The organism is Caballeronia sp. LZ008 (assembly GCF_031451435.1).
Lineage (GTDB): Bacteria > Pseudomonadota > Gammaproteobacteria > Burkholderiales > Burkholderiaceae > Caballeronia > Caballeronia zhejiangensis.
In genome coordinates, this window is record NZ_JARUXK010000004.1 from 756,573 (window position 1) to 812,147 (window position 55,575).

Sequence of the window (55,575 nt, forward strand, 5' to 3'; positions counted from 1 at the left end):
CCGCCGACGAAGGCAAGCTCGCCGGCGACGTCGGCGGCGTCGTGGAGCCACGGGCGTGCGCCGTCGCAATCGCCCGCGATGAAAATCGCGCTGTCGCCGCATTGCATCGTTGTTTCGTCGAAAAGCGGCGCGCCTTTTTCGTTCAGTTCGATGCCCGCGTTTTCCAGCGCGAGCGGCTTCAGATTCGGCGCGCGTCCGGTCGCGGCGAGCACGAGATCGAAGCGTTCGACGCGCGCCACGCCGTCCGGCGACGTGAAGCGCAGCGTCGGCTGGCCGCCCTCTAGCGACATGCCGTCGATTTTCGCGTCGGGATCGAAATAGAACTCGTCGGCGAGCGCGGCGATAAGCGCATCGCGCACCGGTTTGTCCGTAATCGCTCCCGCGCTGCCGCCTTTGCCGAACATGAAAATTTCGATGCCGAGCCGCGCGAGCGCTTGCCCCAACTCGAGCGCGATCGGTCCCGCGCCGAACACGGCGATGCGCTTCGGCAACGTGCGCAGTTCGAAGAGATCGTCGCTCGTGATGAGTTTGTCGCCGAACACCTTCAGCTCGTCGGGCACGCTCGGCGCGGCGCCCGTCGCGATGACGACGCTTTTGGCCTCGACGCGCGTGTCGTCGCCGATCCGCAATCGCGTCGGCGCTTCGAAGCGCGCCTTGCCGCGCAGCAGCATGCCATCCGGCAGCGCTTTGATTTCGTCGCGTACGCCCTTGACGAAGTGATCGCGTTCGCGCCGCACGTAATCGAGCACGCGCGCGCGATCGGCTTCGAGCGCGTGCGTGCCTTCGATGCCGCGCGCGGCGAGCGAATGCGCGTCGTGCAAGCCGTTGGCCGCCGCGAGCAGCAGCTTCGACGGCATGCAGCCGACGCGCGCGCAGGTCGTGCCCGGTGCGCCGCCCTCGATCAGCACCGCGTTCGCGCCCGCGAGCCGCGCCGCGCGAAACGCGGCCATGCCGGCCGTGCCCGCGCCGATCACGGCGACGTCCACCTTGATTGGGTTCATTCCGTTGTCCGCCATCAGCCGTTATCCGCGAATCCCGGATAGAGCGTCATGCCGCCATCGACGAAAAGCGTCGTGCCGACGACGTAATCGCTATCGTCAGACGCAAGCCACACCGCCGCGCGCCCGATATCCTCGACCTCGCCGACGCGCCCGTACGGAATCAGCGTCAGCAACTTGTCGAGCTTGTCCTGCGTATCCCAAGCGTCCTTGTTGATCGGGGTGCGGATTGCGCCGGGCGCGATGCCGTTCACGCGAATGCGCTGCGGCGCGACTTCCTGCGCGATGGTTTTCATCATCATCTGAATGCCGCCCTTGGACGCAGCGTAGTTCACGTGTCCCGCCCACGGAATGACCTCGTGCACGGAACTCATGCAGATGATCTTCCCGAGCGCCTTCGACACGTCGCGCATGCCGCGCCGCTCGAATTCGCGCACGGCGCGCTGCGCGGTGAGGAACTGGCCGGTGAGATTCGTTTCGATGACCGTCTTCCAGTCGTCGAGCGTGAGCGCGGTGAACTTCGCGTCCTTCTGCAAGCCCGAATTCGCGACGACGATATCGACCGTGCCGTAGCGCTTCACGACGGCATCGAACATCGCGTCGATCTGGGATTCGTCGGAGACGTCCGCGCCGACCGCGAACGCTTCGCCGCCTTTCGCCGTGATCGCGGCGGCGAGCTTTTCGGCGGGTTCCGCGTGCGAGTGATAGTTGATGGCGACGTGCGCGCCCGCATCGGCGAGCGCGGTCGCGACGCCCGTGCCAATGCCCGAACTCGCGCCCGTCACGAGCGCAATCTGGCCTGCGAGGGGTTTATGCATATGCGCTCCTGCATTTGTATTAATTTGTGCCTTACGCAAATTGCGCGCCCGCCGGCGCAAGGTCGCGAACAGGAAACGCCGATAATGCGGCCTTTAGGCTACGCGCGCGGGAACCATGTTTCGACTGCAGCTATTTTTCGTCTTTCTGATGGCATTCCATCTATCGGACAGTCATGCAACCAGCGCCTACGACGCGTTGCGTGCGCCGGTTCCCGCATTGCCCGGCGAACGCGTCGTGCAAGTGCCGGTCGGCGAGCGCGGCGATACCGCGCAATTGCAGGTGACGATCGCGATGCCGGAGGGCGCGGGACCGTTTCCGCTCGCCGTCATCAATCATGGCGGTTACGGCAAGAAAACGAAGGCGACGATGCCACGCTTTCATCTCACCTATCTGGCGAACTACTTCATGTCGCGCGGCTACGCGGTTGCGCTGCCGATGATGCGCGGCTACGCGGGATCGACGGGCGAACTGCGCGCGCACGGGTGCGATCTGGCGGGGCTCGGGAACAAGGCGGCGGACGATATCGGCAAGGTCATCGCGTACATGCGTCAGCAGCCTTACGTCGACGGTTCCCGCGTCGTTGTCGCAGGAGAGAGCGCGGGCGGTTGGTACAGCCTCGCGTTCGGGGCGCGAAACGCGCCGGAAGTGAAGGGCGTCGTGAACTTCTACGGCGGCGTGCGCGTCGACGTATGCGCGTCGGACGACGCTGCGCTCATCCGCGACAGCGCGGCGCTCGGCGCGCGTGCGCACGTTCCGTCGCTGTGGCTGTACGGCGAGAACGATTCGTTCTTTCCGGCCGGCACCTGGCGGGAAATGTTCGCGCGCTACACGTCGGCGGGCGCGAACGCCGAACTGGCGAACTACGGCGCCTTCATGACCGATTCCCACAAGCTGCTGGGTTCATGGGAAGGCTTGCGCGTGTGGACGCCGAAACTCGATGCGTTCCTGAAGAAAATCGGCATGCCGTTCGCGTCGATTTACCCGGAGAACATGCCGATGGCGACGCCGCCCTCGAGCGGATACGCCGCCGTCGACGACATCGCCGCGGTGCCGTATCTCGGCAGCGAGGGCATGCGCGCGCTGTATCGGAAGTTCCTCTCGAAGCCGTTTCCGCGCGCGTTTGCAATCGGACCGAACGGCGGCGCGGCGGCGCACGGCGGCTTCGATCCGTTGACGCAGGCCCTGCGCGACTGTGCGGCGCTCACGGCCGATTGCCGTCTCTATGCGTACGACGATCAGGTGGTCTGGACGCGCGCGGGCCCGCCCGCGACCGGTTTCGCCGCGCTTGCCGATGCGAGCGCCGTGCCGTTCATCGACGCCGCCGGTCGCAAGGGCTACGACGCGTTTCTGAAGTTGCCGCGTCCGCGCGCTTTCGTGATCGCGTCGGATGGCGCGTGGTCGATCGCGGCACTCGGGCCGGACCCGATCGCATCGGCGATCGCGCATTGCAGTCGCAAGCATCGCGGCTGCGCGCCCTACGCGGTGGATGGCGACGTCGTCTGGACGGCTCAGCCGCCCGTCAAATCCCGATAAACCTCCGCGTACTTGAGCGCGGCGTCTTCCCAGCCGAAGCTCTGGCCCATCGCGCGCTTGACGACGGCCTTCCACTCCGTGCGACGCGCCTTGAGCGCGAACGCGCGCCGGATCGCGCCGACGATGCCCGCGCGATCGAAAGTATCGAAGACGAAGCCGGTCGCGAGATCCTCGGCAAGATTTTCGAGCGATGAATCGACGACGGTATCCGCGAGCCCGCCCACGCGATGCACGAGCGGCAGCGAGCCGTACGCGAGCGCGTAGAGCTGCGTGAGCCCGCACGGCTCGAAGCGCGACGGCACCATCACGACGTCGCTGCCCGCGATGATCGAATGCGAAAGCGTCTCGTCGAAGCCGAGTTCGACCGCGACCGCGCCCGGGTGCGCCGCCGCCGCGTTCTTCATGCCGGTTTCGAGCGCCGGGTCGCCGGTGCCGAGCACGACGAGCTGGCCGCCGCGCTGGACGATATCGGGCACGGCCGAAAGCAGCAGGTCGAGTCCTTTCTGCTCCGTCAGACGGCTGACGACGCCGAAGAGCAGGGCGTCGTCGTCCTTCGCGAGACCCATGCGCTCCTGCAGCGCCGTCTTGCATTTCGACTTGCCGCCGATCTTCGCCTGCGTGTATTTCGACGCGATGGATTCATCGGCGGTCGGGCTCCAGATCGAATAATCGACGCCGTTCAGAATCCCGGTGATGTCGTGCGTGCGCGTCTGCAGGAGACCGTGCAGTCCGGCGCCTTGCGCCTGCGTCTGGATTTCGCGCGCGTAGGTCGGGCTGACGGTAGTGATGCGATCGGCGAAATAAAGCCCCGCCTTGAGAAACGAGACGTGGCCGTAGAATTCGACGCCTTCCACCGCGTAGAAATCGCCGGGCAATTGCAGCGCGCCGAATTCCGAAGCCGGAAACGTGCCTTGATACGCCAGGTTGTGCACCGTCATCACAGTGCCGACCCGCGCCGCGCCGCCGCGCTCGAACGCGCGCAGATACGCCGGCGCAAGTCCCGCATGCCAGTCGTGAGCGTGGACGATATGCGGCTTCCATGCCGGGTCCACGCCCGTCGCGATGCGCGCCGCCGCCCAGCCGAGCAGCGCGAAGCGGCGATCGTTATCGGCATAGGGACGATTCGTCGCATCCATATACGGATTGCCCGGACGATCGTAGAACTGATCCGCGCGCACCACATACACGACGATGCCGTGCGGCTGCAGCACGCCGCGCTCGAGGCGGATATTGCCCGCGCCGAACGCGCTGCCGAGATCGGCCACGGGCTGAAGATCGTCGAGACCCGCGAGCACGGCGGGAAAGCCCGGCAGCACGACGCGCGCGTTCGTGCCCAGTTGCGATTGCGCGGGCGGCAACGCGCCGACCACATCGGCGAGGCCGCCGGTTTTCAACAGCGGAAACATTTCTGCTGCGGCATGCAGCACGCATACGGTCATCGGCACTCCCGTCGATTGGTTTTTATTGGCCGGCGCGCGGCGTCTAACGCTGTCCGAGCCGCGCCAGCGCGTCGCGTGTAATGAGCGTGACGCCGGACTCCGTGCGGAAGAAACGCGCGGCATCGTCGTCCGGATCCTCGCCGACCACGAGACCTTCGGGCACCGTGCAGCCGCGGTCGATCACGACCTTCTGCAAACGGCAACTCGGCCCGATGGTCACTTGCGGCAACAAGACTGCCTCATTGATGTTACAGAACGAGTGGACCCGCACCGCCGACGAAAACACCGACTTCGACACCTGCGATCCCGAGATCACGCAGCCGCCGCACACGAGCAGATTGGTGATCGCGCCTTGCTGCCCGTTCAGGTCGCGTACGAACTTGCCGGGCGGCAACTGCTCCTGATTCGTCCAGATCGGCCATTTGCGGTCGTACAAATCGAGCTCCGGAATCGTCGATGCGAGATCGAGGTTCGCGGACCAGTACGCATCGACGGTGCCGACATCGCGCCAGTACGCGGGCGCTTCCGGATCGCTGCTCGACGTCACGCACGACATGCTGAACGGATGCGCGATCGCCTTGCCGGTCGTCACGACGCGCGGAATGATGTCCTTGCCGAAATCGTGATCCGTGTTCGACGTCTCGATGTTTTCCTGCAGCAGGTCATACAAATACTTCGCGCTGAACACGTAGATGCCCATGCTCGCGAGCGCGATGTCGGGCTTGCCGGGCATCGCGGGCGGATCGGCGGGCTTTTCCAGGAAATCGGTGACGCGGCGGTTTTCATCGACGTGCATCACGCCGAACGCGACCGCATCCATGCGCGGCACCTCGATGCAGCCGACCGTGCAGTCCGCGCCGCTTTCCACATGGTCGAGCACCATGCGCGTGTAATCCATCTTGTAGATGTGATCGCCCGCCAGCACGATGACGAACTCCGGCCCGATCGAGCGGACGATATCGAGGTTCTGATAGACCGCGTCGGCGGTGCCGCGATACCAGCTCGAATCCACGCGCTGCTGCGCCGGCCAGATATCGATGAACTCGTTGAACTCGCCGCGCAGGAAACCCCAGCCGCGCTGCAGATGGCGGATGAGCGAATGCGCCTTGTATTGCGTGACGACCGCGATGCGGCGGATGCCGGAATTGAGGCAGTTGGACAGCGCGAAGTCGATGATGCGGTACTTGCCGCCGAAGTGGACGGCCGGCTTCACGCGCTTGTCGGTGAGCGGACCGAGCCGGGTGCCGCGCCCGCCGGCGAGGACGATTGCGAGGGTCGACTTCTGCAAATCGGTGCGATTCTTAGCCAGCATCTCCATGTCAGCCTCCTGATTTGACCTGCGACTATTGATGTTCGATGTCTTGCCGTGTGTGCGTCCTCGTATGCTTTTGTTGGTATCTGTCGATGGAGCATTATCCGGCGCGCATTCGAATTCGTGTGCTGAAGTCGCCCGTTTTTTTCGCCGGGCGATGCGGACCGTTTCGCCGTCCGCATCGAGCAATGCGTGTGCCGAACACGCACGAGCGTGCTGCGGTGTTGCAGACGCGCGACCTTTGGACTTCCTGTCGATCGCATCGCTCGACAAAACGCGTCCGCGCAATTTATAACGGGCACGCCATGCCGCAGTGCGTCGAGGCACGGCACAATATGAAGGCTGCACTGCCCGCGCACGGCGTCCGCGGGCGTGCTTCCGAAACCATCGTCGCGTTGCGTTGCGTTGCGTTGCGCTGCACGGCGCTGGCGCGCGACGAGCGTTTCGACGTTTCATCCGACCGGACACGATCAATCGGGAAAGCAGAACATGAACAACGTCCTGAGCATTCAATCGCATGTGGTGTTCGGCCATGCGGGCAACAGCGCGGCGGTTTTTCCCATGCGGCGACTCGGCGTGAACGTCTGGCCGCTCAACACCGTGCAGTTTTCCAATCACACGCAGTACGGCCGCTGGACAGGCAGCGCCTTCGATGCGGACGAATTGCAGAACGTCATCGAAGGCATCGGCGCGATCGGTGTGCTCGGGCGCTGCAACGCGGTGCTCTCCGGTTATCTCGGCGCGCCGGAGCAGGGCCGCGCGGTCGTCGAAATCGTGAAGATGGTGAAGGCGGTGAATCCGCGCGCGCTTTATTTTTGCGATCCGGTCATGGGTCAGACGGGCGGCTGCACGGTCGCGGCCGGCATCGAGGATTTCCTCGTCACGACGATGCCCGGAATCGCCGATGCGATCATGCCCAATCACGTCGAGCTGGAAAAGCTCGTCGGGCGTCCGATCGAGACGGTCGAGGAAGCCGTCGACGCATGCCGCGAAGTGATCGCGCGCGGGCCGCGCATCGTGCTGGTGAAGCATCTGCTCGATCGCAACAGCCGCGCCGACACCTTCAATATGCTCGCCGTCACGCCCGGCGAGGCGTGGTTCGCGCAGCGCCCGCTGTATCCGTTCGCGCGCCAGCCGGTGGGCGTCGGCGATCTGACGAGCGCGGTCTTCGTCGCGCGCACCTTGCAGGGCGACTCGCTGCGCACCGCGCTCGAGCACACGCTCGCGGCGGTCAATGCCGTCGTCAAGGCAACGTACGATGCCGGGCGTTACGAACTGGAGATCGTCGCATCGCAGGACGAGATCGCGAAGCCGACCGACCGTTTCCCCGCGATCCGCGTGACCGGCACGGAGATGGTCAAGGGCGGCTAGCTCGCGTCCATCAGACCGAAACGCCACGAAAGGCGCCGCGTCGCGGAAAGCAGCGCGCGGGCGAGCGGGCCGTCCGCGGCGCTGTCGAAGCCCCCCGACGAACCGATCAACGCGATCACGAGGCACACGCTGCCGGTGTGATCGAACACGGGCGCGGCCAGCGTATGGATGCCGGGCACCGGCGCGCCGAGCGCCGTATCGAGGCCGCGTTCGCGGATGTCGTCGAGCCGTGCGCGATACGCGGCGTCGCTTCCCGCAGCCGCTTGCGCGCCCGCGAGGCGGATGGCGTCCTGCGTCATCAGGCTCGCGAGCATGTCGGCGGGAAGGTGCGCGGCGTACACCCGCCCGATCGCGGTGTTGACGAGCGACATCACCGTGCCGACGCGCAAGCTCACATGCTGCGGCCGCGCCGATTCCTCCAGCCGGATCACGGTCGGGCCGAGCGGTCCGAGCGCGGCGGCGGCGACCGTCATCGACGTGCTCGCGGCGAGCGCGACGATCTCGGCTTCGGCATCGCGGATCGGCGAAAGGCGCTGCAGCGCGATCAGCCCGAGCTCGCGGCTCAGCGGGCCGGCGTGGAATAACCCGGCGTCGTCGCGCGCGAGCAGGCCGACCTTCACCAGACTCACCAGATGCGCGAACGCCTTCGCGGGCGGCATGCCGGCCGCGGCCGCGAGGTCGCGCAGCGCGAGCGGCTCGCCGGCGGCGACCAGCGCGCGCAGCAGATCGCCGGTCGCGTCGAGCGCGTTGATGCCGCGCTGCGGTTTCGTGTCTTCGTCGAAGATCGTCATGAAAGCAGTCCGGAAATGTCGCGCGCGGCATCCTTCAGCGCGTGCGCGAGCGGGCCGTCCCACGCGACGTCGGCGAGGCCGGTCGGTCCGATCGCCGTCAGTGCGAGCTGCATCCGATGCGCGCCGTCGAACACCGGCACGCTCATGCTGCTCACGCCGGGACTCGGCGCATCGACGCTGCGTTCGATGCCGCGCGCGCGAATCGCTTCGATGCACGCGGCCATCTCCGGCGCATCGGCTTCGGCCTGATGCGTGAGCATCGCGGCGACGCGGGTGTCGTCGTCGAACGCGCGGAACACGCGGCCCGTGGACGTCGCCGAGAGCGACATCACCGTGCCCACGTGCAGATTCACATGCAGCGGATAGCCGCCGCGCTCATAGCGCACGATCGTCGGCCCTTGCGGCCCGGCGACGCTCACCGCGACGCTCATGCCGGTCGCGAGCGCCAGCGCCGACACGCGCGGCGCGGCGGCCCGATACGCCGGCTGATGCTCGAGATTCAACAGGCCGAGCCTGAGCGAGAGCGGCCCCGGCTCGTAATTCCCGGTGAGCGCGTCGCGCTTGACGAGACCGAGCCGCGTCAAGCTCACGAGGTACGTGTGGGCCTGCGCGGTCGACAGTTCGGCCGCTTCGGCCAGCGCGCTCAACGCAAGCGGCTCGCGACGCGCGGCGAGCGCATCGAGCAGACGCGCGCCGACTTCGACGCTCTGGATGCCGCGCTGTTTCTTTTCTTCGCCGATTTCGGAACGAGCCAAAAGCACTCCGCGATCTATAAAGGATGAACGAACCGCAGATGTTAGCCGAGCAGGAATCATCCGATGAAGCGATTCGGTACTTACCCGTAATTTGCAAATAGCAAGTATGCTTGCTGTTGACAAACAACGGCATCACGCCGATCATCCACCCATCCCCACGAGAATGGAAGCGAGACACGACCATGGCAAAAGCATTCGCATCGCAGGCCGATCTGGAAGAGAAGAAGATCACGTTCACGCAACTCTCCGAGAACGCGTACGCGTACACGGCGGAAGGCGATCCCAACTCGGGCGTGATCATCGGCGACGACGGCGTGCTCATCGTCGATACGACCGCCACGCCCGCAATGGCGCAGGATCTCATCGCGAAAATCCGCAGCGTCACCGACAAGCCGATCAAGTACATCGTGCTGTCGCACTATCACGCGGTGCGCGTGCTCGGCGCGTCGGCGTATTTCGCGGAAGGCGCGCAGCAGGTCATCGCGAGCCGCGGCACGTATGAAATGATCGTCGAGCGCGGCGAGCAGGACATGAAATCGGAGATCGAGCGCTTTCCGCGCCTTTTCGCCGGTGTCGAGACGGTGCCGGGCCTGACGTGGCCGACGCTCGTCTTCGAGAAGGAAATCACGCTGTATCTCGGCAAGCTCGAAGTGAAGATCGCGCATCTCGGCGCGGGTCACACGAAGGGCGATACGGTCGTCTGGCTGCCGTCGCAGAAAGTGCTGTTTTCGGGCGATCTCGTCGAGTACGACGCCGCCTGTTACTGCGGCGATGCCCAACTCGAAGAATGGCCCGCGACGCTCGAAGCGCTGCGCGCGCTGAAGGCCGACAAACTCGTGCCGGGACGCGGCCCGGCGCTGCTCTCGCCGGCGGAAGTCGACAAGGGCCTCGATTACACGAAGGACTTCGTCACGACGCTCTTGCAGGCGGGCCGCGAGGCCGTCGCCGAGAAGCTCGACCTGAAGGGATCGATGGCGCTGACGCGCAAGGCGATGGATCCGAAATTCGGTCACGTCTTCATCTACGAGCACTGCCTGCCGTTCGACGTCTCGCGCGCTTACGACGAAGCGAGCGGCATCAAGCATCCGCGTATCTGGACGGCCCAGCGCGACCAGGAAATGTGGGCCGCATTGCAGGACTGACCGCCGTTTCTTGCGGCGCGCACTGACGCGCCGCTTCTCCCTCTCTCAAGGCAAAAGGCGCGCGCAAGACGCCGGCCTCATTACGCCCATCTGGAGCGAGACATGTCGAAGTCGATCAGCACGGCGGCGCTTGAGCCCAGCGCCGTCGCGGATGCGCAAGCCCAATCGGACGACGCGCTGTTCCGCAAAATCGCGTGGCGCATCATTCCGTTTCTGTTCCTGTGCTACGTCGTGTCGTTTCTGGACCGCATCAACATCGGCTTCGCGCAATTGCAGATGAAGCACGATCTCGGCTTCTCCGATGCAATGTACGGCCTCGGCGCCGCCGTGTTTTATGTCGGCTACGTGCTTTTCGAAGTGCCGAGCAATCTGCTGCTCGCGAAGTTCGGCGCGCGCCGCACGTTCACGCGGATCATGCTGCTGTGGGGCGCGGCGTCGGTCGGAATGATGTTCGTATCGACGCCCGGCCATTTCTATCTGCTGCGCTTTCTGCTCGGCGTGTTCGAAGCGGGTTTCTTTCCGGGCATCGTGCTTTATCTGACGTACTGGTTTCCGGCGAAACGGCGGGCGGGCGTGATGTCGGTGTTCTTCGCGGGCGTGGCCGTCGCGGGCGTGTTCGGCGGACTCGTGTCCGGCTGGATCATGCGGGATATGGCCGGCGTGATGGGCCTGCACGGCTGGCAGTGGATGTTCGCGATCGAGGGCGCGCCCGCGGTGCTGCTCGGTCTTATCGCGTTGCGCCTGCTGGTGGACACGCCGCGCGATGCGCAATGGCTCACGCAAACGGAGCAGGATCGGCTCACGGCACTCTGCGCGACCGGCCACCACGAGAAGCACGATAACAGCGGCATGCTCGACGCGCTGCGCAATCCGCGCGTCTATCTCTTCGCGTTCATCTATTTCTCGCTGACGTGCGCGTCGCTGACGCTGAGCTTCTGGATGCCGCTGATGATCCGCGACTTCGGCATCACCGATGTCATGTCGGTCAGCCTCTACACCGTCGTGCCGAACGCGATCGGCGCGGTGGGTCTGATTCTGATCGCGCGCCATTCGGATCGCGTCGCCGAGCGGCGCAAGCACTTCGCGTGCTGCACGATCGGCGGCGGCATCGCGCTCGCGGCCCTCACGCTGCATTTTCCGAGCTTCCCGCTGATGCTCGCGATTCTCTCGCTCGCCGCGACGCTGATTTTCGCCGCGCTGCCGATCTTCTGGGCCGTGCCCGCCAGCCATCTGCCGGGCAAGAGCGCGGCGGCGGGCATCGCTTTCATCAGCAGTATCGGCATCACGAGCGGGATCGTGAGTCCGTGGGTGATCGGCCAGATCCGCACCTCGACGGGCAGCATGGATCTCGCCGTGCATCTGCTTTCGTTGTTGCTCTTCGCGAGCGGCGCCGCGCTGTTTTTCGGGCTGCGGCGCGGCAAGTGAGCGTCAGGCCGCAGCCGCGGCCATCGCCTTGAAGTTTTCCGGCGTCGCGAAGGCGAGATATTCGGCCTGCATGTCGGGTGTGAGGAATTCGAGCATCGTCGAGTTCTCGATCCAGAATTCGATGACGTGGAAGAAGTTGTCGCCGCGCGTGCAGCGCACCGCACGCCAGCCTTCGCGTTCGCCGATCGCGATGACTTCCTCTGCGTTCAGCTTCGTCGCGATGGCCATGTGGAACGCGCTGTACTGCGGGCGCTTCACCGTGTCCGCGCCATAGCTGACGCTTTCCTCGTGACCGCCGCCCGGCGTGATGACCTGATCGCTCGGATAGACCTCGATGATGCTGCCGCGATCGTCGCCGGCGACCGCCATCCACGCGCCGGGAAAGGGCGAGAAGGGCGCGGCGAAGCCATCCCACAGTTCGGCGAGCACTTGCGCGACGTGTTTCGGATCGTGGGCGGGAATGGAGGCGTGGAAGATCATTGCGATGGACTCCGGTGGACGTGGGGCGGATTGCGCGGCGATTGCAGAGCCGCGCGGTGGAATGTCGATTCGCAGTGCTATGGTGTGCCGGGATTCTTTCAGAGTCTATTGTTATGAGTGTTTTCAAACGCGTCAGGACTCAGCGCTTATCCGACACACGCCGAGCCTGTTATTAAGCCGCCGCAACAGAGCGCCAATCGCTACGCCGACGCAAAAGCGCCGATATCCGCCGTCAGCCGCGCCGCGTCGCTCAGAAAGATGCCGTGCGGCGCGCCTTCATAGACGACGAGCCGCGCGTTCGGAATCAGGCGCGCCGTGCGCTGCGAAGTCAGTTCGAGCGGATTCGATTCGTCGCGATCGCCTTGCACGATGAGCGTCGGGACGTCGATGTCGCGCAACTCGTTGCGGAAATCGCCGCGATTGACGGTTTCGTTGCACGCGAAAAGCGCCTGATGCGACGTGCGCAATGCCATTTCCCGAATCCAGTCGATCATGGCCTGCGACGCGCCCGGCCCGGCGAAGGGACGCGCGTTGTCGGCCAGCCATTGCGGATAGTCCGTCGTCAAGTCGTGCAGGAAGGCATCGGTATAGGCGCGGTCGATGCCGTCGGGATTGTCCGGCGTCTTCGCGAGCATCGGCAAGGTCGAAGCGATCAACGCGAGGCGCGCAACGCGCGTGCTGCCGTGACGCGTCAGATAGCGCACGGCTTCGGCGCCGCCCATCGAATAGCCGACGAGCGTCACGTCCGACAGATCGAGCGCATCGATGAGTGCGGCGAGATCGTCCGCAAGCGTGTCGTAGTCGTAGCCGCCGCCCGGATCGCTCGATCGTCCGTGGCCGCGCCGGTCGTAGGTGACGCAGCGAAAGCCCTGTCGCGCGAGCGACAGCATTTGATAGGCCCACATGTCGCCTGGCAGCGAATAGCTCGGAACGAAGACGATCGTCCTGCCGTTGCCCGGCGTGCCTTGCGGATGCCAGTCGCGATAGAACAATTCGACGCCGTCTGCGGTCGCGATAAAACCTGGGCGTGAGTGCTTTGCAGGCATTTCCGTCTCCTCGTCGATGAACAGTGTGAGTGCATCGTCGCAGGAGAAAGTGAGCCGGACAATTACGCCAGAGGTAATAGGCCGCGTGCAAAAAAACGCCGCCCGGGGAGGCGGCGAGAGCGTCCGCTTGTGGGCTCGTTAGTCGAGTGCGGACGCTTGAGGAGACAGGGCGAATGAACTCAGTATGGCAAAGCGCCGCGCCGCACACAATCGCCGATTCGAATCACTGCATTTCAGCATGACCTGAAGATAGTTCGATATGCAGATTAAATGATCCGGCATTGCTATTTTCGGATTTATCTCGTGCTTTTCGGTATTCCTATGAACCTCGATTCATATAAACTCAGCACGCGTTTCAAACACCGTTCTATTGCAGTCATTCATGTATTCCGATTCATTCGCACCTCCGCTCTCTTTGTCCGATGCGGCCCACGCGCTGGCCGTCGCGCTCGACATTCGCCGCTCGGGCGACTGGCTCGCGCTCGAACGTTTCTGCGTCGAAGCACTGGAACGATTCCCGAGAGACTACGAGCTTCGCTGGCAACTGAGTCATTGCTATTGGCTGCGTCACGACAGCGTATCGGCGGAAGCGATCATGCGCGAGGCCGCGCGGCATCATCCGGACAATGGTCACGTGACCGGCGCAATCGCCATGTACCTCAACGAGCAGTCGCGCTACGGCGAAGCGGAAGCGATGTACCGTCTGGCACTCTCGCAGACGCCCGATGCGGCCTGGCTCGCCGTCGATCTCGCCGACCTCGAATTGCGGCGCGGCGCGTGGCGCAGCGGCTGGATGCGCTTCGATCGCCGCACATCGCAACAGGGCGACAACGGCGTCGTCGCGCGCATGGAGCGGCTCGCGCCGGGCTGGCGCGGGCAGCCGCTCGACGGCAAGCGCGTCGTGGTTTACAGCGAACTCGGCCTCGGCGACGACATTCAATTCGTGCGGTACTTTCCGCAATTCGCGGAGGGCGTGCGAAGAAACGGCGGCGCGGCGCTATTGGCGGTGCGTTCGGCGCTGTATCCGCTGGTGCGGCGGTTCGTGCCGGACTGCGTGCAGATCGAAGCGCACGACTTCGGCACGGTCGATTACACCGTCGGCATGATGAGCCTGCCTGTCTGGATCGGTCTGTTGCCGCATCACGTCGATGGCCGCGCGTATCTTCACGCCGCGCCTGAGCGCATCGACGCGTGGCGGCGCGAACTCGCATCGGACGGCACCCATGCGTTGCGCGTCGGTCTCGTGTGGGCGGGCAGCCCGACGCATCGTCGCGACGCCCAGCGCAGCATTCCCGTCGAAGCGCTCGCGCCGCTCTGGAGCCTGCCGAACGTCACGTTCCATCCCGTTGCGCCGGGCCGCGAAGACGATATTGCCGCAATGCGTTCGGCGGGCGCGCGTATCGCCGGCGTGCCCGACTATCGCGAGCAGTTTCATGATTCCGCCGCGTTCGTCAGCGCGCTGGATGTGCTCGTGACCATCGACAGTTCGCCGCTGCATCTCGCCGGCGCGCTCGGCAAGCCGGTGCTGGCGATGATCGATCGCGCGTCGCATTGGTGTTGGGGTGAAGACGAGACGCAGCCGTGGTACGACTCGGTGCGGCTCATTCGTCAGCGCGAACCGGGCGATTGGGCCCCGGTTATCAGGCGCGTCGCCGCGGCGCTGTCGGGGCGGCTCATCGGACGAGCGGCGCCGGAAGATCAGCAGGCGTCCGCGCCCGTCAGTCTCGGGTAGCCGGGCTGGCTGGAGTCGATCGTCGTCACGCAGGCACCCTCGTTGAGATCGAGCGGGCTGTCGATATCGCGCTTCGAGCCGTCCTTCATCTGCACACTGTAGCGGTAGATTTTCGCGGTCTGTTCCGGGGCCTTCTGGAACAGGTTCGTCAGGTCGAAGCTCAGGCCTGCGCCGCCGCCCACGCCGTTCCATCCATTGCCGCCGATGCCGCCGCCGCCCACGCCGACGGTCGGTCCGGAAGAAGAAGCCGTGTTCGTCGACACAGTCGTCAAATACTGTTTGCCGACAATGCGGCCGGTCGCGAGCGTGCCGTCAGCCGGCAGCGGCGCCGATGCGCCCGGTCCCGATGCGCACGCCGCGAGAACGGCACATGCGATGGCCGCGAAGCCAGCTCGCGCAACGCGTTGAATTGTTTTTCGATCCGAGTTCATTCCAGCCTCTTGCTTCCATTGCCCTCGATGCGAGCGCACGAGTCTTGTGGAATCGGCCGCTAGCGCCGGCGTGGCGGGAACGTGGCGCAGAAAAACGCCGCCTTCTAAAGGGCGGCGCTCGCCGACGATTCGTTCCGGAGCTTGCAAGCCGGCGCGCTTCGCGAGGGACGCGAATGCGCGGCGGGAATGTTGACTGATCGTGTTTCGCGATTGAACCAGATTGCTCCGATTCCTCGCACGGCAAACGGTCCCGCGATTCACCCCTTCAATAGATACGCGACGATCGCATCGCACACGCGCCCGAACATCTGCGTGCCGGTGACGGTCGTGCAGCCTCGCGCGCGGGCGGCCTCGATGAAAGGCGTGACCGGCGGCTTGGTCACGACATCGCCGACGAAGGTCGTCGGTGGCAGGCGGGAGACGTCGATCGGCAGCGGGTCGCCCGGACGCATGCCCGCCGGCGACGCATTCACGATGAGATCGTAGGTTTCGGCAGCCGAATCGTCGGCGACGCTCACCGCGCCGCGCCCCAGCGCAGCGAGGCGCGAGGCGAGGGCGCCGGTGCGCGCGGCGTCGAAATCGCGGATCGCGAGCGAGGCCACGCCCGCATCGACGAGCGCGTGGCCGATTGCCGAACCCGCGCCGCCCGCACCGATCAGCAGCGCGCGTTTGCCCTTCGGGTCGCAGCCCGCATCTCTCAACGCCGCCACCATGCCGATGCCGTCCGACGCGCCGCCGTGCCAGGTGCCGTCGGCATTGCGCTTCAGCATGTTGACCGCGCCGAGGAACGCGCCTTCATCGGTCAGCGAACGGCAGTATTCGGTCGCGCTGAACTTGTGCGGGACGGTGACGATCACGCCGTCGCAATTGCGCAGCGGCGCGATGCCCGCGAAAAACGCGCCGAGATCTTCGGGCGCGACGTGCGCCGGAATCACGATTGCATCGCGTCCCGCCGCACGCAGCGCCGCTGTTACGCCGGAAGGCGAGCGTACCTGCGCGATCGGATCGCCGACGATGAAATAGACGCGCGTCGCGCCGCTCAAGCCCGCATCGAGCGATGCGGAAAAAGAAGTGTCCTGCGCCATGCCTCGATTGCCTCCTGATCCGTGATCGGAAAATAGTGTGACCGCACTCGCTGAATGCTAGTTGAAAATGGAATGCTATTCAACAAAATTGCTACTTGAAGGAAGGCAACTAACGGTCTTCCCGAGCCGCGACCACCAAAAAACGCCGGCAGACAGACGGCTGCCAACGCGCATTCAGAGAACGTTCGGCTCGTGCGCGCCCGGACTTACGCCAGCCGCTGCCAGCGCTTCGTGAAGTGTGTCGTACACGTTCGATGCGCCGAGCGCGGGCGTCAGTCCGTGCCGGTCCATGTCGCTGCGCAGGAAGCGGTTCACGCGTCCGAATATCACGACGACGCCGCGTGCGCGCAGCGTTTCGACAAGTTCGCCGATGGTGCGGGCCGCCGAATAATCGAGGTCCGTGATCGCGCCGGCATCGACGACAAAATGGCGCAACTCGTCCGGCGCCGTATCGACGAGATTCGTCACTTCCGACGCAAAAAAGTGATCGTTCGCATAGAACAGATCTGCGCCGAAGCGATAGACGATCAGGTGCGGCGCGGTCATCGCGGCGGGCTTCGTCGGCTCGTACTGCCACGGTTTGCCGGGCGCGACGGGCGTGAGCACCATCGTGTGCGGATGATAGCTGTGGCGCACGTGCCGCAGCAGCGATAACGCCACCGCGAGCAGAATGCCGTGCTCGACTCCTACCATGACCACCGCAGCCGCCGTGATGAGCGCGAGCGCGAACTCGCCGGGGCTTTCCGCGCGAATGTCCTTCAGGCTTTGCACGTTGATGAGCCCCATCGCGATCGTGAACACGATGCCCGCCAGCACGCAATGCGGCAGATAGCGCAGATAGCCGCTCAAGAAGAGCAGCACGACGGCGACGACTGCCGCGAACACGAGCTGTCCGAACTGGCTGCGCGTGCCGGCGCGGTCGGCCATCGCGGTCTGCGTCGGACTGCCGTTGACGACGAACGTGCCGCTCACGGCCGCCGCCGCGTTCGCCGCGGCCAGACCGAGGATGTCGCTGTTGGTATCGACGTCCTCGCGATACTGCTGCGCGAAGACCCGCGCCGCGGCGGCGCTCTGCGCGATGATCATCACGAAGCACGACAGCGCGACCGGCACGAGGTCGAGCGATTGCTGCCAGGTGATGTCGGGAAAACGGATCGCGGGCAGGCCGCCATCGACCGGACCGAGCACCGAGATGCCGTGCGCGGCGAAATCGAACGCCTTGCTCGCGGCGATGCTGCCGATTACCGCGATGAGCGGCATCGGCAGGCGCGGCGCGAAACGCTTGCAGCCGAGAATCGCGACGACCACGGCGAGCGCGAGCACGAGCGTCGGTCCGTGCGCGTGCACGAGATGACCGAGCACGTAAGCAAGCTGGGCGAGACTGCGCGAGGACGGATACGGCACCGTCATGCCGAAGAGATCGCCGAGCATCGCGATCGACACCTGTACGCCGACGCCCGCGAGAAAACCGGTGAGCACCGTGCGCGACAGGAAATCGGCGAGAAAGCCGAGTTTGAAAAGCCGCGCGACGAGGAGCAGCGCGGCCGTCTGCAACGCGACCATGCCCGCCAGCGCGACGTATTGCGGGCTGCCCATCGCGGCCATCGACGAAACCTTGCTCGCGAAGATCGTCGCGGTCGCCGAATCGGCCGCGACGACCAGATGCCGCGACGCCCCGAACAGCGCAAACGCGATGAGCGGCAGGAACGCGGTGTAGAGGCCCGTCACCGCGGGCATGCCGGCGATGCGCGCATAGCCGAGCACTTGCGGAATGTCCATCGATGCGAGCGAGATGCCCGCGAGCGCGTCGCGCCACGCGGCGGCGCGGCTGATCGGCAGGATGCCTTTGAGCAGTGTCGTTTTTTGCATGCTGGCACCGTGTTCCTGAAGAGGCGATCGTGCCCCAAGGAACAGGCGGTGCCAAGACCCGCTTCGTCTATCGATAGAACGCCACGGTTTGCCGCAATCCGTCGATCAGCGGCGTTTTCGGAAGGCCGGGCAGCGATCGGGCGAGCGCGGGATCGTCGGGAAAGGATGTCGCGATGGGCAACGGCGCGCCTGCTGCGTCGATGCGCGCGCCGGGCGCGATGCGCTCGAGCGTCGAGACCACGCTTTGCATCGGCGTGATGTCGCCTGCGAGCGTGAACGCGTGCGCGCCGTCGAACGCGGTCACGAGCGCGAGTTCGTAGGCGGCGGCGACGTCATCGGCGTAGACGAGGCCGGTCGCGCCCGTGAAGGGAATCGTGTACGGCTCGCCGCGCGCGGCCGCACGGCACGCGAGACTCGGACCCGCGCTCGAACCGGTCTCGCGTCCGGCGCCGTACACGACGAGCGGCCGGAATCCGATGCTCGCGATTCCATGATCGTGCCAGTACGCCCGCGCCGAGCCTTCGCACGCGAGTTTGAACGCGCCGTAGTGCGTCAGCGGAAAGGGCGTCGCGCCATCGTCGGGGCCGAAGACGCCCGCGCTGCTCGCGTAAAGCACCGAGCGCAAACCGCACGCGATGGCCGCATCGAACACGTTCAGCGTGCCGATCAGATCGATGCGCGCGCCGCGCACAGGATCGGCGGCGCACGCGGGCGTAAGCACGCCCGCGAGATGTACGACGGCATCGCAGCCGTCGAGTGCGTTCGCCACATCGCGCGCCTCGCCGATATCCCCGATCCGCCATTGCACGTCACCGGCGCGTTCGGGCGCGAGCGCGTACAGAAGGCGCGCGTCCTCGCGGACATCGAATGCGCGCACATCCATGCCGCGCGCGAGCAGCCGCCGCACGACCCACGCTGCCAGAAAGCCGCTTCCGCCTGTAACCAGCACTCGCATACCGTTTCTCCATCGTCTCAAAAAGAACTTGGCTTACGTCGCGTTTCTGGAATAGTATTCCAATATCAAAGAGAGTTCTACAGGAAGCGCGCACATGGCGGAGACACTGGACAAACTGGAACAGAACGAGACCTTCGATGTAATCGTGGTCGGCGCGGGCGGCGCGGGCATGTCGGCGGCGCTGGTCGCGGCGATCGATGGCGCGCGGGTGCTGCTCGTCGAGAGCACCGAATACGTCGGCGGAACGACCGCGTACTCGGCGGGCACGACGTGGATTCCCGCGTCGAAGCACGCGGCGAGCGTCAATCGCGACGATTCGTCCGCGAATGCCGAAGGCTTTCTGAATCGCGCGGTCGGCGAGCGCAGCAGCGCCGCGATGCGCCGCGCGTTCCTCGACGCCGGCCCGAAGGCCGTCGCGCACATCGAAGCGAACTCCGATGTCAAATATCGCGCGCGGCCGTTCCATCCGGACTATCTGTCGGAAATCGAAGGCTCGACCTTGCGAGGCCGCGCGCTGGAGCCGCTGCCGTTCGACGGCCGCAAGCTCGGCCGCGCGTTCTCGCTGATCCGTCCGCCGATTCCCGAATTCACCGTGCTCGGCGGCATGATGGTCGACCGCGACGACGTCGGGCATCTTTTGAACATGACGAAGTCGTTGGCATCGTTCAGGCACGCGGCGAAACTGCTCGCGCGTCATGCACGCGACCGCATGAGCTCGCCGCGCGGCACGCGTCTCGTGATGGGCAACGCGCTGATCGGGCGTCTGCTTTACTCGCTGCTTCAGCGCGGCGTGACCGTGCTGACGAGCACGAAGGTGGAGGCTTTGCACGCGGGCACGAATGGCATCGAAGCCGTGACGCTGAGCCAGATCAACGAGCGTCGGCGCGTCAACGTGAAGGGCGGCGTGATTCTCGCGAGCGGCGGATTCAATCGTCATCCGATGCGGCGCGCCGAGATGCTGCCGGGCGCCGATGCGGCGTGGTGTCCCGGCGCGCCCGGCCACAGCGGCAACGCGCAGGATCTCGCGCTCGCGGCGGGCGCGCGCTTCGGCGTTGGCGGGCTGTCGAACGCGTTCTGGGCGCCGGTCTCCGTGCGCAAGCGCGCCGACGGTACGACCGCCGTGTTTCCGCACTTCATCATGGATCGCGGCAAGCCCGGCATGATGACCGTCGACAAGTCCGGCAGGCGGTTTCTCAACGAAAACACGTCGTATCACCTGTTCGGGATTGCGATGCAGACGGCGAACAAGACGACGCCCGCCGTGCCCGCCTATCTCGTCACGGACTCCGAAGGATTGCGCAAGTACGGCCTTGGCATGGTGCGTCCGGGCGGCAAGGGACTCGCGCCGTTTCTCGCCGATGGCTATCTCGTCGAAGGCAAGACGCTCGACGAACTGGCGGACAAGCTCGATATCGACAAGGCCGGTCTCGCCGATAGCGTCGCGCGCATGAATCGCTACGCGCAAACCGGCGTCGACGCGGATTTCCAGCGCGGCACGACCGATTATCAGAACGCCAACGGCGACGCCAACTGGACCGGCCCGAACAAGTGCCTCGGTCCGATCGGCCAGGCGCCGTTCTATGCGGTGCGGCTCTATCCGGGCGATATCGGCGCGGCGACCGGCCTCGTTATCGATACCGACGCGCGCGTGCTCGACCGCGACGACCGGCCGATCGTCGGCCTCTATGCCTGCGGCAACGATGCGCAATCGGTGATGGGCGGCGTGTATCCCGGCCCCGGCATCACGCTCGGACCCGGTCTCGCGTTCGGCTATCTCGCGGCGCGCCACGCGACGTCGCGCGCGAAGCAACCGAAGCAGGACGAAGCGCTCGATCTTCCGGTCGATCTTTCAATGCACGCGCACGCCAAATGAAGCTCGAACCGATTCTCGAATGCGACGTCCTCGTGCTCGGCTCCGGCGCGGGCGGCTTGTCGACCGCGGTCACGGCGGCCACGCGCGGCCTGTCCGTGCTCGTCTGCGAGAAGGAAGACGTGTTCGGCGGCACGACCGCGTGGTCGGGCGGCTGGATGTGGATTCCGCGCAATCCGCTCGCGACGCGCGCGGGCATCGTCGAGGATGAAAGCGCGCCGCGCACGTATCTGAAGAGCGAACTCGGCGCGCATTTCGATGCCGCGAAAGCCGATGCGCTCATCGAGCACGGTCCGCGCATGATCGAATTCTTCGAGCGCAATACGTCGATGCGTTTCATCGACGGCAACCGCATCCCCGATTTCCACACGACGCAAGGCGCGGCGACGGGCGGCCGCTCGGTCTGCGCGATGCCGTTCGACGGACGCGAGCTCGGCCCGCTCATCGACAAGCTGCGTCCGCCGCTCGCCGAAGTAACGATCAAGGGCATGGCGATCGCGTCGGGACAAGACCTCGCGCACTTCCTGAACGCGACGCGCAGCGCGAAGTCGGCGTGGCACGTCGCGAAGCGTTTCGCCACGTTTGCGTGGCACATGCTGCGTTATCGGCGCTCGATGCATCTGGTGAACGGCAATGCGCTCGTCGCGCGGCTGCTCAAGTCGGCGGCGGATCGCGGCGTCGATCTGCGCACGCGGGCGAAGGCGGTATCGCTGACGCGCGAGGCGAATCGCGTGACGGGCGCGCGCGTCGAGATCGATGGCGTCATGCACGACGTGCGCGCGCGGCGCGGCGTCGTGCTCGCGTGCGGCGGTTATCCGCACGACGCGAAGCGGCAGACCGAAACGTTTCCCGTGATGCCGCACTGGTCCGCCGCGCCCAAGAGCAATACCGGCGATGGCATTCGCCTGGGCGAAGCGGCGGGCGCGCATTTCGACGCGTCGCTCGAAGCGCCCGCCGCGTGGGCGCCGGTGTCGCTCGTGCCGAAATCCACGGGACGCGAAGTCGCGTTTCCGCATCTGATCGAGCGCGCGAAGCCGGGTCTGATCGCCGTCACGCGCGCGGGCAGGCGCTTCACGAACGAGGCGTCGTCGTATTACGACTTCATCTCCGCGCTCATCGGCACGACGTCGCCGGGCGAAGAGACGTGCGCGTGGCTCGTCTGCGATCACCGGTTTCAGCGCCGATACGGCCTCGGTTTCGCGAAGCCGTTTCCGTTTCCGCTGCGGCCTTACGAACGCTCGGGATATCTCAAGTCCGCGCCGACGCTCGAAGCGCTGGCGCAGCAATGCGGCATCGATGTGCGCGGCCTCGCCGATACGGTCGCCACGTACAACGGCTACGCGAAAGACGGCTTCGATCCGCAGTTCCACAAAGGCTCGACGCCGTATAACCGCGTTCAGGGCGATGCATCGCACAAGCCGAATCCGTGTCTCGCGCCGATCGTCGATGGGCCTTTTCACGCGGTGAAGATCGTGCCGGGCAGCCTCGGCACGTTCGCGGGTTTATCGACGGATGCGCGCTCGCGTGTTCTCGACGACATGCGCGCGCCGATTCCCGGCCTCTACGCGGTCGGCAACGACGCCGCGAGCATGATGGGCGGCCACTATCCCGCAGGCGGCATCACGCTCGGCCCAGCGATGACCTTCGGCTATCTCGCGGGCCTCGAACTGGCCGAACCGGCGCGCGAGGACAGCATCACGAATCTCTCCAACTTCCATCAGGCAAGGACTCTGCAATGACTCTGTACGACACGGTCACGTTGACGGTGAAGATCGGCGCGAACGCGCAGGTCTTCGAAAACATCAAGGCAAGCGGCGATGCGCCCGGCTCGAAGCTGCTCGGCTGCTGGTATTCGGATATCGGCGCGCTCGGCAAGGTCATGGTGCTGCGCGGCTTCGAATCCGAAGCGGCGCTGATCGGGGAACGCCGGCGCTTGCTGCTCGAAGGCAATCCGTTCGGCTGCGGCGAGTTCATCACCGATGTCGAAGTGAACAGCTACGCGCTCTTTCCCTTCCTGCCGCCGATCGAGCCGGCCGTGCACGGCGGCATCTACGAGATGCGCGTCTACGGCACGAAGCTCGCGAGCCTGCAACACACGATCGACGCATGGCAGAACGCCGTGCCCGAGCGCACGAAACGCTCGCCGCTCATCGGCGCGATGTACGCGCTCGACGGCACCGTGCCGCGCTTTCTCAACATCTGGCCGTACAAGAGCGTGGACGAGCGCTCGCGGATTCGCGCGGAAGCCGTGAAGGACGGCATCTGGCCGCCGAAGGGCGGACCGGTGCATCTGACGACGATGGAATCGACCATCTACGTGCCCGCGCCGTTCTCGCCGCTGCGCTAACCGGAGATTGTCGATGTCACGACGCAAGCTATCTCTGTCCGCGCTGACGATCCTCGAACTGACGCCGCCGCAGATGGTCGAGTGCGCCGCGCAGGCGGGCTACGACTTCGTCGGCCTGCGCCTCGTGCCCGCGACCGATACGGAAGTGCGCCACGAGATCGTCGGCGCGACGCCGCTGAAACGCGAGACGCTCGCGGCTTTGCGCGATACCGGCATCGGCGTGCTGGATGCCGAAATCCTGCGCCTCAAGCCCGACACGAACGTCGCCGATTACGAACCGATGCTCGCAACCGCCGCCGAGCTGGGCGCGCGCTACGTGCTCGTCGCGGGCAACGATCCCGACGAGGTCCGCACGGCCGAGCGGCTCGCCGCGCTGTGCGATCTCGCGAAGCCGTATGGCCTGTCGCCGTCGCTCGAACCGATGCCCTGGACCGACGCGAAAGACATCGTGCAGGGCGCGCGCATTGTGAAAGCGGCGCAGCGCGCGAATACGGGCCTCATCGTCGATCCGATCCATTTCGACCGCACGGGATCGTCGACGCGAACGCTGCGCGAATTGCCGCGCGAATGGTTCGGTTACGTGCAGTTCTGCGACGCGCCCGCCGAGCGCCCGAGCGATCTCGAAACGTTGCTGTATCAGGCGCGCGCCGAGCGGATGATTCCGGGCGAGGGCGGCCTCGATCTCGCGGGCATTCTGCGCGCGTTGCCAGACGATCTTCCGCTCTCGCTCGAAGTGCCGATGAACGAATGGGCGAAATCGGCGAGCGCGCTCACGCGTGCGAAACGTCTGCGCGAGGCGACGATTGCATGGCTGGAGGAAACATACGCCGGTTGAATTCCGAGGTGGAATCATGTTCTCATTCCGAATCATCGGAACTTCGAGAGACTGAAAGATGGCGGGAAATCTGGAGCGGGCGTTGTCGATCATCGAATTGCTGGCGAAAAACGGCGGGCGGATGCAACTCGCCGCCATCGCCGACACGCTCAATATTCCTCGCAGCGGCACGCATCGCCTGCTCGCGATGCTGATCGACGAAGGGTACGTGCGGCAGGACGAGGATCACGGCGAATACATGCTCGCGCTCAAGCTCGTGTCGCTCGCGCTCATCTATCTGTCGACGGGCGGCGTACTCGACGTGTCGCAGCCCGTGCTCGACCGGCTCGCGGCGCAATCCGGCGAACTGGCGCGGCTGGGCGTCGTCGAGGACGATCACATTACGTTCGTCGGCAAGGCGCAAGGCGCGAAGTCGGGGCTGCGCTACGACCCGGACATGGGCAGCCAGCCGCCCTTGCATTGCACGGCGAGCGGACAGGCGTGGCTGTCGTCGCTTTCCGATGAGGAGGCGCTCGAACTCGTGTCGAAGCAGGGCGGGCTCGGCAAGCCCGGCTCGGGCGGACCGAAGGCGCCGAAGACGATCCAGCAGTTTCTCGCCGATCTGCAGGCGGCGCGCAAACGCGGCTACGGCATCGCGAGCGAGACGTACGAGGCCGGCATGACGTCGATGGCCGCGCCGATTCATCATCCGGTGACGGGCGTCGTCGTGGGCGTCGTGAGCCTCGCCGGGCCGACGAGCCGTTTGCCGGAGGCGCGTCTGAAGGAGCTCGCGCCCGCGCTGCTGGAAGCGGCGTCGGACATGGGCGCGGCGACGTTGAGTTCGCCCTATTTCAAGCGGTCGGCGGCGAAGGTGGAGGGGAAGGCTGTCAGTGCAGGCTGATGCTGGATTAGCCCGAATGGACGAGGGGACGCGGGGAAAACGCCTGCATTATCATCGTTTTCATCATGAAACGAGAATTTGAAATGCCTACGCCACTCGATCCGATCGTGTCCGAATTTTCCACTGTCTGGCGGCGGTGGAAATGCGTCTCGTCGTGTCGATGCTGACGGCGAACTTCACCGCGCAACTCGTGACGAATCCCGCCGATATCCACGAGGTCTGCACCTTCACCGTCGGCCCGAACGAAATGCCGATGCCTCTTTTCCTGCGATGAACGCGTCAGCCAGCGTCCACGGCATCGCGCGCGGATGAGGGCGCCGGCACGCCGCCTGTGGCCATCCACAGCACTTCGGCGTCTTCGTCGCTCGTCGAAATCGCCGCGTGGCCGGTGCGGCTGTCGAAGTAGATGCTGTCGCCGGCATGCAGATGCGTCGGCGCGTAGAGTTCGGAATAGAGGCACACGCTGCCGCTGATCACGTAAAGAAACTCCTCGCCTTCGTGACGGCCCCAGTCGTCGAACGCATCGAGCGTGTGCGCCGAAATGCGGACGCGAAACGGCAGCATCGCCTTGTGCGCGAGTTCGGTGGCGAGCAATTCCATCTGATAGCCGCGATACGCGTGGCGCTGTCCTTCGTTGCGGCGCGTGAGCGCGCGCCGGCCGCTCGCATTCGGCGCGGGCGCGGTGCCGAAGAGTTCGGCGAGATCGATCTGCAGGCCGCGCACGATTTTCTGAAGCACGTCGAAGGTCGGCGACATCAGCCCGTTCTCGATTTTCGACAGCGCCGAGCGCGACACGCCGCACATGCGGCTTGCGGTTTCGAGCGTCAGGTCGTGCGCGAGCCGCGCGCGTTTCACGCGGGCACCGAGATCGGACGCGGATTGTTCGGGCGAATTCTTGGTGCCGGGGCTGGACATGGGAACGTGTGGGAGCGCTTTGTTTCCGATAATAACATCGCGCAAAACGGCGGCGAACGGCCCGCATCTGGTGACAACCCTAATATTGACGGCTGTTGTGAGCGCCATCGGCAGCGCGTATAGTCTCCTGACTTCCGAAAGTTTCTTATCAGAAACTTTTGCTCCGACGAACGAACCCGCTTCGCAAGGACTTTCATCGTGAATGCACAATCGATTCTTTCCGACCTCGGCATCGCGAGCCTCGTCACCGATGGCGATATCGCCGTCACTTCCCCGATCACGGGCGAAGTCATCGGCCGCGTGAAGCAGAACACCACCGCCGACGTCGACGCCGCGCTCGCCGCCGCCCGCACCGCGTTCGCCTCGTGGCGCAACGTGCCCGCGCCGCGCCGCGGCGAACTCGTGCGCCTGCTCGGCAATCGGCTGCGCGAGAAGAAGGAGGCGCTCGGCCGGCTCGTGTCGCTCGAAGCGGGCAAGATTCTCCAGGAAGGCTTGGGCGAAGTTCAGGAAATGATCGACATCTGCGATTTCGCCGTCGGTCTCTCGCGCCAGTTGTACGGCCTGACGATCGCGTCGGAGCGGCCGGGTCATCGCATGGCGGAGACGTGGCATCCGTTCGGCGTGTGCACGATCATCTCGGCGTTCAATTTCCCGGTCGCGGTGTGGTCGTGGAACGCGGCGCTCGCCCTCGTGTGCGGCAACGCGGTCGTGTGGAAGCCATCGGAGAAAACGCCGCTCACCGCGCTCGCCGTCGACCGCATCCTGCGCGATGCCATCGATGAATTCGGCGCGGCGCCTGCGGGCCTCGCGTCGGTCGTCATCGGCGGGCGCGAGGTCGGCGCGGCGCTCGTCGCGGACAAGCGCTCGGACATCGTCAGCGCGACGGGTAGCACGGAAATGGGCCGCAAGGTCGGCGTCGCGGTCGCGGAACGCTTCGGCCGCTCGATCCTCGAACTCGGCGGCAACAACGCGGGCATCGTGTCGCAGACGGCCAATCGCGATCTCGCGCTGCGCGGCATCCTGTTCTCGGCGGTCGGCACGGCAGGGCAGCGCTGTACGTCGCTGCGGCGTCTTTTCGTGCACGAAAGCATTTACGACGAAACCGTCGCGCGTCTGAAAGATCTCTACGCCAAAGTGCCCGTCGGCAATCCGTTGGAGCAGGGCGTGCTGATGGGCCCGCTCATCGACGTGCAGGCGTTCGCGCGCATGCAGGACGCGCTCGAACAGGCGAAGGGCGAAGGCGGCAAGGTGACGGGCGGCGAGCGCGTGACCGTGAAGGGCCACGAAAACGGCTACTACGTGCGCCCGGCGCTGGTCGAAATGCCGTCGCAGACGGAGGTCGTGCTGAAGGAGACCTTCGCGCCGATTCTCTACGTGATGCGCTACACGGATTTCGACGAAGCCATCGCCGCGAACAACGCCGCCGCGCACGGATTGTCGTCGTGCGCGTTCACCACCGATCTGCGCGAGGCCGAGCGCTTTCTGTCCGCATCGGGCAGCGACTGCGGCATCGCGAACGTGAACATCGGGCCGAGCGGCGCGGAGATCGGCGGTGCATTCGGCGGAGAGAAGGAAACCGGCGGCGGCCGCGAATCGGGCTCGGATGCTTGGAAAGCCTACATGCGCCGCGCGACCAACACGATCAACTACTCGTCGGAATTGCCGCTCGCGCAGGGCATCGACTTCAATCTGAGTTGAGGCCAACGTGAGTTCGAGCGTTGTCATCGTAGGTGGCGGCGTGATCGGCAGCTCGGTCGCGTACTTTCTGCGCGCATCGGACCCGACCGTGCACGTCACCGTGATCGAGCGCGACCCGACTTACGCGCGTTCGTCGTCGGCGCTGTCGGCGGCCTCGATCCGGCAGCAGTTCTCGACGCCGCTTTCGGTACGCATGTCGCTCTTCGGCATCGACTTCCTGCGTTCGATCGGCGAGCGGCTCGAAGTGAACGGCGAGCGCCCGTCGATCGATCTGCACGAAGGCGGTTATCTCTTTCTCGCGACGGCGGCGGGTGCGTCGACGCTGCGCGAAAACCACGCGTTGCAGCGAGCGCTCGGCGCGGACATCAGCCTGCTCGACGCCGCGCAACTGCGCGCGCGTTTTCCGTGGCTCAACACGGACGATCTCGCGGCGGGCGCGTTCGGCGAGAGCGGCGAAGGCTGGTTCGACGGCTACGGTCTCGTGCAGGCGCTGCGTCGCAAGGCGCAGGCGCTCGGCGCGCGTTACGTGACCACGGAAGTCGTCGGCATCGAACGCGAAGGACGGCGTGCGAACGCCGTGCGCGCGGCCAACGGCGAAACGTATCCATGCGATGTCGTCGTGAACGCGGCGGGTGCGTGGTCGCGTCCGGTCGCGGCGATGCTAGGCATCGACATTCCGGTGTTCGCGCGTCGGCGCAGCATCTTCAATGTGTCGTCGCCGGCGACGCTCGAACGCGCGCCGTTGCTGATCGATCCCACGGGCGTCTATTTCCGTCCTGAAGGGCGCACGTATATTTGCGGCACGTCGCCCTCGGGGGACAACGATCCCGACGACCTGCCGCTCGACGAAGTCGATCACGCGCTCTTCGACGACGTGATCTGGCCGACGCTCGCGCATCGCGTGCCGGCGTTCGAGGCGCTGCGCGTCGAGCGTTGCTGGTCCGGCTATTACGAATACAACGTGCTCGATCAGAACGCGATCATCGGCCATCATCCGGATGTCGATAATTGCATCTTCGCGAACGGGTTCAGCGGACACGGCCTGCAACAAGGCCCGGCAACAGGGCGCGGCGTCAGCGAACTGATTTTGCGCGGGCGTTACGAAACGCTCGATTTATCGCCGCTCGACTGGACTCGCGTGCTGGAAGGCCGGCCGATCGTCGAAAAGAATGTCGTATAACTGATAGAAGACTGCCAACGCCGCTTTCCATAATCGATGATTCAAGTCTGCCCGGTCATGCACCGGGCATTTTTTTCGCTACGAAACAGACAGGCGGATTGGAACCGGTTCGGATTTGCGTTGCGAACGGGCATTCTTATCATCATCGTCAGCCTGGCGGGCTTCGTCCATTAATGAAATCCACTAGGGCCAGCCGCTTTCGATGAGTGCATTCTGAATCTGTCAAAACGCTTTTTTCGCGCTTCATAGATAGGAGACAAAACATGGAAGCCAATACGAGCGCGCATTTCTACGCCTGGATCGACGACGGCGAGCTGCCGCACGACACGAGCGTTCCGGTGTCGCATCGTTCGAGTCAGGTATCGGCGGAACCCGAATATATCGCAGAGATTTGCGGACGTTTCGGCAAGACCGATGAGGAAAAAAACTCCTGCGTCATTCGCGGATATAACTGACGCCCTTTAATGCAGTGTGTTGCGTTCGTGAGACGCTTTGTCACGACGCATATTTACGCGCACAAAGATGCGCCATGCGATTCATGACGGAACCTCATGAAACGCATATAGCGAATTTTTGTGTGCGTTGCCAAACAGAACGCGGTCCGGTCGGTTTGTAAATCGGAACTGCGTAAATCGAACCCGCCGCGTGCGGGTTTTTCCATTCTGGATGTCCGGAAAACAGGTTCGTGCCGCCCGGCAGCGCCTGGCCGCCGATGGCACAATCGCCGCAACGCAGGCAATCAGGAGCAAAGGTGGCGAACCTGGATCTGGACAATCCGTTTCTCGAAGCGCTCGGCGCGACGCTCACGGAATGGCGCGCGGGCTACGCCGAATTCACGATGCCGATACACGCCGGGCATCTGAACCGGCAGCGCATCCTGCAAGGCGGCGCGATCGCCACGCTGCTCGACGCCGCTTGCGGCTACGCCGGTCTCTTTCCGACCGGCGCCGCGCCTGTGCACGGCTTCACTCTTTCGCTGACCGTGAACTATCTCGATCGCGGCATCGGCGACAAGGTCGTCGCAAAAGGCTTTCTCGAACGTCAGGGACGCTCCGTCTATTTTGCACGCGGCGAAGCGTGGGTCGACGATCGCGTGATGATCGCGAGCGCGCAAGGCACCTTCAAATACGCGCGCTGATGGCTACCCGCAATCTCCTTCGGCGTCTCGATCTCACGACGCTGCAACTCTTTCTCGCGGTGTTCGAGGAAGGCACGCTCACGCGCGCGGCGGAACGCGAGGCGATCGCGGTGTCGGCGGCGAGCAAGCGTCTGCTCGAACTGGAGCAGGCCGTCGGCGCCGCGCTGTTCGAACGCAAGGCGCGCGGCATGGCGCTGACGCCGGCGGGCGAAACGCTGCTTCATCACGCGCGGCGCGTGCTGCGCGATGTCGAGAACATCGGCATCGAACTCGCCGAACATGCGAGCGGCGTCCGCGGCTACGTGCGGATGATGGCGAATCTCTCGGCGATCGTCGAATTCCTGCCGGAAGACTTGCGCGCGTTTTCGTCCGTGCACGAGCAGATCAAGATCGATCTCGAGGAGCGCCCGAGCGGCGGCATCGTGGAAGGCGTCGCGGACAGTCTCGTCGACCTGGGCATCTGTTCCGGCGACGCCGACACGCGCGGTCTCGAAACCGCGCATTACCGGCACGACCGGCTCGCGCTCGTCATGCCCGGCGATCATCCGCTGGCGAAGCGCGCGAGCATCGCATTCGCGCAGACGCTCGACTTCGATCACATCGGGCTGCATTCGGCGAGTTCCATCAACCAGCGCACGCATCTCGCGGCGCGTCAGGCGGGGCGCGCACTGCGGTTGCGCATCCACGTTCCCGGTTTCGACGCCGTGTGCCGCATGGTGCAGGCGGGCATGGGCGTCGGCGTGCTGCCGATGCAGGTCTTCGAAGCGATGGGCCGTCAGCTCGGACTCGCGGCCGTCGCGCTCGACGACGACTGGGCAGCGCGCAGCCTCGTGATCGTCGTGCGCGATTCGGATGCGCTATCGCCCGTGAGCCGGCTGCTGTTCGATCATCTGCGGACCGTCGAAGCAGGCATTTAGCATTCAAAAAACCGGCGAGCGTTCGCGTTTGACGAACGATGCTTGCCGAAATGCGGTTGGACGCCCCCGAGCGTTCGCCAATAAGCTTGTCTCCATCGAAAAGCACATCATCAGGAGACAGCGGCATGAGCGGACCTCTTCAGGGCATTCGCGTCATCGAAATCGGCACGCTGATCGCCGCGCCGTTCGCGGCGCGCATGCTGGCCGAATTCGGCGCGGAAGTCATCAAGATCGAAGCGCCGAATACCGGCGATCCCCTGCGCAAATGGCGCAAGCTGCACGAGGGCACTTCGCTCTGGTGGTATCTGCAATCGCGCAACAAGAAGTCGGTGTGCGTGAATCTCAAGTCGCCCGAAGGCGCGGACGTGATCAAGCGTCTCGCCGCCGATGCCGACATCGTCATCGAAAACATGCGGCCCGGCGCGCTCGAAAAACTCGGTCTCGGCTGGGACGTTTTGCATGCAATAAACCCGAAGCTCACGATGGTCCGCATCTCCGGCTACGGCCAGACGGGTCCGTACCGCGACCGGCCGGGCTTCGGCGCGATCGGCGAGGCGATGGGCGGCATCCGTTACACGACGGGCGACGCAGAAGGGCTGCCGGCGCGCGTCGGCGTGAGTCTCGGCGATTCGCTCGCTTCGCTGCACGGCGTGATCGGCGCGCTGATGTCGGTGCTGCGCGTGAAGACCGGCAAGGGCGACGGCCAGGTGGTCGATGTCTCGCTCGTCGAAAGCGTGTTCAATCTGATGGAAAGCCTCGTGCCCGAATACGATCTGCTCGGCCATGTGCGCGAGCGCAGCGGCGGGGCGCTGCCGGGCATTGCGCCGTCGAACACGTATCGCACGGAGGATGGCGGCTTCGTTGTGATCGCGGGCAACAGCGACCCGATCTACAGGCGGCTCATGAACGTGATCGGCCGTCCCGATCTCGCGGACGATCCCGCGCTTGCCCGCAACGACGGCCGCGTGCGTCACAGCGCAATGCTCGACGAAGCGATCACCGCGTGGACCTCGCATCATTCGATGGACGATGTCCTGGCGACGCTCGAACGCGAGGAAGTGCCGTCGGGTCGCATCTACTCCGTCGCGGACATCGTCAACGACGCGCATTACCAAGCGCGCGAGATGCTGCTGAAGGCAGAACTGCCGGGCGGCGCATCAGTGAAGATGCCGGGCATCGTGCCGAAGCTCTCCGATACGCCGGGCGAAGTGCACTGGCAAGGCCCGGCGCTCGGCGAGCATACGCAATCGGTGCTCGAATCGCTCGGCTTCGCCGCGGATGAAGTGGAACGGCTGCGTGCCGAAGGAGCGGTGCAATGAATTACGAATACAAAGAACCGTTGGTCGTGCAGGAGGTCGCGCCGCGCGACGGTCTGCAGATCGAAAAGCAGTGGGTCGAGACCGAAGACAAGATCGCGCTGATCGACGCATTGTCGGCGTGCGGCTTCTCCCGCATCGAGGCGGGCTCGTTCGTGTCGCCGAAAGCGATTCCCGCGCTGCGCGATGGCGACGCGGTCTTCAACGGCATCCGGCGCGGGCGAGGCGTGATCTACGTCGCGCTCGTGCCGAACGTGAAGGGCGCCGAGCGCGCGCTCGCCGCGGGCGCCGATGAACTGAACCTCGTGATGTCCGCGAGCGAGACGCACAATCGCGCGAACATGCGTATGAGTTGCGAGTCGTCGATGGCCGGTTTCGGCGATGTCGTTCGGCTCGCCTCCGGCAAGGCTTCGCTGAACGCGACCGTCGCGACCGCGTTCGGCTGCCCGTTCGAGGGGCGCATCGACGAAGAGCGCGTCGTGTCGATCGCGCGGACGTATCGCGAAATGGGCATCGACGGCATCACGCTCGCGGATACCACCGGCATGGCGAATCCGCGTCAGGTCGCGCGGCTGGTCGCACGCGTGCTCGAACACGTCCCCGCCGCCGATCTGACGCTGCACTTTCACAATACGCGCGGCCTCGGCCTCGCCAACGTCCTCGCTGCCTACGACACCGGCGCGCGCCGTTTCGACGCCGCGCTCGGCGGTCTCGGCGGCTGTCCGTTCGCGCCGGGCGCTTCGGGAAACATCTGCACCGAAGACCTCGTGAACATGTGCGATGAGATGAGCATTCCGACGGGCATCGATCTGCCAAGGCTGATTGCGCTGTCGCGCACGTTGCCCGCGCTCGTCGGACACGAAGTGTCGGGACAAGTCGCGAAGGCGGGACGCAATTGCGATCTGCATCCGGCGCCCGATTACGTGCAAGCGATCTAATTCAAAAGACCAAAACAACACTGGAGACAAAACATGAGCGATCTAAGCGTCCACGCGGCCGATGAGCCGCACATTGTCGGCAACACCTCGCACATCATCCGCAAGGTGGCATTGCGGCTCATGCCGCTCATCATGCTGTGCTATTTCTTCGCGTTTTTCGACCGCATCAATATCAGCTTCGCGAAGTTTCAGATGCAGAGTTCGCTCGGCCTGTCGGACACCGCATACGGTCTCGGCGCGAGTCTTTTCGTGATCGGCTATGTGCTCTTCGAAGTGCCGAGCAACATGCTGCTCTACAAGGTCGGCGCGCGCCGCTGGATCGCGCGCATCATGATTTCGTGGGGCATCGCGACCGCGCTCATGGTCTTCGTGCAGACGGAATGGCAGTTCTACGGACTGCGCTTCATCATCGGCGCGATGGAAGCGGGCTTCGCGCCGGGCGTGCTGTATTACCTGACGCTGTGGTTTCCGGCAAGCTATCGCGGGCGCATCACGTCGATGCTGTTTCTCGCGTCGGCCTTCTCGGGGCTTTTCGGTGCGCCGCTGTCGGGGCTCGTGCTCGGGCATCTGAATGGCGTCGCGGGCATCGCGGGATGGCACTGGCTGTTCCTGCTCGGCGGCCTGCCGTGCGTGCTGCTCGGGATTCTCGTGCTGAAGGTGCTGAAAGATCGCGTCGATGACGCCGCGTGGCTCACGAGCGACGAGAAGACGTATCTGAAGAGCCAGATCTCGACGCAAAGTCAGCATACCGACACCGGCCATTCGCTGTTCGGCGCGATCAGGACGCCCGGCTTCCTGATGCTCGGCCTGATCTACTTCCTGATTCAGATCGCGTCGTACGGTCTCAACTTCTGGGCGCCGCATCTGATCCGGGCGGCGGGCACGCAGAATCCGACGATCATCGGCTTGCTCACGGCCGTCCCATATATCTGCGGCGCGATCTGCATGGTCGTGGTCGGCCGCATGTCGGACCGGTCGGGCGAGCGCCGCAAGTTCGTCGCGACGCTGCTCGTGATGGCGGCTGCCGGCTTCTTCGCGGCGGGCATCTTCGACAAGCAGACGACGCTGCTCATCGCCGCGCTCGGCGTGATGGGCGCGGGTGTGATCGCCTCGATTCCGGCGTTCTGGGCGCTGCCGCCGAAGCTCTTGACCGGCGCGGGCGCGGCGGGCGGGATTGCGCTGATCAACACGCTGGGGCAACTGGGCGGCATCGTGAGCCCGGTGATGGTCGGCCGCATCCGCGACACGATGGGCAGCACGACGCCCGCGCTGTATGCGATCGGCGCGATGAGCGTGCTGTGCGCGCTGTTGCTGCTCTTCGGCTTGCCGCAGACGCTCAGGCAGAAGGATCATTCGGAGCGCAAAGCCTGACGCCAAGGCTTCTGCGAACGGGAAAGCGCCCGGCGGACTGCATGTCCCCGGGCGCTTGTTGCATTTTGCATCTGGCGTTTTGCATTCATCAGGCCAGATGGCATCTTGCATGCCGCATTCAGTCTCGCATCAATCCTTCCACGTCCACTCGCGGATCTCGTCGCGATCGATGCCTTCCTCATGCGCGTACCGCACGCTCTCGATGATCTGGTTCTTGAGCCATTCCTTCGTATGCGCGCTGCTGCCCGCGATGCGCGGCACGCGGTCGATCACGTCGATCGCGAGCGTATAGCGATCCACGCCGTTGATGATCGCGAGTTCGAACGGCGTGTTGATGTTGCCGCGCTCGCGATAGCCGTGAACGTGCATGTTCGCGTGATTCGTGCGGTTGTACGTGAGCTTGTGCACGAGCGACGCGTACGAGTGGAAGTTGAAGATCACGGGTTTGTCGCGCGTGAAGATCGAATCGAAATCGCGATGCGACAAGCCGTGCGGATGCTCGGTGTCCGGCAGCAGCCTGAAGAGATCGACGACGTTGACGAAGCGGATCTTCAGATCGGTGCAATGCGCCTTCAGGATTTCGACGGCGGCGAGCGCTTCCATCGTCGCGATATCGCCCGCGCACGCGATCACGACATCCGGCTCCGCGCCCTGATCCGTCGACGCCCAGTCCCAGATGCCGATGCCCTTCGCGCAATGCACGATGGCGTCCTGCATGTTCAGATATTGCAGATGCGGCTGCTTGTCCGCGACGATCACATTCACGTAGTCGTGCGTGCGCAGACAGTGATCCGCGACGCTCAACAGGCAGTTCGCATCGGGCGGCAGATAGATACGCACGACGTTCGGGCTCTTGTTCGTGACGACATCGAGAAAGCCGGGATCCTGATGCGTGAAGCCGTTGTGATCCTGCCGCCACACGAGCGACGTGATGAGCAGGTTGATCGACGGCACCGGCGCGCGCCAGCCGACTTCGGTTTTTGCTTTTTCGAGCCACTTCGCGTGTTGGTTGAACATCGAATCGATGACGTGCACGAACGCTTCGTAGGTCGCGAAAAGACCGTGACGCCCGGTGAGCACGTAACCTTCGAACCAGCCTTCGAGCGTGTGCTCCGACAGCATCTCCATGACGCGTCCGTCGACGGACAGCGCGCCGCCGTCTTCGTCTTCGGGCAGCGTCTGTGCGATCCAGCGCTTGCCCGATACTTCGTACACGCCGTCGAGCTTGTTGCTCGCGGTCTCGTCCGGGCCAAAGAGACGGAAGCTCGTCATGTTGCGGCGGATCACTTCGCGCAGGAACGTGGCGAGCACGGCCGTCGGCGACGTGTAGACGCTTGCGGCGCGTTTGAACTCGAACGCGTAGTCGCGGATATCGGGCATGTCGAGCGATTGCCGCAGCGCGCCGCCATTCGCGTGCGGATTCGCGCTGATGCGGCGCGTGCCTTCGGGCGCGAGCGCGCGCAGCGGTTCGATCAGACGGCCGTCTTCATCAAACAGTTCCTCGGGCTTGTAGCTGCGCAGCCACGCTTCCAGTTGCGCGAGACTGCGGGGATTGCTTACGGCATCCGCGATCGGCACCTGATGCGAGCGCCAGTAATCCTCGACCTTCCGGCCGTCGACTTCCTTCGGTCCGGTCCAGCCTTTGGGCGTGCGCAACACGATCATCGGCCAGCGCGGGCGCGTCACGTTCTCAGGCTTGGCGCGCGCGTTCGTCTGAATCGCGCGGATATCGGCGATGCAGCGTTCCAAGGTCGCGGCCATGCGCTGATGCATCGTTTCCGGATCGTCGCCTTCGACGAAATGCGGCGCGTAGCCGTAGCCCCTGAACAGGTCTTCGAGCTCGTCGTGCGGAATGCGCGCGAGGATCGTCGGATTGGCGATCTTGTAGCCGTTCAGGTGGAGAATCGGCAGCACGGCGCCGTCGGTCGCGGGATTGAGAAACTTGTTCGAATGCCACGATGTGGCGAGCGGGCCGGTTTCCGCTTCGCCGTCGCCCACGACCGCCGCGACGATCAGATCGGGATTGTCGAACGCCGCGCCGAACGAATGCGACAGGCTGTAACCGAGCTCGCCGCCTTCGTGAATCGATCCCGGCGTTTCCGGCGTGCAATGCGAGCCGATGCCGCCCGGCGACGAAAACGCGCGAAAGAGCTTGAGCATGCCGCGCTCGTCGAAACTGCGATCGGGGTAAATCTCCGAGTAATGGCCTTCGAGCCACGAGTTCGCGAGCGTCGCGGGCGCGCCATGGCCGGGACCGGAGACGAACAGGACGTTCAGATCATCGCGCTTGATGAGCCGGTTCAGATGCACCCAGACGAACGACTGGCCGGGATCGGAGCCCCAGTGTCCGAGCAGACGCCGCTTGATGTGTTCGCGCTCGAGCGGCTCGCGCAGCAGCGGATTCGCGCGCAGGTAAATCATGCCGACCGAAAGATAATTGCAGGCCCGCCAGTAGGCGTCGATCTTCGCGAGAAGATCGGGATCGAGAGGCGTCTCGAGGGCGGTCGTGCCAGTGACGTCGTCGTTCAATTGGTTCTCCTGATGAGTGAGAGGATTGGTCGAGCGTCGTGCGTGCGGCTTGCGCAGATCGAATCCTGCGCGCTGGTTAATGATCGGCTGTGATTGTGGCGGTTTGGTTGCAGGGCACGCGCGGCGCCGTCCGGTACATCTTACCGGCGGCGCGGCAACGATGGTGGCGAGCGCGTCATTCCATCGCGGCGTGGCGGAGGTCGTAGTCCATGATAAGCGCGCGGTTATCTTCCCACATGCCGATGTAATGAACCATGAAGCTGTCCGGGCGGCGATAGACCCAGGGCGTGTTCAGTTCGATGAAATCGTAAATGCGCGTCGCATCGAAGTCCGGCAGCGAGTGGAAGACATCGATGAAGTAATACTGATCGCCCTGGTTCGCATAGATGTGGGATCTGTCGTCCAGGTTCCGGCACCTTTCGATCACGCGCGCGAGAGCGTCGTAGTTCTGCTGATTGCGCTGAAAGCCCATGATGCCGGAGTTGAACGCCCACGTTCCGATATCGCGTGCCAACACGGTGTCGCGTTCGCGCGTGAGCGGTTCGAGACGGCGGTTCATGTCGTTGATGAGCACATCGGCATCGAGCCAGAACACCCATTGATGATGCGGCAAGTACGCGTGCAGCAACGCGGCCTTGTGCCAGTTCGCCGACGTCTTTCCGTCGTTCAATCGCGGCGGAACATCGCGATGCACGTAAAGCGTGTAACCGTGGCGTTTGCAATATTGCCTGATGTTGGCCTCGGCGATGCGCCCGTACTGCGCGATATTCGGCGTATAGAGCATGACGATCGCGATCGCGTGGTTCGGTTGATAGACGCTTTGCGTTTCGGTTTCATGCACGCCCGAATTGGCGAGCGAGAGAAACGGCGTTGCGCGCGTCCTGCATTCGTTGATGTGTTCAAACGCTGCCGCACGAAGCCGCCGATGATGTTTCTCGTCGCGAAAGCAGGTGGAGAAGCTGTTCCACGTCGCCCAGACGCATTCGAGATTGACCGCGGCCGGAAGCACAACGTACACGTCGCCGACGCGGAACTGTTGCGGGCAAATCGTGAAGTCATGCAGCATTTCGCCTTCGTTTTCCGGCAACGCGACGCCGAGTCGGCAGCGGCCGACGAGATCCGCGAGCTTGCGGCGCACCGGTTCTGTATTGCGGAAGATGAGGATATCCGTCTGCGGGATATGGCCTTCGGCGCAAGTCAGGAGCCAGTCGCGCCCGGCCATGAGATCGGGCAATGCGACGGGCGCAGTATCGCGGCGTTCTCGCTCAGCAGCATGAGGATTTCGTTCGGCGCGGCGCGGCTCAAATGACGCAGCAACGCTTCGTACTTGTAGACCCATTGCAGGTGCTTGTTGCTTCCCGACAAATCGGACAAGTCGATCTCGATGTGGCGATAGCCGAATTCCCGTGCGTAGTGGCGATGGTTGGCGAGCGCGCCGGGCGCGTGGTCGGACAGAAGGCTTAGGACGATCATGAGAGGCGGAAAGCGTTTGAACGGATTGCTTGGGCGAACCGCCTAGCATCGCTGTAAAGCGTTCCGGGTCGCATGGGAACTGTCCGAAAAGCGCCAGTAATACGCCGTTTCTCAAGCGCCCATAGAATGTCCGAATGATCCGAAAATCCGCTTCCATCGCCGACGCGCTGCACGGCTTTCATCCCGCCGTCGCCGCGTGGTTCGGCGCCCGCTTTCCCGCGCCGACCGCGGCGCAGGCGCGCGCGTGGCCGCTCGTCCACGCGCGCCGCTCGACGCTCGTCGCCGCGCCGACCGGCTCCGGCAAGACGCTTACCGCGTTTCTCGCCGCCATCGACGAACTGGTGCGTGACGGCGTCGCGCGCGGCGGGACGCTGCCGGACGAGACGCGCGTCGTATACGTGTCGCCGCTGAAGGCGCTGTCGAACGACATCCACGTCAATCTGGAGGAGCCGCTCGCGGGCATCGCGCAGACCTTGCGCGAATCCGGCGTGGCGGCGCCCGAGATTCGCGCGGCCGTCCGTACCGGCGACACGACGCAGCAAGAGCGCAACGCCGTCAGGAAGCGCCCGCCGCATATCCTCGTTACGACGCCGGAATCGCTCTACGTGCTGCTGTCGTCCGATTCCGGCCGCGCGATGCTTTCGACCACGCGCACGGTGATCGTCGATGAGATTCATGCGGTCGCGGGCAGCAAGCGCGGTTCGCACCTGAGCCTGTCGCTCGCGCGCCTCGACGCGCTGTGCGAGGAAGCGGGCGGGCAGCGGCCCGTGCGCGTCGGCTTGTCGGCGACGCAAAAGCCGATCGAACTCGTCGCGAAGTTTCTCGTCGGTGATAACCAGCCCTGCGAGATCGTCGATGTCGGACATGTTCGAGCGCGCGATCTCGCGCTCGACCTCCCGCCGATGCCGCTCGAAGCGATCATGTCCAACGACATGTGGGAGCGCGTCTACGACCGTCTCGCGGAGCTTGCCGGGCTGCATCGGACGACGCTCGTCTTCGTCAACACGCGGCGCATGGCCGAGCGCGCGGCGCGGCATCTGACCGAGCGCCTCGGCAAGGAAGCCGTCGCCGCACATCACGGCAGTCTTGCGCGCGAGCATCGGCTGGACGCGGAGCAGCGTCTGAAGCGCGGCGAACTGCGCGTGCTGATCGCGACGGCGTCGTTGGAACTGGGCATCGATATCGGCGATGTCGATCTCGTCTGCCAGATCGGCTCGCCCGGCTCGATCGGCGCATTCTTGCAGCGTGTCGGGCGCTCCGGGCATCACGTCGGCGGCGTGCCGAAAGGACGGCTTTTCCCGACCTCGCGCGACGATCTGATCGAATGCGCGGCGCTCCTCGATTGCGTGCGGCGCGGCGAACTCGATGCCCTGACGATCCCGCACGCGCCGCTCGACGTGCTCGCGCAGCAGATCACCGCCGAAGTCGCGTGCCGCGAGTGGGGCGAGGACGCACTGTTCGAGCGCATCACGCGCGCGTATCCGTACGCGACGCTCGATCGGGCGCATTACGAGGCCGTGCTGCGCACGCTCGCGGAAGGCTATACCGGACGGCAGGGCGTGCGCGCGGCGTACGTGCATCGCGATGCGGTCTCGCGCACGCTGCGCGGCCGTCGCGGCGGCAAGCTGACGGCCGTGACCTCGGGCGGCGCGATTCCGGACAACGCCGATTTCGCCGTGATCCTCGAACCGCAAGGCTTGCAGATCGGCACGGTGAACGAGGATTTCGCCGTCGAGAGTCTCGCGGGCGACATCTTTCAGCTCGGCAATACGTCGTACCGGATCGTGCGCGTGGAAGGCGGGCGCGTGCGCGTCGAAAACGCGAACGGCCAGCCGCCGAACATCCCGTTTTGGCTCGGCGAAGCGCCGGGCCGCAGCGACGAGCTTTCTCATGCGATTTCGCGTCTGCGCGCCGATGTCGACGCATGGCTCGATAGCGGCGTCGAAGCGACGGTCGCGCGGCTTGTACAAGAAAGTGGCATCGACATCGAAGCCGCGCGGCAGATCGTCGATTATCTGGCGCGTTCGCGCGCCGCGCTGACTGTGCTGCCGACGCAGGACACGCTCGTCATGGAGCGCTTCTTCGACGAATCCGGCGGCACGCAGCTCGTCATCCACGCGCCGTTCGGCAGCCGCGTGAATCGTGCGTGGGGACTCGCGCTGAGAAAGCGCTTCTGCCGCACGTTCAACTTCGAGCTGCAGGCGGCCGCGACCGAGGACGCGATCGTGCTGTCGCTGACGGGCAGCCACAGCTTTGCGCTCGATGACGTCTGGCGCTATCTGAAATCGGCGACTGCGGAGCACGTGCTGATCCAGGCGCTGCTCGACGCGCCGCTCTTTGGCGTGCGCTGGCGCTGGAACGCGACCAACTCGCTTGCGCTGCCGCGCTATACCGGCGGGCGCAAGGTCGCGCCGCAGTTGCAGCGCATGAAAAGCGAGGATCTGCTCGCGGCGGTGTTCCCGGATCAGGTCGCGTGCGCGGAAAACATCTCGGGCGAGCGCGACGTGCCGACGCATCCGCTCGTCGAGCAGACGATCGACGATTGCCTCCACGACGCGATGGATGCCGACGCGTGGCTCGCGCTCCTGCGGCGCATCGAAGCAGGCGATGTGCGGCTCGTCACGCGCGAATTGCCCGCGCCGTCGCCGCTCGCGGCCGAGATTCTGTCGGCGCGGCCGTATGCGTTTCTCGACGATGCGCCGCTCGAGGAACGCCGCACGCAGGCCGTGCTCGCGCGCCGATGGAGCGATCCGCAATCGGCGGACGATCTCGGCGCGCTCGATCCCGACGCCATCGCGAGCGTGCGCGACGAAGCCTGGCCCGAAGTCACGAGCGCCGATGAAATGCACGAGGCGCTTTCGACGCTCGCCTGCATCGCCGAATCCGAAGCGCAACGCGACCCGCAATGGATCGCGTGGCTGGATGCGCTCGCGCGCTCCGGCCGAGCGACGCGTCTGCAGATCGCGGAGCACGACGCGCTGTGGACGCCCGTCGAACGTCTCGCGTGTGTGCGCGCCGTCTACGAGCATGCGCCGATGCATCCGTCGCTGCAGCCGCCGCCCGGTTTCGACGATGCGTGGACAACCGACGACGCGCTCGTCGAAATCGTGCGCGCGCGTCTGTCGGGATTCGGGCCGCTGACGGTGCCGGAGATCGCGCGTCCGCTCGCGCTGCCCGCGTCGGCGATCGCGCTCGCCCTGACGCGGCTCGAAGCGCAGGGCTACGTGATGCGCGGACGGTTCGCGCCGGGCGCGCAGGTCGAAGAGTGGTGCGAGCGGCATTTGCTCGCGCGGATTCATCGCTATACGGTGCGGCGGCTGCGTCGCGAAATCGAGCCGGTCGAGCGGCAGGATTTCATGCGCTTTCTGCTCGAATGGCAGCGCGTCGCGCCCGATTCGCGCGGCGAGGGCCGCGACGCGCTCGGCGCCGTGCTCGAACAGCTCGAAGGTTTCGAGGCGCCCGCCGTCGCGTGGGAGGAAGAAATACTGCCGGCGCGCATCGCCGATTATTCGGGCATGTGGCTCGACGATCTGTGCCGCGCGGGCAAGCTCGTGTGGACGCGTCCGGCAGGACGCTCGCGCGCATCGGGCGGTCCGGTGCGCGGCACGCCGATCGTGCTGCTGCCGCGCCGTCACCTCGATGCATGGAACGCGCTCATGCGTCCCGACGAAGCGCCGCAACTGTCGTCGCGTGCCGAACGCGTGTTCGACGCGCTGAAAGCGCACGGCGCGATGTTCTTCGACGAACTGCTCTCCGACGTGCGCCTTCTGCGCACCGAACTCGAAGACGCGCTCGGCGAACTGGTCGCGCTCGGACTCGTCAATGCCGACAGTTTCGCGGGCCTGCGCGCGCTGCTCGCTCCGGCGGCGAAGCGCAACGCGTTCGCGCGGCGTCCGAGGCGCGGTGGCCTCTTCATCGGCGGAATGGACGACGCGGGCCGCTGGGCGCTCCTGCGCCGCGCGAAACCGGACGACGCGCGCGAAGACGGCGATCTCGAACACATCGCGCTGACGCTTTTGCGGCGCTACGGCGTCGTGTTCTGGCGTCTTCTGGAGCGCGAGGCGCAATGGCTGCCGCCGTGGCGCGATCTGCTGCGCGTCTATCACCGGCTGGAAGCGCGCGGCGAGATTCGCGGCGGGCGCTTCGTCGCCGGGCTCGCGGGCGAGCAATTCGCGCTGCCCGAAGCCGTGCCGCTGCTGCGCGACATGCGCAAGCGGCCGAAGGACGGCGTGTTCGTGGCGCTGTCGGCGGTCGATCCGCTCAATCTCGTCGGCACCTTGCTGCCGGGAGAAAAGGTGCCGGCGCTCGCGGCCAATCGCGTGCTGTATCTCGACGGCGTGCCGGTCGGCGCGGTGGTCGCGGGCAAGACGCGCTATTTCGGCGATTTCGATGGAGAAGGGCGCGAGCGCATGCGTCTCGCGCTCGTCAAGCGCACGGCCCGTTCGCTCGGCAGTTCCATCGGCAGCGGAGTGACGGGCGCGAGCATGCGGACGCGCCATTGAAGCGGCGAAGGACGCGATCCCTCGCCACTATCGACGTTATTTCTTCGAGACGAATCTCCTGGTGAACGGACCGGCCTGCGTCGCGGGCACGTCCTTCACCGGCACGCCCGGATAATCGACGACGCGATTCGTCGCCGATGCCGGCCGGATGCGAAACAATGGACGCACGCCATCGCGCGCGCCGCCGACGATCGTATGCATCGCCTGCCTGTCGAGTTCGACGCTGTCGGCGAGATCCCTGATTTTGATGACGGCCATGGATGCTTCCTCCAGAGTGGGGAGTCGCAATCGAGTATAGACAATCGTCTTCGATGTGCCGGAGCGACTCCGTGATCCGCAACACCGATCGCGCGTGAACGCCAATGGCGGCACAAGGCGCGTGCCTTCTGCCGCAAAGACGTTCGTGAAGACCGATGCGAATCGCGTGCCAACGCCGCGTGCGAGCGGCATGAACTGTCCAGTGCGTTGATTTTTCGGTCATTTTGCCACGCGGCGAGTTCGTGCCAAGCGTATTTCGATGGCGTGACGCCAACACTCGTCATCGATGTGTCGGTCTCCGAACGACATGTGCGCGATGCCGCTCATGATCGAAAACGCCATTTGCGAAAGCTCCATGCGAAGGCTAGTATCGAACGATCACCGGGGTTTTGTTACGACAAGTAGTTGTCGATCGATTGGAGCCGCGTCGCGTCGCACAGATGACAAGTTTTGCGCAAGCGATTCGTACTTATCGGGGCGACGGCGGGTCGCGCGACGAGTTCTTTGCGGGAGTGGACGGCGCACTGGCGACCGAACAGACTCCGGCAAGGCGGCTCATGGAGATCCTCGACGAGGAGCACGCGGCGCGGCCGTTGCCCCCCGACATCTATGCGGCCATCCGCCGCCGCATCGAGCATGCGGCGCGCATGCGTCCCGAAGCCGATTCCCCCACCGGGCCCGCGAGCCGCGACGAGACGCGTCTGCAAACGTCGCCGGGTTTCGCGCCGCCGCCTTCGCGCGATCCGAGCGGCGGCACCGGGAGTCAGGCGACGCAAGTGATGGTCGATCACGATCAGCAGATGAAAGGCGTCGGCGACACGCTCAACAGCCGCTTCGTGCTGGAAGAATGTCTCGGCATCGGCGGAATGGGGACCGTGTACAAGGCGCTTGATCTGCGCAAGCTCGAAGCGTCGGACCGGCGGCCGTATGTCGCGATCAAGGTGCTCAATCTCCAGTTCCGCGGCAATCCGAAATCGCTGATCGCGTTGCAGCGCGAGGCGCGCAAGGCGCAGCAGCTCGCGCATCGGAATATCGTCACCGTGTACGACTTCGACCGCGACGGTCAGGTCGTCTATCTGACGATGGAATATCTGTCTGGCCAGCCCCTCTCGCGCCTGCTTCGGAACCCGAACTTCAAGGGCATGCCGTTCTCCGAGGTGTTTCCGATCTTCAAGGGCATGGCCAACGCGCTCGCCTACGCGCACGAACGCGGCTTCGTGCACTGCGATTTCAAACCGGCCAACGTGTTTCTCACGGACACGTCGGAAGTGAAGGTGATCGACTTCGGCATTTCGCGCGTGATCCAGCGGCCCGAGGAGGAAACCGAGGCGACCGTGTTCGATCCCGGCAGCCTCGGCGCGCTCACGCCCGCGTACGCGAGCCCGGAGATGCTGGAGCATCGCGAGCCCGATCCGCGCGACGACATTTACGCGCTCGGCTGCATCACCTACGAATTGCTGACGGGCAAGCATCCGTTCGATCGCGTGCCCGCGTTGCAGGCGAGAAGCGCGGGCATGAAGCCGCAGCGTCCCGAGCATCTCGGCAACAAGCAGTGGAAAGCGCTGAAGGCCGCGCTCGCATTCGAACGCGAAGCGAGGACGCCGAGCGTCACGCAATTTCTCGAAGATATCGCCGACGAAAATGCCGCGTCGCCCGCGGGCCGCAAGGGAAAAAAAGGCGGCGTGCCGAAGTTTGCGATCGGCGCGGCGGCGCTCGTGGCCCTGCTGGCGGCGGGCGCGGGATATTACTTCTACGATCAGTCGAGGGGCGGCGAGGAAGTTGCGCACGAAGCGCCGCCCGCGCCGGCAGAAGGCAGCGCCGCGGGCACGGTGACACCGCATTCGCCCGGCGCGCCCCCCGCTTCGGCGGCGGTGGCGGTCACGCCCGCCGTGCCCGCGACGCCCGTTCCCGAACTCACTATGGCCGCCGTCACGCCCGTGCTCGGGAGCGTGCCGTGCTCGGCGCTGGTGGCGTCGGTGCACGATCAGACCGTCGACGTGCAGGGCTTCGTATCGCAGAAATACGGTCTCGCGCGACTGAAGGAAGCGCTCGGCCGCGTGCCAGGCGTGAAGACGACGAACTTCGGCGTGCAGCCGGTCGCCGACGACAAATGCGATCTGCTCAAGGTGTACGGCCCGTTCTGGACGGCCAACCGCCAGTCGGGGCGACCGGCATCGGTGCACACGCGCTCGCGCGCGACGAGCCTTACCGAAGGCGACCCGCTCATCGTCGATCTGATGACGCCCGCGTTCGAGTCCTACGTCAACGTCGACTATTTCATGCTCGATGGCAGCGTCGTGCATCTGTTGCCGAACGCGCGCTCGCGCGACAACCAGGCGCCCGCAAACTACACGGCGACCATCGGCACAATGGGCGACTGGGTCGTCGGCAAGCCGTTCGGTTCGGAGATGATCGTGCTGACAGTCACGCCCGCGCCGCTCTTCGACTCGCCGCGCCCCGACAGCGAAGCGAAGTCCGAATATCTGCGCGCCGTCGACAAGCGGCTCTCGGCGCTCGCGGGCAAATACGGCCGCGAGCGCGTCGCCGTCGATATCTTCCAGATCACGACGCAAGCCAAAAAGTAGCGCCGGCTCAGGGTTTCGTGGCGGACGCCAGCACACAGGGCATCGGCACGAGCAGCTCGCCGTGCCGCGCGTACGCCGTCACGCGGGCGTGCACTTCCTGCGCGATTGCGGCAAGCGCGCTTTTCGATTGCGCGCGCAGCAGCGCCGCCATTCGCACGCCGCCGTGCATCAAGGCGTCGAGCGGCGTTTCGGGCAGCACGAGATGCCACGTTTGCTCGACTTCGACGGCGCGCGCGTCGGCAAAGCCGGCTTCGGTGAGCACGCGCACACATTCGTCGGGATCGCTGAAGCGAAAGAAGGGCGGCGAGGGCGGCAGTCCGACATCGAGCGTCCCATGCAGCCGCACCGCGTCGAGCACCATGCCGAAGCCGACCGCGCGTTCGGGTGCAGCCCACGCGGTGAACGCAATGCGTCCGCCCTGGCGGAGCACGCGCGCCGCTTCGTCGAGCGCGCGCTCGGGCTCGGGAAAATGCAGCATGCCGAAGTTGATGCCGACGGCGTCGAAGCTTTCGTCGCCGAACGGCAACTGCTCCGCGCCCGCGAGATGAAACTCGATCTCGGGATGAAACTGCCGCGCGTGCGCGATCATCGACGCGGAAAAATCGACGGCCGCCGCAGTCGCGCCACGCTCGATCGCCGCCGCGGCGAGATTGCCCGGCCCGGCGGCGACATCGAGCATGCGGATGCCCGGCGCGACCGAAAGCGCATCGAGCAGCGCGGGATGCGCCTGAACGGTCAGCCTTCCAAAATAGTCCTCGTACGACGGGACCACATGCTCCCAGCCGTCCTTCTCGAACGCTGCGAATTCGTCGAATTGCATGACGCACCTCCGCTCGCCACACGCGCGGCTCGTCGTTGCCGGAGGCCGGGCCTCGTCAGGACCGCGCGAGGCTAGGTCTTGGGCTTCTCGATAGAAGCTTTGAGTTCGTTCAGGGCGTCTTCCATGCGTTTGCTGACGAGCGCATAGGCTTCGGCCTGAGTCTGCTGGGTCGTGCGCGCGATGTCCTGCATGTCCGCGAGCGCGTTGTGCAGCGCGCGTTGCACGACTTCGTTGGCGTTGAACGGCGGTTGCGTCGAGGTCGTGGCGAATTGTTTTGCGATGCCTTCGAGATCGCTCAAGGTCCGGCGCAGGATTTCGAGTTGTTTGTCGCGCAGCGCCTCCATGCCGCCGAACGCGACGCGATTGGTCGCCGCGAGCGCTTCGACGTCCTTGCGGCGCGATTCCATGATCGCGGTGACGTCGAACCCAGGAAGCTGGTACTGCTGGAACATGGCTGCAAACTGGCTGAACGGATCGCTGAAATTTTGGTTCATCGTGCCTCCCCAGGGTTTTGTCGGTCGAATGCGAGCCATTCTTGCGGGCAAAGGCGAGGATGGCCCGGGCAGCATGCGCCGTGTGCGCGAAGCCATGCCAACGCGCAGCCAGCACCTGATACTACCAATATAAGCCGTGGAAATGGGGCAAGGGAAAACACCAGAACGAGCGGACGCCTCCCGAGCGCGCGCGGCGTTCGGTTGAGGTTGATGCAGGTCAATTCGTGCCGCGCCGAGCAAGCGACCATTGAATTATCGCGGCGCGGTATCGGTGCGCCCGACGGTCGGGAGAACATCATGATCAGGGGTGAAGGGCGCATCGTGGCGGCTTTGGGCGCGGTGTTCGTGACGCTGGGCGGCATCAATGCGGCGCTGCGCGGCCTGCTCTTCGACGAGACGTCGGTGATGTACTACGGCGTGCTCGCGATACTCATCGGGGCTGCGTCGTTCGTCGTGATGCTGACACCGTTCCCGAGCGACGAGCCCTGACGATTGAGCGCGTGCGATCAGATTCTCTCCTCGTCGGCGAATACGCCGTGCTCCGCCTTGATCTGCTCGCGATCGATGCACTGGACGTGCCAGCGTCCGGTGCTCTTCATGCCGGCGCCGTCGGCATACCAGAGGACGCGTCCCGCGAGACCCTCGCATGGGCCATCCGGCGCGTCGACATCGAGGCGCTCCAGAACGCAGATGGGATCGCCCACTTGCTGGCCGCAAATCATCGTGCCGTTCGAACCTGTGCGCAAGCCGCCCCAGTCCGGCACATCGACGGACTGATGACCCTCGCGCGACCATCGGCGGGTTTCCTTGTCGAGCCACAGGATGGCGTAGGCCGCCGATTGAGCGCCTTCGAAGCCATCCAGCTTGACCGTGATACGCATGTCATCCTCCATGAAGCAAATTCGATGGACGAAGACGCTCGGCGCTTTCGCCGGCCATGAGCGTCCTCGGTTGAATGGCGGCTTGCGCCGCGCGTATTGTTGAGGCGTTGCGACGCGATCTTCTCAGACCGCGATGAGAGGTTCGAACTGGACGCCGCAGATAAGTTTAATCGCGCCTCATGTAATGGGTTCCATCGCCGATGCGTTCGTATGGCACGCTTCGGATCGCGAACTTGCCGCGCCGCAACAGCGATGATGTCCGAACCAAACAAGCAAGTCCGATGCCGAAATGTGTCGCCGACACATGTTCGCTTCGTGACTGCATGAGTCAAGTTTAGTACGACAATCTGACCGTTCAGCGACAGTCATCGGAGGCAAATCGCCGCACGCGCGAGCAACCGATGCGCGATGCGTGCGCCGCATCATCGCGTGATGTGGTGTAACCAGAATGCCCGTCGAGCGTGCATCGGTGCACCAAGGCGGCTTCGCGCGCCCCAGCGCATCGCGCGTGCGTGCCGTTCGTTTGCTGCTGCGACGGACAACACGCTGCGCTGCAATATCGATGGAGATGAATTCATGCGCGCAATGGTCTTCGACGGCAACGGTCCTTTCCTGCAGTTGCGCGATCTGCCCGATCCGGTGCCGCGCGCAGGTGAATTGCTCATCGACGTCCATGCGTGCGGCGTGTGCCGCACCGATCTCCATGTAGTCGACGGCGAGCTCGCGCATCCGAAGCGGCCCGTGATACCGGGCCACGAGATCGTGGGAACGGTCGCGCGGCTCGGCGCGGGCGTGACGAACTTCGCGCCCGGCGATCGCGTGGGCGTGCCGTGGCTGGGCCATACCTGCGGCCGTTGCCGCTACTGCATCGCCGGCCGCGAGAATCTCTGCGATGCGCCGGATTTCACCGGCTATACGATCGACGGCGGTTACGCGCAACGCGTCGTCGCCGATGCGCGCTACTGCCTGCATCTGCCGCAACGGTATTCGGACGTGGAAGCCGCGCCGCTGCTGTGCGCGGGACTGATCGGCTATCGCACGCTCGCGATGGCCGGCGACGCGCAGCGCATCGGCATCTATGGCTTCGGCGCGGCCGCGCATATCGTCGCGCAGGTGGCGAAGCATCAGGGGCGCGCGGTCTATGCGTTCACGCGTCCGGGCGATATCGCGGCGCAACGTCTCGCGCTCGCCCTGAAGGCGCATTGGGCGGGCGGCAGCGACGAGACGCCGCCCGATGAACTCGACGCCGCGCTGATCTTCGCGCCCGCCGGCGCGCTCGTGCCCGCGGCGCTCAAGGCGGTCGCGAAGGGCGGCGCCGTGGTGTGCGGCGGCATCCACATGAGCGACATTCCTTCGTTTCCGTATGCGCTGCTCTGGGGCGAGCGGCGCGTCATGTCGGTGGCGAATCTCACGCGCGAGGACGGCCGCGCGTTCATGGGGATCGCCGCGCAGTTTCATTTGGATCTGCACACGACGCCTTATCCGCTCGACGAAGCGAACCGCGCGCTCGCCGATCTGCGCGACGGCAAGCTGACGGGGGCGGCGGTGCTGACGGTCCGCGCGTGAATCAGTGATGTTCGAGCATCGCGCGATCGACGATGCGGACCTGACGCCCGTTGAGCCCGATCGCGCCTTCGCGCTGCAGCTTCGAGAGCGTGCGGCTCACGGTTTCGAGTTCGAGCCCGAGATAGCTGCCGATATCCGCGCGCGTCATCGGCAAGAGAAGATCGACCGGATGTCCGCCGGATGACGTTGCCCCCGCGTCGAGGCGTTCGGCGAAATCGAGCAGGAACGCCGCGACGCGTTCGCGCGCGGGCATGGTGCCGAGCATCAGCGCGAGACGCGATGCGCGCACGATCTCCGCGCTCATGATCGCGAGCAGTTCGTGCTGCATCCCCGCGTATTCGCGACACAGCGGTTCGAGAATGCCGACCGGCATGATCCGCACGACGCTCGCTTCGAGCGCGACGGCGTCGCTTTCATGCCGGTTCGTGCATATGCCGTCGAGACCGAGCGTTTCGTTTTCGAAGTGAAAGCCCGTGACCTGCGTGTGCGGCGCGCTGTCATCGTCGCTGCTGGGGAATGTCGCAACGGTCTTGAAGCAACCGCTTTGCACCGTATACAGGCTGCGCAACGGCTCCCCCGCGCAATACAACGCATCGCCACGCTCGACGGTGCGCGTCGGAAACGGGATCGCGTCGGTGTCCGAAAAGCGGACGTGCAACGTCGGCGCGCGCCGGGTCGAAGCGCCTGCATCGATTGAAGGTTCCATTGCGACTTCCTCCTTCAAGACCAGTATGGTTCACGAATGGAGGAAAAGAAAATCGGCCTGACTCGCGCGACCGTTTCAGAACTCGATATCGAGTTCGTCGATTTCCTCGGCTTCCTGTTGCGCATCGGCGATCCAGCGGCGCATCTCCGGCATCGCGAGAATGCGCTCGCCGTACGCGACGATATCGGCGTCGAGCTTGACATCGTAGGTGACGAAGCGCGTGACGACCGGCGCGAACATCGCGTCCGCGCACGTCCGTTCGCCGAACAGATACGGACCACCATACTGCGCGAGACATTCATGCCAGATCGTCACGATCCGCTCGATGTCGGTCTGCGCGCGCGCCCATACCTTGAAGCCCGGAAAGTGCGCCTTCAGGTTCATCGGCAGGGCGGAGCGCAGTGCGGCAAAACCCGAGTGCATCTCGCCGCAAATCGCGCGGCAATGCGCGCGTTCGGCGCGCTCCTTCGGCAACAGGCCGGCATCGGGGCATACTTCATTCAGATATTCCGCGATGGCGAGCGTGTCCCAGACCTTGATGCCATCGTGAAAGAGACACGGCACGAGTATCGATGGCGACAGCAAAAGCAGTTCGGCGCGCGCGCCGGGATCGTCGGCGGGCATCACGACTTCCTCGAACGGCAGTCCGCTGAACTTCGTGAGCAGCCAGCCGCGCAGCGACCAGGACGAATAGTTCTTGCTGCTGATGGTGAGCGTGGCGTTCGCCATGAGTCGTTCCTCGCGCGTCGTGCACCAAGACGGATCGAGCGCGGTGCGCCAAAGCACCGAAGCGCGGCGAAACGCGCTCGTGAATGGCATCTGTGCAAAGCCTATGCCAATCGCGTGACATATGAAGGCCCATGTAGCCATCGATTGGCATGGCTATTGCCTCCTTTCGTCGCCATGAATCCGTTTACCTATGCGGGCTATCAGGCCTGGTCCGATTCGATGCTGCCGATCCGCCACGCCGCCACGCTCGTCGAAGGCGCGCTGCGTGTCTGGAAGGATATCGGCGAGACGCCGCAGGCCCGCAGTATGGCGGCGCTCTGCGAACAGGTCGCGCTCGCGGGCCTGACGCACGCGCGGCCGCCATTCGATATCGCGCCGGTGCAAGCCGAAGGCAAAACGATGCGCGTCCTGGAAGAAGTCGCGGCATCGACGCCGTTCTGCGATCTGCTGCATTTTCGCAAGGACGATGCGTCCATCGTGCAGCCGCGCGTGCTCGTCATCGCGCCGATGTCCGGCCACTTCGCGACCCTCTTGCGCGGCACCGTGCAGACGATGCTCGCCGATCACGACGTCTATATCACCGACTGGCGCAATCCGCGCGACGTCTCGCTGATGCACGGCCGCTTCGGCTTCGACGAATACGTGCAGCACATCATCGATTTCATCGAGACGATCGGGCCGGGCGCGCATCTGCTCGCCGTCTGCCAGCCGACCGTCGCGGCGCTCTCGGCGGTTGCGCTGATGGCCGAGGACCGGCATCCCGCCGAGCCGGCGAGCATGACGCTGATGGCCGGTCCCATCGATACGCGCGTGAACCCGACGCGCGTGAACGAACTCGCGAAAAGCAAGCCGATCGACTGGTTCGAGCGCAATCTCATCAGCATGGTGCCGTTCGGTTTCGCGGGCGCGATGCGGCGCGTTTATCCGGGCTTCGTACAGCTGGGCGCGTTCATGTCGATGAATCTCGCGCGTCACATCGAATCGTTCGAGGAGATGCATCATCAACGCGCGAAGGGCGACGTCGCGAAGGCCGATGCGATCCGCGTTTTCTACGAGGAATACTTCGCGACGATGGACCTCACCGCGGAGTTCTATCTGGAAACCGTCGACACCGTGTTTCAGCGGCACGCACTGCCGCTGAAGCAGCTCGAAGTGCGCGGCCGCAAGGTCGATCCGTCGGCGATCCGGCGCACCGCGCTTTTCACCGTCGAGGGCGAGCGCGACGATATCTGCGCCGTCGGCCAGACGCTCGCGGCGCAGGATCTGTGCGACAAGCTGCGGCCGTATCTGAAGGCGCATCATGTTCAGACGGGCGTCGGCCACTACGGCGTGTTCAACGGCAAGCGCTGGGAGCAGCAGATTTATCCGCGCATTCGCGCATTGATCCACGACAACGAGCCGAGTCCCGCCGGTGTGAATGCGCGCACGCAGCCGATGGTGCCCTTGCACGCAATCGCGCCGCTCGCACGCGAATCCTCGGTCGCCGAGGATCAGGCGCAGACGGCGAACGAGGGCGATGACAAACAGGCGATCGCCGATCCCGAATAACGCTAGCTCGAGAGCGGCAGAACGATGCGCGACTCCGCGCCGCCGCCGTCGCGCGCGCGCAGTTCGAGCGTTCCGCCGTGCAGCCGCGCGATGCGCTCGACGATTGCAAGTCCGAGGCCCGTGCCCTTCGGCTGGCCTTCGCCGCCGCCGCGCTTGAACGGCTGCTTCAGCGCTTCCGGATCCTGACCGCCGAGGCCTTTTCCGCGATCCGCGATCACGACGCAGGCCGTGTTCGCCTCGCGATCTGTCCACGTCCGCACTTCCAGGCCGACTACGCCGTAGAGCACTGCGTTCTGCATCAGGTTCATGAGCATCCGCATCATGCTGATCGGCCTGAACGGGAACGGTTCGATCTCGCCGAGATCGAGCGCGAACTCGTGCCCCAGTCCGGCGAAATCGGCGGCCAGATTGGCGATCAGCGCGTTGAGATCGCCGACGACGGGCGTTTCCTTCGCGCCGCTGCCCGCGTAGTCCATGAACTGCTGAAGAATCGTATCGATGGTGTCGAGATAGCCTTCCGCCGATGCCGCGAAAGCCGCGTCCGTCGATGGCACGGCGGACATCGCCATGGCGAGGCGCAGCTTGGTCATCGGCGTGCGAATGTCGTGCGAGATGCCCGCGAGCATCAGCGCGCGCGTGGCGTCGGCTTCCTTCAGCGCGGCCGTCATGCGATTGAAGGCGCCGCTGACCTGGGCGATTTCCGTCGGACCGTCGGTCGGCAGGACGCCCGGCTCGCCGCCCGCGGACACGAGCCGCGCGGCATCGGCGAGATGCGCGAGCGGACGGTTCAGATGGCGCTGGATCACGTACGCCGTCGCGAACGCGAGCGCGCCGAGTCCGAGCGAAAGGAAAAGGGCGGTCGCGAGGCCGTCGTCGTGCGCCGCTTCGGGCACCGGCAGCGCCAGCCAGCGCGGCTCGCCCGCCAGATGCGCGCGGATCCACAAGCGCTGCTGACCGTCGTCGGACGCTTCTGCGCCTTGCCAGCGCACGAGCATGTCGGCGGGCAGATGCGCGCGCAGGCTCTCGATGAACGTCCGGCGCTGATACGTTTGATAGAAGCGCAAGCGCGATCCCGGCGCCATGTCGCGCGCGCCGGCGGGCAGTTCGGCGCGAAGGTCGAGGTTCACGGCAACGCCTTGCGCGGCTTCGGGCGGCGAAGTTTTCAGGAGCGTATCGAGCGTGACGATATAGCTCGCGAAGGTCGCCGCCGCGCGCTCGATGCGCGGCGTCTGGATGAAATGGAGCAGCACGGCGATCGCGCACACCTGGCTCACCGCGACGAGCGCGACCAGCAGCAGGATGTTGCGCGCGAAGAGCGAGCGCGGCGCCCACTTCACGATTCGATTTCCGCGAGCAGCATGTAGCCGACGCCCCACACGGTCTTGATGAACCGAGGCTTGCCCGGATCTTCCTCGACGATCTGACGCAGCCGCAACACCTGCACGTCGATGCTGCGATCGAGCGCGTCGTGATCGCGGCCGCGCGTGCGGGCGATGAGGTTGTCGCGGCTGACCGCGCGGTTCGGCGACGAGCCGAGCGCCGTGAGCAACTGCATCTGCGCGGAATGAATCTCGAACGGCTCGCCGCCGCGATACAGCTTTTGCTTCGCGAGATCGAGGCGGAAATCGCCGAAACGGATGCGCTGCTGCGTATGCGTCGGGTCGCCCGCCGCAATCTTCTGGCGGCGCAGCAACGCACGCACGCGAGCGACGAGTTCCTGCGGCAGAAAGGGCTTGGCAAGGTAATCGTCGGCGCCGGTTTCGAGGCCGACGACCTTGTCGACCGGATCGCCTTTCGCGGTGAGCATCAGGATCGGCAGCGTCTGGCCTTCGGCGCGCAGGCGCTTGCAGACCGAGAGGCCGTCTTCGGGCTCCATCATCCAGTCGAGCACCAGCAGGTCGTAAGGCTCGCGCTGCAAATAGCGGTCGAGCCGCTTGCCATTTTCGACGACGCGTACCTCGAAACCCTGCGAACTCAGAAATCGCTGCAGCATGTTGCGCAACTCGGCTTCGTCGTCAAGCACGATGATCTTCGGCAGGGTTTCCATGGAGGCTCCGGGTCAGCGTTGCGCGGCGTGCTCGTGCATGAAGGCTTCGATTTGCGGCAGCGTGACGTAGCCGTTCTTCTGCGTGTCGATTTCGTCGAAGTGCTTGGCGACCATCGGCATGCCCGTGGATGCCTGCTCGCGCGTGAGCTTGCCGTCGTGCGTGGTGTTGGCGCTCGAAAAGCGCGTCTGCAACTGGCCGAGCACGTGTTCGAGGCGCGGGCTCGCGCCCATCGGCTGCGTAGCGGTCTGCGCGAACGCCGCGCCCGACGTGGCGCACGCCGCGCATGCCGCAAGGATGACAAGAATCTTTCGCATGGCTCTCTCCCCTGATTCGCTACGGATGAACGTCGACGGTGATGCCATTCTATTGAGCCGCGCCGCGAACGCAATCTTGGGGATGCTACGAATCATGTCGCCGTATTTCGCGTTCGATGCCGCGCATTCGCGCCGACATCCCGCGACATAAGTTACGACTCCCGCATCGGGCAGGGCTTCGCTATCGTTCTCATCGCCGGCAGTTGCATTTCTTTGTTGCTGCCGTATTCAACGTCTCACGATGCATGAGGACTTCAACATGAATTGCCGTTTGCTCAGCGTTTCCGCCGTTTCCGCCGTTGCCGCCATCAGCCTGACCTGCGCGAAGACCGCATCGGCTGGAACGAGCGTGCAGGTTTCCTACGTCGCGCCCGCCGTCGTTTACGCGCCGCCGCCGCGTCCCGTGTACTACTACGCGCCGCCGCCGAGGCCGCCGTATTACTACGTGCCCGCGCGCACGATCGTCGTCGAGCCGGCGTTCGCGCCGGTGGTGGTCGCCGCGCCGCCGCAGCCTGCCGTCATCGTGACGCCGTA

At 65.1% G+C, this 55,575-nt stretch carries 48 protein-coding genes and 1 pseudogene; 25 read left to right on the forward strand and 24 right to left on the reverse strand.

The features are described from left to right. A partial coding sequence (locus QCE49_RS28400; RefSeq protein WP_309806695.1) for an FAD-dependent oxidoreductase occupies window positions 1-1,001 on the reverse strand: 1,001 nt, incomplete at its 3' end. A gap of 14 nt (window positions 1,002-1,015) precedes the next feature. After that, the gene (locus tag QCE49_RS28405; protein WP_250456716.1) at window positions 1,016-1,816 is read right to left on the reverse strand and encodes an SDR family oxidoreductase; all 801 of its coding nucleotides are present in this window, start codon (window positions 1,814-1,816) and stop codon (window positions 1,016-1,018) included. 148 nt (window positions 1,817-1,964) lie between these two features. Here QCE49_RS28405 and QCE49_RS28410 point away from each other — a divergent pair, with 148 nt between their 5' ends. Beyond that, complete coding sequence (locus tag QCE49_RS28410) at window positions 1,965-3,350, forward strand: dienelactone hydrolase family protein (protein WP_250456717.1); 1,386 nt, start codon at window positions 1,965-1,967, stop codon at window positions 3,348-3,350. On the opposite strand, the gene glgA is transcribed toward QCE49_RS28410, so the two are convergent. Both glgA and glgC read right to left on the reverse strand, forming a co-directional pair. Then, window positions 3,326-4,789: a glycogen synthase GlgA gene (gene glgA / locus QCE49_RS28415; protein WP_250435706.1), complete on the reverse strand. Its 1,464-nt coding sequence runs from the start codon at window positions 4,787-4,789 to the stop codon at window positions 3,326-3,328. The two genes, QCE49_RS28410 and glgA, sit on opposite strands and share 25 nt — an antisense overlap. Before the next feature lie 43 nt (window positions 4,790-4,832). Next, window positions 4,833-6,107, reverse strand: a complete 1,275-nt coding sequence (gene glgC / locus QCE49_RS28420) for a glucose-1-phosphate adenylyltransferase (RefSeq protein WP_008353483.1) — start codon at window positions 6,105-6,107, stop codon at window positions 4,833-4,835. 483 nt (window positions 6,108-6,590) lie between these two features. Between glgC and pdxY the strand changes: the two genes are divergently transcribed. After that, window positions 6,591-7,472, forward strand: a complete 882-nt coding sequence (pdxY, locus tag QCE49_RS28425; RefSeq protein ID WP_033536161.1) for a pyridoxal kinase PdxY — start codon at window positions 6,591-6,593, stop codon at window positions 7,470-7,472. On the opposite strand, the pseudogene QCE49_RS28430 reads toward pdxY, so the two are convergent. Next, a pseudogene (locus QCE49_RS28430) lies at window positions 7,469-9,078 on the reverse strand (IclR family transcriptional regulator). The gene pdxY and the pseudogene QCE49_RS28430 overlap by 4 nt on opposite strands. 122 nt (window positions 9,079-9,200) lie before the next feature. On the opposite strand from QCE49_RS28430, the gene QCE49_RS28435 reads away from it, so the two are divergent. Then, the gene (locus tag QCE49_RS28435; RefSeq protein WP_008353481.1) at window positions 9,201-10,160 is read left to right on the forward strand and encodes an MBL fold metallo-hydrolase; all 960 of its coding nucleotides are present in this window, start codon (window positions 9,201-9,203) and stop codon (window positions 10,158-10,160) included. Between the two features lie 102 nt (window positions 10,161-10,262). Further along, window positions 10,263-11,585 (forward strand): MFS transporter, encoded by a 1,323-nt coding sequence (locus QCE49_RS28440; RefSeq protein ID WP_250456718.1) that lies wholly within the window; start codon window positions 10,263-10,265, stop codon window positions 11,583-11,585. Window positions 11,586-11,588: 3 nt separating this feature from the next. Here QCE49_RS28440 and QCE49_RS28445 read toward each other — a convergent pair whose 3' ends face one another. Further along, complete coding sequence (locus QCE49_RS28445) at window positions 11,589-12,065, reverse strand: hypothetical protein (protein WP_175979286.1); 477 nt, start codon at window positions 12,063-12,065, stop codon at window positions 11,589-11,591. Window positions 12,066-12,265: 200 nt separating this feature from the next. Beyond that, the gene (locus QCE49_RS28450) at window positions 12,266-13,111 is read right to left on the reverse strand and encodes an alpha/beta fold hydrolase (protein WP_250456719.1); all 846 of its coding nucleotides are present in this window, start codon (window positions 13,109-13,111) and stop codon (window positions 12,266-12,268) included. 382 nt (window positions 13,112-13,493) lie between these two features. On the opposite strand from QCE49_RS28450, the gene QCE49_RS28455 reads away from it, so the two are divergent. Next, complete coding sequence (locus QCE49_RS28455) at window positions 13,494-14,843, forward strand: hypothetical protein (RefSeq protein ID WP_250456720.1); 1,350 nt, start codon at window positions 13,494-13,496, stop codon at window positions 14,841-14,843. On the opposite strand, the gene QCE49_RS28460 is transcribed toward QCE49_RS28455, so the two are convergent. From QCE49_RS28460 to QCE49_RS28475, 4 genes are all read right to left on the reverse strand, one after another. After that, entirely contained in the window at window positions 14,810-15,274 is a 465-nt protein-coding gene (locus tag QCE49_RS28460) for a hypothetical protein (RefSeq protein WP_175979289.1), read from the reverse strand. The genes QCE49_RS28455 and QCE49_RS28460 overlap by 34 nt on opposite strands. A gap of 257 nt (window positions 15,275-15,531) precedes the next feature. After that, a complete protein-coding gene (locus QCE49_RS28465; protein ID WP_008353472.1) occupies window positions 15,532-16,359 on the reverse strand; it encodes a shikimate dehydrogenase in 828 nt (275 codons plus the stop codon). 174 nt (window positions 16,360-16,533) lie between these two features. Next, window positions 16,534-18,228 (reverse strand): SulP family inorganic anion transporter, encoded by a 1,695-nt coding sequence (locus QCE49_RS28470; RefSeq protein WP_250456721.1) that lies wholly within the window; start codon window positions 18,226-18,228, stop codon window positions 16,534-16,536. A 67-nt stretch (window positions 18,229-18,295) separates the two neighbouring features. Beyond that, the gene (locus QCE49_RS28475; protein ID WP_250456722.1) at window positions 18,296-19,183 is read right to left on the reverse strand and encodes an NAD(P)-dependent oxidoreductase; all 888 of its coding nucleotides are present in this window, start codon (window positions 19,181-19,183) and stop codon (window positions 18,296-18,298) included. A gap of 94 nt (window positions 19,184-19,277) precedes the next feature. Here QCE49_RS28475 and QCE49_RS28480 point away from each other — a divergent pair, with 94 nt between their 5' ends. The 6 genes from QCE49_RS28480 to QCE49_RS28505 all read left to right on the forward strand — a co-directional run bounded on the left by QCE49_RS28480 (window position 19,278) and on the right by QCE49_RS28505 (window position 25,389). Beyond that, window positions 19,278-21,056: an FAD-dependent oxidoreductase gene (locus tag QCE49_RS28480; RefSeq protein WP_250456723.1), complete on the forward strand. Its 1,779-nt coding sequence runs from the start codon at window positions 19,278-19,280 to the stop codon at window positions 21,054-21,056. Then, the gene (locus QCE49_RS28485) at window positions 21,053-22,792 is read left to right on the forward strand and encodes an FAD-dependent oxidoreductase (protein ID WP_250456724.1); all 1,740 of its coding nucleotides are present in this window, start codon (window positions 21,053-21,055) and stop codon (window positions 22,790-22,792) included. The genes QCE49_RS28480 and QCE49_RS28485 overlap by 4 nt, the downstream gene beginning before the upstream one ends. Beyond that, window positions 22,789-23,400, forward strand: a complete 612-nt coding sequence (locus tag QCE49_RS28490; RefSeq protein ID WP_250456725.1) for an NIPSNAP family protein — start codon at window positions 22,789-22,791, stop codon at window positions 23,398-23,400. The genes QCE49_RS28485 and QCE49_RS28490 overlap by 4 nt, the downstream gene beginning before the upstream one ends. Window positions 23,401-23,413: 13 nt before the next feature. Continuing rightward, window positions 23,414-24,235: a sugar phosphate isomerase/epimerase gene (locus tag QCE49_RS28495; RefSeq protein WP_250456726.1), complete on the forward strand. Its 822-nt coding sequence runs from the start codon at window positions 23,414-23,416 to the stop codon at window positions 24,233-24,235. 58 nt (window positions 24,236-24,293) lie between these two features. Further along, window positions 24,294-25,115 carry an IclR family transcriptional regulator gene (locus tag QCE49_RS28500; protein ID WP_175979296.1) on the forward strand — a complete coding sequence of 274 codons (822 nt, stop codon included), beginning with the start codon at window positions 24,294-24,296 and terminating at the stop codon, window positions 25,113-25,115. A 142-nt stretch (window positions 25,116-25,257) separates the two neighbouring features. Beyond that, window positions 25,258-25,389: a hypothetical protein gene (locus QCE49_RS28505; RefSeq protein WP_284504103.1), complete on the forward strand. Its 132-nt coding sequence runs from the start codon at window positions 25,258-25,260 to the stop codon at window positions 25,387-25,389. A gap of 5 nt (window positions 25,390-25,394) precedes the next feature. On the opposite strand, the gene QCE49_RS28510 is transcribed toward QCE49_RS28505, so the two are convergent. Next, window positions 25,395-26,030: a helix-turn-helix domain-containing protein gene (locus QCE49_RS28510; protein WP_250456727.1), complete on the reverse strand. Its 636-nt coding sequence runs from the start codon at window positions 26,028-26,030 to the stop codon at window positions 25,395-25,397. 198 nt (window positions 26,031-26,228) lie between these two features. Between QCE49_RS28510 and QCE49_RS28515 the strand changes: the two genes are divergently transcribed. From QCE49_RS28515 to QCE49_RS28550, 8 genes are all read left to right on the forward strand, one after another. After that, a complete protein-coding gene (locus tag QCE49_RS28515; RefSeq protein ID WP_033536131.1) occupies window positions 26,229-27,728 on the forward strand; it encodes an aldehyde dehydrogenase family protein in 1,500 nt (499 codons plus the stop codon). A 7-nt stretch (window positions 27,729-27,735) separates the two neighbouring features. Beyond that, window positions 27,736-28,908, forward strand: coding sequence for an FAD-binding oxidoreductase (locus QCE49_RS28520; RefSeq protein WP_250456728.1), 1,173 nt, complete (start codon window positions 27,736-27,738; stop codon window positions 28,906-28,908). 263 nt (window positions 28,909-29,171) lie between these two features. After that, window positions 29,172-29,363, forward strand: a complete 192-nt coding sequence (locus QCE49_RS28525) for a hypothetical protein (RefSeq protein ID WP_175979298.1) — start codon at window positions 29,172-29,174, stop codon at window positions 29,361-29,363. Window positions 29,364-29,659: 296 nt separating this feature from the next. Continuing rightward, window positions 29,660-30,046, forward strand: coding sequence for a PaaI family thioesterase (locus tag QCE49_RS28530; RefSeq protein ID WP_008353455.1), 387 nt, complete (start codon window positions 29,660-29,662; stop codon window positions 30,044-30,046). Further along, window positions 30,046-30,963 carry a LysR family transcriptional regulator gene (locus QCE49_RS28535; RefSeq protein WP_008353454.1) on the forward strand — a complete coding sequence of 306 codons (918 nt, stop codon included), beginning with the start codon at window positions 30,046-30,048 and terminating at the stop codon, window positions 30,961-30,963. Before QCE49_RS28530 ends, QCE49_RS28535 begins: the two co-directional genes overlap by 1 nt. Window positions 30,964-31,088: 125 nt before the next feature. Continuing rightward, the gene (locus QCE49_RS28540; protein WP_250440571.1) at window positions 31,089-32,282 is read left to right on the forward strand and encodes a CaiB/BaiF CoA-transferase family protein; all 1,194 of its coding nucleotides are present in this window, start codon (window positions 31,089-31,091) and stop codon (window positions 32,280-32,282) included. Next, window positions 32,279-33,217, forward strand: a complete 939-nt coding sequence (locus QCE49_RS28545; protein WP_250456729.1) for a hydroxymethylglutaryl-CoA lyase — start codon at window positions 32,279-32,281, stop codon at window positions 33,215-33,217. Before QCE49_RS28540 ends, QCE49_RS28545 begins: the two co-directional genes overlap by 4 nt. Before the next feature lie 33 nt (window positions 33,218-33,250). Next, window positions 33,251-34,588, forward strand: coding sequence for an MFS transporter (locus QCE49_RS28550; RefSeq protein WP_008353451.1), 1,338 nt, complete (start codon window positions 33,251-33,253; stop codon window positions 34,586-34,588). A 129-nt stretch (window positions 34,589-34,717) separates the two neighbouring features. Here QCE49_RS28550 and QCE49_RS28555 read toward each other — a convergent pair whose 3' ends face one another. From QCE49_RS28555 to QCE49_RS28565, 3 genes are all read right to left on the reverse strand, one after another. After that, complete coding sequence (locus tag QCE49_RS28555; RefSeq protein WP_250456730.1) at window positions 34,718-37,117, reverse strand: phosphoketolase; 2,400 nt, start codon at window positions 37,115-37,117, stop codon at window positions 34,718-34,720. Window positions 37,118-37,292: 175 nt separating this feature from the next. Next, entirely contained in the window at window positions 37,293-38,351 is a 1,059-nt protein-coding gene (locus QCE49_RS28560) for a hypothetical protein (RefSeq protein WP_250481924.1), read from the reverse strand. Continuing rightward, window positions 38,315-38,590, reverse strand: coding sequence for a hypothetical protein (locus QCE49_RS28565; RefSeq protein WP_250456732.1), 276 nt, complete (start codon window positions 38,588-38,590; stop codon window positions 38,315-38,317). The genes QCE49_RS28560 and QCE49_RS28565 overlap by 37 nt, the downstream gene beginning before the upstream one ends. A 134-nt stretch (window positions 38,591-38,724) precedes the next feature. Between QCE49_RS28565 and QCE49_RS28570 the strand changes: the two genes are divergently transcribed. Then, complete coding sequence (locus tag QCE49_RS28570) at window positions 38,725-43,092, forward strand: DEAD/DEAH box helicase (RefSeq protein ID WP_250456733.1); 4,368 nt, start codon at window positions 38,725-38,727, stop codon at window positions 43,090-43,092. Between the two features lie 36 nt (window positions 43,093-43,128). Here QCE49_RS28570 and QCE49_RS28575 read toward each other — a convergent pair whose 3' ends face one another. Beyond that, complete coding sequence (locus tag QCE49_RS28575) at window positions 43,129-43,350, reverse strand: hypothetical protein (protein ID WP_250440576.1); 222 nt, start codon at window positions 43,348-43,350, stop codon at window positions 43,129-43,131. A gap of 440 nt (window positions 43,351-43,790) precedes the next feature. On the opposite strand from QCE49_RS28575, the gene QCE49_RS28580 reads away from it, so the two are divergent. Beyond that, a complete protein-coding gene (locus QCE49_RS28580) occupies window positions 43,791-45,935 on the forward strand; it encodes a serine/threonine-protein kinase (protein ID WP_033536133.1) in 2,145 nt (714 codons plus the stop codon). 7 nt (window positions 45,936-45,942) lie between these two features. Here the strand turns inward: QCE49_RS28580 and QCE49_RS28585 are convergent, their stop codons facing one another. Together QCE49_RS28585 and phaP are read right to left on the reverse strand one after the other, a co-directional pair. Beyond that, window positions 45,943-46,755: a class I SAM-dependent methyltransferase gene (locus tag QCE49_RS28585; protein WP_008353444.1), complete on the reverse strand. Its 813-nt coding sequence runs from the start codon at window positions 46,753-46,755 to the stop codon at window positions 45,943-45,945. A 71-nt stretch (window positions 46,756-46,826) separates the two neighbouring features. Continuing rightward, complete coding sequence (gene phaP, locus QCE49_RS28590; protein ID WP_008353443.1) at window positions 46,827-47,249, reverse strand: phasin family protein; 423 nt, start codon at window positions 47,247-47,249, stop codon at window positions 46,827-46,829. 297 nt (window positions 47,250-47,546) lie between these two features. Between phaP and QCE49_RS28595 the strand changes: the two genes are divergently transcribed. Further along, complete coding sequence (locus QCE49_RS28595) at window positions 47,547-47,738, forward strand: DUF2964 family protein (RefSeq protein WP_033536164.1); 192 nt, start codon at window positions 47,547-47,549, stop codon at window positions 47,736-47,738. A 17-nt stretch (window positions 47,739-47,755) separates the two neighbouring features. On the opposite strand, the gene QCE49_RS28600 is transcribed toward QCE49_RS28595, so the two are convergent. Continuing rightward, a complete protein-coding gene (locus QCE49_RS28600) occupies window positions 47,756-48,130 on the reverse strand; it encodes a DUF3564 family protein (protein ID WP_033536165.1) in 375 nt (124 codons plus the stop codon). A 576-nt stretch (window positions 48,131-48,706) separates the two neighbouring features. Between QCE49_RS28600 and QCE49_RS28605 the strand changes: the two genes are divergently transcribed. Next, on the forward strand, window positions 48,707-49,696 hold the full coding sequence (locus tag QCE49_RS28605; RefSeq protein WP_250456734.1) for a zinc-dependent alcohol dehydrogenase family protein: 990 nt from the start codon (window positions 48,707-48,709) through the stop codon (window positions 49,694-49,696). A 1-nt stretch (window position 49,697) separates the two neighbouring features. Here the strand turns inward: QCE49_RS28605 and QCE49_RS28610 are convergent, their stop codons facing one another. After that, on the reverse strand, window positions 49,698-50,402 hold the full coding sequence (locus tag QCE49_RS28610) for a Crp/Fnr family transcriptional regulator (RefSeq protein ID WP_008353439.1): 705 nt from the start codon (window positions 50,400-50,402) through the stop codon (window positions 49,698-49,700). 75 nt (window positions 50,403-50,477) lie between these two features. Further along, on the reverse strand, window positions 50,478-51,131 hold the full coding sequence (locus QCE49_RS28615; RefSeq protein ID WP_008353437.1) for a glutathione S-transferase family protein: 654 nt from the start codon (window positions 51,129-51,131) through the stop codon (window positions 50,478-50,480). 174 nt (window positions 51,132-51,305) lie between these two features. Here QCE49_RS28615 and QCE49_RS28620 point away from each other — a divergent pair, with 174 nt between their 5' ends. Continuing rightward, complete coding sequence (locus QCE49_RS28620) at window positions 51,306-52,679, forward strand: polyhydroxyalkanoate depolymerase (RefSeq protein ID WP_250456735.1); 1,374 nt, start codon at window positions 51,306-51,308, stop codon at window positions 52,677-52,679. A gap of 2 nt (window positions 52,680-52,681) precedes the next feature. Here the strand turns inward: QCE49_RS28620 and QCE49_RS28625 are convergent, their stop codons facing one another. From QCE49_RS28625 to QCE49_RS28635, 3 genes are read right to left on the reverse strand one after another with little or no spacing between them, the layout of a single operon-like run. Continuing rightward, window positions 52,682-54,016, reverse strand: a complete 1,335-nt coding sequence (locus tag QCE49_RS28625) for an ATP-binding protein (protein WP_250456736.1) — start codon at window positions 54,014-54,016, stop codon at window positions 52,682-52,684. After that, complete coding sequence (locus QCE49_RS28630; RefSeq protein WP_008353432.1) at window positions 54,013-54,726, reverse strand: response regulator; 714 nt, start codon at window positions 54,724-54,726, stop codon at window positions 54,013-54,015. Before QCE49_RS28630 ends, QCE49_RS28625 begins: the two co-directional genes overlap by 4 nt. A 12-nt stretch (window positions 54,727-54,738) precedes the next feature. Continuing rightward, the gene (locus QCE49_RS28635) at window positions 54,739-55,041 is read right to left on the reverse strand and encodes an EF-hand domain-containing protein (protein WP_008353431.1); all 303 of its coding nucleotides are present in this window, start codon (window positions 55,039-55,041) and stop codon (window positions 54,739-54,741) included. A 259-nt stretch (window positions 55,042-55,300) separates the two neighbouring features. Here QCE49_RS28635 and QCE49_RS28640 point away from each other — a divergent pair. Next, window positions 55,301-55,575 (forward strand): hypothetical protein (locus QCE49_RS28640; protein WP_309806696.1); only part of this gene is annotated, 275 nt, incomplete at its 3' end.

Coding starts and splice junctions, on each gene's coding strand:
- QCE49_RS28405 (WP_250456716.1), bottom strand. CDS start 1,816: ATGCATAAACCCCTCGCAGGCCAGATTGCGCTCGTGACGGGCGCGAGT.
- QCE49_RS28410 (WP_250456717.1), top strand. CDS start 1,965: ATGGCATTCCATCTATCGGACAGTCATGCAACCAGCGCCTACGACGCG.
- glgA (WP_250435706.1), bottom strand. CDS start 4,789: ATGACCGTATGCGTGCTGCATGCCGCAGCAGAAATGTTTCCGCTGTTG.
- glgC (WP_008353483.1), bottom strand. CDS start 6,107: ATGGAGATGCTGGCTAAGAATCGCACCGATTTGCAGAAGTCGACCCTC.
- pdxY (WP_033536161.1), top strand. CDS start 6,591: ATGAACAACGTCCTGAGCATTCAATCGCATGTGGTGTTCGGCCATGCG.
- QCE49_RS28435 (WP_008353481.1), top strand. CDS start 9,201: ATGGCAAAAGCATTCGCATCGCAGGCCGATCTGGAAGAGAAGAAGATC.
- QCE49_RS28440 (WP_250456718.1), top strand. CDS start 10,263: ATGTCGAAGTCGATCAGCACGGCGGCGCTTGAGCCCAGCGCCGTCGCG.
- QCE49_RS28445 (WP_175979286.1), bottom strand. CDS start 12,065: ATGATCTTCCACGCCTCCATTCCCGCCCACGATCCGAAACACGTCGCG.
- QCE49_RS28450 (WP_250456719.1), bottom strand. CDS start 13,111: ATGCCTGCAAAGCACTCACGCCCAGGTTTTATCGCGACCGCAGACGGC.
- QCE49_RS28455 (WP_250456720.1), top strand. CDS start 13,494: ATGTATTCCGATTCATTCGCACCTCCGCTCTCTTTGTCCGATGCGGCC.
- QCE49_RS28460 (WP_175979289.1), bottom strand. CDS start 15,274: ATGAACTCGGATCGAAAAACAATTCAACGCGTTGCGCGAGCTGGCTTC.
- QCE49_RS28465 (WP_008353472.1), bottom strand. CDS start 16,359: ATGGCGCAGGACACTTCTTTTTCCGCATCGCTCGATGCGGGCTTGAGC.
- QCE49_RS28470 (WP_250456721.1), bottom strand. CDS start 18,228: ATGCAAAAAACGACACTGCTCAAAGGCATCCTGCCGATCAGCCGCGCC.
- QCE49_RS28475 (WP_250456722.1), bottom strand. CDS start 19,183: ATGCGAGTGCTGGTTACAGGCGGAAGCGGCTTTCTGGCAGCGTGGGTC.
- QCE49_RS28480 (WP_250456723.1), top strand. CDS start 19,278: ATGGCGGAGACACTGGACAAACTGGAACAGAACGAGACCTTCGATGTA.
- QCE49_RS28485 (WP_250456724.1), top strand. CDS start 21,053: ATGAAGCTCGAACCGATTCTCGAATGCGACGTCCTCGTGCTCGGCTCC.
- QCE49_RS28490 (WP_250456725.1), top strand. CDS start 22,789: ATGACTCTGTACGACACGGTCACGTTGACGGTGAAGATCGGCGCGAAC.
- QCE49_RS28495 (WP_250456726.1), top strand. CDS start 23,414: ATGTCACGACGCAAGCTATCTCTGTCCGCGCTGACGATCCTCGAACTG.
- QCE49_RS28500 (WP_175979296.1), top strand. CDS start 24,294: ATGGCGGGAAATCTGGAGCGGGCGTTGTCGATCATCGAATTGCTGGCG.
- QCE49_RS28505 (WP_284504103.1), top strand. CDS start 25,258: ATGCGTCTCGTCGTGTCGATGCTGACGGCGAACTTCACCGCGCAACTC.
- QCE49_RS28510 (WP_250456727.1), bottom strand. CDS start 26,030: ATGTCCAGCCCCGGCACCAAGAATTCGCCCGAACAATCCGCGTCCGAT.
- QCE49_RS28525 (WP_175979298.1), top strand. CDS start 29,172: ATGGAAGCCAATACGAGCGCGCATTTCTACGCCTGGATCGACGACGGC.
- QCE49_RS28535 (WP_008353454.1), top strand. CDS start 30,046: ATGGCTACCCGCAATCTCCTTCGGCGTCTCGATCTCACGACGCTGCAA.
- QCE49_RS28540 (WP_250440571.1), top strand. CDS start 31,089: ATGAGCGGACCTCTTCAGGGCATTCGCGTCATCGAAATCGGCACGCTG.
- QCE49_RS28545 (WP_250456729.1), top strand. CDS start 32,279: ATGAATTACGAATACAAAGAACCGTTGGTCGTGCAGGAGGTCGCGCCG.
- QCE49_RS28550 (WP_008353451.1), top strand. CDS start 33,251: ATGAGCGATCTAAGCGTCCACGCGGCCGATGAGCCGCACATTGTCGGC.
- QCE49_RS28565 (WP_250456732.1), bottom strand. CDS start 38,590: ATGATCGTCCTAAGCCTTCTGTCCGACCACGCGCCCGGCGCGCTCGCC.
- QCE49_RS28570 (WP_250456733.1), top strand. CDS start 38,725: ATGATCCGAAAATCCGCTTCCATCGCCGACGCGCTGCACGGCTTTCAT.
- QCE49_RS28575 (WP_250440576.1), bottom strand. CDS start 43,350: ATGGCCGTCATCAAAATCAGGGATCTCGCCGACAGCGTCGAACTCGAC.
- QCE49_RS28580 (WP_033536133.1), top strand. CDS start 43,791: ATGACAAGTTTTGCGCAAGCGATTCGTACTTATCGGGGCGACGGCGGG.
- QCE49_RS28585 (WP_008353444.1), bottom strand. CDS start 46,755: ATGCAATTCGACGAATTCGCAGCGTTCGAGAAGGACGGCTGGGAGCAT.
- phaP (WP_008353443.1), bottom strand. CDS start 47,249: ATGAACCAAAATTTCAGCGATCCGTTCAGCCAGTTTGCAGCCATGTTC.
- QCE49_RS28595 (WP_033536164.1), top strand. CDS start 47,547: ATGATCAGGGGTGAAGGGCGCATCGTGGCGGCTTTGGGCGCGGTGTTC.
- QCE49_RS28600 (WP_033536165.1), bottom strand. CDS start 48,130: ATGCGTATCACGGTCAAGCTGGATGGCTTCGAAGGCGCTCAATCGGCG.
- QCE49_RS28605 (WP_250456734.1), top strand. CDS start 48,707: ATGCGCGCAATGGTCTTCGACGGCAACGGTCCTTTCCTGCAGTTGCGC.
- QCE49_RS28610 (WP_008353439.1), bottom strand. CDS start 50,402: ATGGAACCTTCAATCGATGCAGGCGCTTCGACCCGGCGCGCGCCGACG.
- QCE49_RS28615 (WP_008353437.1), bottom strand. CDS start 51,131: ATGGCGAACGCCACGCTCACCATCAGCAGCAAGAACTATTCGTCCTGG.
- QCE49_RS28620 (WP_250456735.1), top strand. CDS start 51,306: ATGAATCCGTTTACCTATGCGGGCTATCAGGCCTGGTCCGATTCGATG.
- QCE49_RS28630 (WP_008353432.1), bottom strand. CDS start 54,726: ATGGAAACCCTGCCGAAGATCATCGTGCTTGACGACGAAGCCGAGTTG.
- QCE49_RS28635 (WP_008353431.1), bottom strand. CDS start 55,041: ATGCGAAAGATTCTTGTCATCCTTGCGGCATGCGCGGCGTGCGCCACG.